At 59.7% G+C, this 57,671-nt stretch carries 51 protein-coding genes (2 of these 51 cut by a window edge); 26 read left to right on the plus strand and 25 right to left on the minus strand.

The annotated features are described in order from the left end of the window. The 3 genes from KO492_RS11405 to KO492_RS11415 form a co-directional block, all read left to right on the plus strand. Positions 1-1,314 carry the 3' portion of a formimidoylglutamate deiminase gene (locus KO492_RS11405; protein WP_216045073.1) on the plus strand. Its footprint begins 57 nt before the window's first position, so 1,314 of the gene's 1,371 nt are visible here — the last part of the coding sequence; its start codon lies off the left edge, out of view; its stop codon occupies positions 1,312-1,314. After that, positions 1,311-2,027, plus strand: a complete 717-nt coding sequence (locus KO492_RS11410; protein WP_216045074.1) for a GntR family transcriptional regulator — start codon at positions 1,311-1,313, stop codon at positions 2,025-2,027. The genes KO492_RS11405 and KO492_RS11410 overlap by 4 nt, the downstream gene beginning before the upstream one ends. A 227-nt stretch (positions 2,028-2,254) precedes the next feature. Continuing rightward, the gene (locus tag KO492_RS11415; RefSeq protein WP_216045075.1) at positions 2,255-3,223 is read left to right on the plus strand and encodes a helix-turn-helix domain-containing protein; all 969 of its coding nucleotides are present in this window, start codon (positions 2,255-2,257) and stop codon (positions 3,221-3,223) included. A 63-nt stretch (positions 3,224-3,286) separates the two neighbouring features. Here the strand turns inward: KO492_RS11415 and argE are convergent, their stop codons facing one another. Both argE and KO492_RS11425 read right to left on the minus strand, forming a co-directional pair. Continuing rightward, on the minus strand, positions 3,287-4,456 hold the full coding sequence (gene argE, locus KO492_RS11420; protein ID WP_216045076.1) for an acetylornithine deacetylase: 1,170 nt from the start codon (positions 4,454-4,456) through the stop codon (positions 3,287-3,289). Then, the gene (locus tag KO492_RS11425; protein WP_216045077.1) at positions 4,453-5,361 is read right to left on the minus strand and encodes a LysR family transcriptional regulator; all 909 of its coding nucleotides are present in this window, start codon (positions 5,359-5,361) and stop codon (positions 4,453-4,455) included. The genes argE and KO492_RS11425 overlap by 4 nt, the downstream gene beginning before the upstream one ends. A gap of 294 nt (positions 5,362-5,655) precedes the next feature. Between KO492_RS11425 and KO492_RS11430 the strand changes: the two genes are divergently transcribed. From KO492_RS11430 to KO492_RS11445, 4 genes are read left to right on the plus strand one after another with little or no spacing between them, the layout of a single operon-like run. Then, positions 5,656-6,453 (plus strand): transporter substrate-binding domain-containing protein, encoded by a 798-nt coding sequence (locus KO492_RS11430; RefSeq protein WP_066601390.1) that lies wholly within the window; start codon positions 5,656-5,658, stop codon positions 6,451-6,453. Positions 6,454-6,474: 21 nt separating this feature from the next. Beyond that, a complete protein-coding gene (locus KO492_RS11435) occupies positions 6,475-7,137 on the plus strand; it encodes an amino acid ABC transporter permease (RefSeq protein ID WP_066601392.1) in 663 nt (220 codons plus the stop codon). 4 nt (positions 7,138-7,141) lie between these two features. Continuing rightward, positions 7,142-7,795 carry an amino acid ABC transporter permease gene (locus tag KO492_RS11440; RefSeq protein WP_066601395.1) on the plus strand — a complete coding sequence of 218 codons (654 nt, stop codon included), beginning with the start codon at positions 7,142-7,144 and terminating at the stop codon, positions 7,793-7,795. Next, the gene (locus tag KO492_RS11445) at positions 7,779-8,543 is read left to right on the plus strand and encodes an amino acid ABC transporter ATP-binding protein (RefSeq protein ID WP_252735498.1); all 765 of its coding nucleotides are present in this window, start codon (positions 7,779-7,781) and stop codon (positions 8,541-8,543) included. The genes KO492_RS11440 and KO492_RS11445 overlap by 17 nt, the downstream gene beginning before the upstream one ends. A 74-nt stretch (positions 8,544-8,617) precedes the next feature. Here the strand turns inward: KO492_RS11445 and KO492_RS11450 are convergent, their stop codons facing one another. Further along, positions 8,618-8,992, minus strand: coding sequence for a LysR substrate-binding domain-containing protein (locus tag KO492_RS11450; RefSeq protein ID WP_216045078.1), 375 nt, complete (start codon positions 8,990-8,992; stop codon positions 8,618-8,620). Positions 8,993-9,349: 357 nt separating this feature from the next. On the opposite strand from KO492_RS11450, the gene KO492_RS11455 reads away from it, so the two are divergent. Next, positions 9,350-10,513: a HupE/UreJ family protein gene (locus KO492_RS11455; protein ID WP_252735499.1), complete on the plus strand. Its 1,164-nt coding sequence runs from the start codon at positions 9,350-9,352 to the stop codon at positions 10,511-10,513. 60 nt (positions 10,514-10,573) lie between these two features. Here the strand turns inward: KO492_RS11455 and KO492_RS11460 are convergent, their stop codons facing one another. Further along, on the minus strand, positions 10,574-11,590 hold the full coding sequence (locus KO492_RS11460) for a YHYH protein (RefSeq protein ID WP_216045079.1): 1,017 nt from the start codon (positions 11,588-11,590) through the stop codon (positions 10,574-10,576). 307 nt (positions 11,591-11,897) lie between these two features. On the opposite strand from KO492_RS11460, the gene KO492_RS11465 reads away from it, so the two are divergent. After that, entirely contained in the window at positions 11,898-12,623 is a 726-nt protein-coding gene (locus KO492_RS11465) for a DUF1499 domain-containing protein (protein ID WP_216045080.1), read from the plus strand. 118 nt (positions 12,624-12,741) lie between these two features. On the opposite strand, the gene KO492_RS11470 is transcribed toward KO492_RS11465, so the two are convergent. From KO492_RS11470 to KO492_RS11490, 5 genes are all read right to left on the minus strand, one after another. Further along, positions 12,742-13,362, minus strand: coding sequence for a phosphoribosyltransferase family protein (locus tag KO492_RS11470; protein WP_216045081.1), 621 nt, complete (start codon positions 13,360-13,362; stop codon positions 12,742-12,744). Beyond that, entirely contained in the window at positions 13,359-14,033 is a 675-nt protein-coding gene (locus KO492_RS11475; RefSeq protein ID WP_216045082.1) for an energy-coupling factor transporter transmembrane component T family protein, read from the minus strand. Before KO492_RS11475 ends, KO492_RS11470 begins: the two co-directional genes overlap by 4 nt. Next, positions 14,030-15,538, minus strand: coding sequence for an ABC transporter ATP-binding protein (locus tag KO492_RS11480; RefSeq protein ID WP_216045083.1), 1,509 nt, complete (start codon positions 15,536-15,538; stop codon positions 14,030-14,032). The genes KO492_RS11475 and KO492_RS11480 overlap by 4 nt, the downstream gene beginning before the upstream one ends. 4 nt (positions 15,539-15,542) lie before the next feature. Next, complete coding sequence (locus KO492_RS11485; protein ID WP_066601417.1) at positions 15,543-16,115, minus strand: aminotriazole resistance protein; 573 nt, start codon at positions 16,113-16,115, stop codon at positions 15,543-15,545. Positions 16,116-16,213: 98 nt separating this feature from the next. Beyond that, positions 16,214-16,870, minus strand: a complete 657-nt coding sequence (locus tag KO492_RS11490; protein ID WP_216045084.1) for a phosphoribosyltransferase family protein — start codon at positions 16,868-16,870, stop codon at positions 16,214-16,216. A gap of 125 nt (positions 16,871-16,995) precedes the next feature. Here KO492_RS11490 and KO492_RS11495 point away from each other — a divergent pair, with 125 nt between their 5' ends. From KO492_RS11495 to KO492_RS11510, 4 genes are all read left to right on the plus strand, one after another. Continuing rightward, positions 16,996-17,931, plus strand: coding sequence for a LysR family transcriptional regulator (locus tag KO492_RS11495; RefSeq protein WP_303578337.1), 936 nt, complete (start codon positions 16,996-16,998; stop codon positions 17,929-17,931). A 135-nt stretch (positions 17,932-18,066) separates the two neighbouring features. Next, on the plus strand, positions 18,067-19,134 hold the full coding sequence (locus tag KO492_RS11500) for a permease (RefSeq protein ID WP_216045085.1): 1,068 nt from the start codon (positions 18,067-18,069) through the stop codon (positions 19,132-19,134). Between the two features lie 27 nt (positions 19,135-19,161). After that, positions 19,162-19,449 (plus strand): hypothetical protein, encoded by a 288-nt coding sequence (locus KO492_RS11505; RefSeq protein WP_216045086.1) that lies wholly within the window; start codon positions 19,162-19,164, stop codon positions 19,447-19,449. Positions 19,450-19,528: 79 nt separating this feature from the next. Continuing rightward, positions 19,529-19,963 carry an ArsR/SmtB family transcription factor gene (locus tag KO492_RS11510; protein WP_216045087.1) on the plus strand — a complete coding sequence of 145 codons (435 nt, stop codon included), beginning with the start codon at positions 19,529-19,531 and terminating at the stop codon, positions 19,961-19,963. Positions 19,964-20,002: 39 nt separating this feature from the next. On the opposite strand, the gene KO492_RS11515 is transcribed toward KO492_RS11510, so the two are convergent. The 6 genes from KO492_RS11515 to KO492_RS11540 form a co-directional block, all read right to left on the minus strand. Further along, positions 20,003-21,664 carry an electron transfer flavoprotein-ubiquinone oxidoreductase gene (locus tag KO492_RS11515; protein WP_216045088.1) on the minus strand — a complete coding sequence of 554 codons (1,662 nt, stop codon included), beginning with the start codon at positions 21,662-21,664 and terminating at the stop codon, positions 20,003-20,005. 248 nt (positions 21,665-21,912) lie between these two features. Further along, complete coding sequence (purU, locus tag KO492_RS11520) at positions 21,913-22,797, minus strand: formyltetrahydrofolate deformylase (RefSeq protein ID WP_066602080.1); 885 nt, start codon at positions 22,795-22,797, stop codon at positions 21,913-21,915. 16 nt (positions 22,798-22,813) lie between these two features. Next, positions 22,814-23,716 carry a bifunctional methylenetetrahydrofolate dehydrogenase/methenyltetrahydrofolate cyclohydrolase FolD gene (folD, locus tag KO492_RS11525; RefSeq protein ID WP_066602078.1) on the minus strand — a complete coding sequence of 301 codons (903 nt, stop codon included), beginning with the start codon at positions 23,714-23,716 and terminating at the stop codon, positions 22,814-22,816. Next, positions 23,713-24,636 (minus strand): electron transfer flavoprotein subunit alpha/FixB family protein, encoded by a 924-nt coding sequence (locus KO492_RS11530; protein WP_216045089.1) that lies wholly within the window; start codon positions 24,634-24,636, stop codon positions 23,713-23,715. The genes folD and KO492_RS11530 overlap by 4 nt, the downstream gene beginning before the upstream one ends. After that, complete coding sequence (locus KO492_RS11535) at positions 24,636-25,394, minus strand: electron transfer flavoprotein subunit beta/FixA family protein (protein WP_216045090.1); 759 nt, start codon at positions 25,392-25,394, stop codon at positions 24,636-24,638. The genes KO492_RS11530 and KO492_RS11535 overlap by 1 nt, the downstream gene beginning before the upstream one ends. A gap of 37 nt (positions 25,395-25,431) precedes the next feature. Next, positions 25,432-27,855, minus strand: coding sequence for a GcvT family protein (locus KO492_RS11540; RefSeq protein WP_216045091.1), 2,424 nt, complete (start codon positions 27,853-27,855; stop codon positions 25,432-25,434). Positions 27,856-28,152: 297 nt separating this feature from the next. Between KO492_RS11540 and KO492_RS11545 the strand changes: the two genes are divergently transcribed. After that, positions 28,153-29,157 (plus strand): LysR family transcriptional regulator, encoded by a 1,005-nt coding sequence (locus KO492_RS11545; protein WP_216045092.1) that lies wholly within the window; start codon positions 28,153-28,155, stop codon positions 29,155-29,157. Positions 29,158-29,275: 118 nt separating this feature from the next. Here the strand turns inward: KO492_RS11545 and KO492_RS11550 are convergent, their stop codons facing one another. The 3 genes from KO492_RS11550 to KO492_RS11560 form a co-directional block, all read right to left on the minus strand. After that, positions 29,276-30,529, minus strand: a complete 1,254-nt coding sequence (locus tag KO492_RS11550) for an ABC transporter permease (RefSeq protein ID WP_216045147.1) — start codon at positions 30,527-30,529, stop codon at positions 29,276-29,278. A gap of 11 nt (positions 30,530-30,540) precedes the next feature. Further along, positions 30,541-31,341 carry a taurine ABC transporter ATP-binding protein gene (locus tag KO492_RS11555; RefSeq protein ID WP_216045093.1) on the minus strand — a complete coding sequence of 267 codons (801 nt, stop codon included), beginning with the start codon at positions 31,339-31,341 and terminating at the stop codon, positions 30,541-30,543. 87 nt (positions 31,342-31,428) lie between these two features. After that, the gene (locus KO492_RS11560) at positions 31,429-32,427 is read right to left on the minus strand and encodes a taurine ABC transporter substrate-binding protein (RefSeq protein ID WP_252735501.1); all 999 of its coding nucleotides are present in this window, start codon (positions 32,425-32,427) and stop codon (positions 31,429-31,431) included. Between the two features lie 900 nt (positions 32,428-33,327). Here KO492_RS11560 and KO492_RS11565 point away from each other — a divergent pair. The 5 genes from KO492_RS11565 (at position 33,328) to KO492_RS11585 (ending at position 41,355) form a co-directional block, all read left to right on the plus strand. Then, entirely contained in the window at positions 33,328-34,776 is a 1,449-nt protein-coding gene (locus KO492_RS11565) for a PLP-dependent aminotransferase family protein (protein ID WP_252735502.1), read from the plus strand. A 142-nt stretch (positions 34,777-34,918) separates the two neighbouring features. Beyond that, on the plus strand, positions 34,919-35,659 hold the full coding sequence (locus tag KO492_RS11570; RefSeq protein ID WP_216045094.1) for a sulfite exporter TauE/SafE family protein: 741 nt from the start codon (positions 34,919-34,921) through the stop codon (positions 35,657-35,659). 227 nt (positions 35,660-35,886) lie between these two features. After that, a complete protein-coding gene (locus tag KO492_RS11575; protein ID WP_216045095.1) occupies positions 35,887-36,444 on the plus strand; it encodes a helix-turn-helix domain-containing protein in 558 nt (185 codons plus the stop codon). Between the two features lie 9 nt (positions 36,445-36,453). After that, positions 36,454-38,892 (plus strand): GcvT family protein, encoded by a 2,439-nt coding sequence (locus KO492_RS11580; RefSeq protein ID WP_216045096.1) that lies wholly within the window; start codon positions 36,454-36,456, stop codon positions 38,890-38,892. Between the two features lie 18 nt (positions 38,893-38,910). Next, positions 38,911-41,355 carry a GcvT family protein gene (locus KO492_RS11585; protein WP_216045097.1) on the plus strand — a complete coding sequence of 815 codons (2,445 nt, stop codon included), beginning with the start codon at positions 38,911-38,913 and terminating at the stop codon, positions 41,353-41,355. A 114-nt stretch (positions 41,356-41,469) separates the two neighbouring features. Here the strand turns inward: KO492_RS11585 and KO492_RS11590 are convergent, their stop codons facing one another. From KO492_RS11590 to KO492_RS11610, 5 genes are all read right to left on the minus strand, one after another. After that, entirely contained in the window at positions 41,470-43,674 is a 2,205-nt protein-coding gene (locus KO492_RS11590) for a glycoside hydrolase family 2 protein (protein ID WP_216045098.1), read from the minus strand. A gap of 1 nt (position 43,675) precedes the next feature. Continuing rightward, positions 43,676-44,824, minus strand: coding sequence for a galactonate dehydratase (gene dgoD / locus KO492_RS11595; RefSeq protein ID WP_216045099.1), 1,149 nt, complete (start codon positions 44,822-44,824; stop codon positions 43,676-43,678). Between the two features lie 19 nt (positions 44,825-44,843). Continuing rightward, entirely contained in the window at positions 44,844-45,779 is a 936-nt protein-coding gene (locus KO492_RS11600; protein ID WP_216045100.1) for a Gfo/Idh/MocA family protein, read from the minus strand. Beyond that, positions 45,776-46,837: an ABC transporter ATP-binding protein gene (locus KO492_RS11605; RefSeq protein WP_216045101.1), complete on the minus strand. Its 1,062-nt coding sequence runs from the start codon at positions 46,835-46,837 to the stop codon at positions 45,776-45,778. The genes KO492_RS11600 and KO492_RS11605 overlap by 4 nt, the downstream gene beginning before the upstream one ends. A gap of 72 nt (positions 46,838-46,909) precedes the next feature. Continuing rightward, entirely contained in the window at positions 46,910-47,758 is an 849-nt protein-coding gene (locus KO492_RS11610) for an IclR family transcriptional regulator (RefSeq protein ID WP_216045102.1), read from the minus strand. Between the two features lie 122 nt (positions 47,759-47,880). Between KO492_RS11610 and KO492_RS11615 the strand changes: the two genes are divergently transcribed. The 7 genes from KO492_RS11615 (at position 47,881) to KO492_RS11645 (ending at position 55,363) form a co-directional block, all read left to right on the plus strand. Beyond that, positions 47,881-49,116, plus strand: coding sequence for an ABC transporter substrate-binding protein (locus tag KO492_RS11615; RefSeq protein WP_216045103.1), 1,236 nt, complete (start codon positions 47,881-47,883; stop codon positions 49,114-49,116). 169 nt (positions 49,117-49,285) lie between these two features. Continuing rightward, on the plus strand, positions 49,286-50,110 hold the full coding sequence (locus KO492_RS11620) for a carbohydrate ABC transporter permease (RefSeq protein WP_303482288.1): 825 nt from the start codon (positions 49,286-49,288) through the stop codon (positions 50,108-50,110). 1 nt (position 50,111) lies between these two features. Next, positions 50,112-50,957: a carbohydrate ABC transporter permease gene (locus tag KO492_RS11625; RefSeq protein WP_216045105.1), complete on the plus strand. Its 846-nt coding sequence runs from the start codon at positions 50,112-50,114 to the stop codon at positions 50,955-50,957. Further along, positions 50,954-53,026 (plus strand): alpha-galactosidase, encoded by a 2,073-nt coding sequence (locus KO492_RS11630; protein WP_216045106.1) that lies wholly within the window; start codon positions 50,954-50,956, stop codon positions 53,024-53,026. Before KO492_RS11625 ends, KO492_RS11630 begins: the two co-directional genes overlap by 4 nt. Continuing rightward, entirely contained in the window at positions 53,023-53,913 is an 891-nt protein-coding gene (locus KO492_RS11635; protein ID WP_216045107.1) for a 2-dehydro-3-deoxygalactonokinase, read from the plus strand. The genes KO492_RS11630 and KO492_RS11635 overlap by 4 nt, the downstream gene beginning before the upstream one ends. Beyond that, complete coding sequence (locus KO492_RS11640) at positions 53,910-54,518, plus strand: 2-dehydro-3-deoxy-6-phosphogalactonate aldolase (protein WP_216045108.1); 609 nt, start codon at positions 53,910-53,912, stop codon at positions 54,516-54,518. Before KO492_RS11635 ends, KO492_RS11640 begins: the two co-directional genes overlap by 4 nt. Then, a complete protein-coding gene (locus tag KO492_RS11645; protein ID WP_216045109.1) occupies positions 54,515-55,363 on the plus strand; it encodes an SMP-30/gluconolactonase/LRE family protein in 849 nt (282 codons plus the stop codon). The genes KO492_RS11640 and KO492_RS11645 overlap by 4 nt, the downstream gene beginning before the upstream one ends. Positions 55,364-55,390: 27 nt before the next feature. Here the strand turns inward: KO492_RS11645 and KO492_RS11650 are convergent, their stop codons facing one another. After that, complete coding sequence (locus KO492_RS11650; RefSeq protein WP_216045110.1) at positions 55,391-56,950, minus strand: DHA2 family efflux MFS transporter permease subunit; 1,560 nt, start codon at positions 56,948-56,950, stop codon at positions 55,391-55,393. Continuing rightward, on the minus strand, positions 56,947-57,671 hold the 3' portion of the coding sequence (locus KO492_RS11655; RefSeq protein ID WP_216045111.1) for an HlyD family secretion protein. Its footprint extends 385 nt past the window's final position; 725 of the gene's 1,110 nt are visible here — the last part of the coding sequence; the start codon falls outside the window, past its right edge; its stop codon occupies positions 56,947-56,949. Before KO492_RS11655 ends, KO492_RS11650 begins: the two co-directional genes overlap by 4 nt.

Below are 57,671 nucleotides of genomic sequence, written 5' to 3' on the forward strand. Positions count from 1 at the left end.
AAAGTCGATATTCACGGGGACGGCCGGATCGGGGCCGTGGTCGTGGGAGCAGACTGTCCGCCTGAAGTAACGCGGGTCGAGACCTTACTGCCTGCGCCGGCTAATTTGCATAGCCACGCGTTCCAGCGGGCGATGGCCGGTCTGACCGAACGGCGCGGCGATGATCCGCAAGACAGTTTCTGGACGTGGCGCCAGTTGATGTATCGCTTTCTCGACCGGCTGACCCCTGATGACATTCAGGCCATTGCGGCTTTCGTGCAGATGGAGATGTTGGAGGCGGGCTATGCCACGAATGTGGAGTTCCACTATCTGCATCACGGACCGGATGGTCGTCCCTATGACGATCTGGCGGAGATGGCGGGCCGGATCGCGGCGGCAGCGGCGCAAACGGGGATCGGGCTGACCCTTTTGCCAGTGCTTTATAGCTACGGCGGTTTGGACCGCCGCGCGCTTGTGACGGGGCAGGACCGGTTCGGCAATGATCCCGACCGCTTTGCCCGCCTTGTCGAGGCGGCGCGGGGCCATGTCGCAAAGCTCGAGGCCGATAGCGGGCTGGGCATCGCACCGCATAGTCTGCGTGCCGTTGATGCGGAGGGGCTTCAGGCCGCGATCTCGCTTGCGGGGGATGCACCGGTCCATATCCACCTTGCCGAACAGGTTGCGGAAGTGGAGGAGGTGCTGGCCGCCACCGGACGTCGTCCTGTCGAATGGTTGCTGGAAAACGCGCCGGTCGATAAACGCTGGTGCCTGATCCATGCCACCCAGATGCTGCCCGCCGAGACCGAGGCGCTTGCTGCGACGGGGGCGGTAGCGGGGCTGTGCCCGATCACCGAGTCCAGTCTGGGGGACGGGATTTTCGACGGAGCGCGCTGGCGTACGGCAGGCGGGGCGTTTGGTGTCGGTTCGGACAGCAATATCCGCATTTCTTTGACAGAAGAATTGCGCACGCTCGAATATTCGCAACGTCTGCGCGACCGCAGGCGCGCCGTTCTGGCCGATGCGGATCGCTCGACCGGACGGGTGTTGTTTCAAGGTGCGGTCGAAGGTGGAGCGCAGGCGGCAGGGCGCGAAACTGGTGCCATCGCGACAGGGCTTTGGGCCGACCTTCTGGCGCTGGATGATCTGGGGCCGGATGGCTGCGCCAAGGCCGGAGATGGCCTGTTGGACACATGGATTTTCGCGCGTGACGACAGATCGGTGCGTGATGTCTGGTCAGCGGGGCGTCATATGGTACAAAATGGGCGTCATATTGAACGTGACGCGATTGTGCCGGCCTATGCGCAGGTCATGGAGCGACTTGGACATGAGGTGTGAGCTTGGGCAAAGAGGGCAAGGCCGACAGTTCGGTCAGCTGGCAATCTATTCGTGATACGATGATGGCCCGTATCCGCGCGCAGGACTATGCGCCCGGAGAGTTGATCCCCAACGAGGTGGATCTGGCTGCGGAATTCGGCTGTGCGCGGGCGACGGTCAATCGTGCCTTGCGCGACCTTGCGACCTCGGGGTTTCTGGATCGCCGCCGCAAGGCCGGGACACGTGTGCGCGAGGCTCCGCGACGCAAGGCCACGCTCGCTATCCCCTTAATACGCGACGACGTTATCGCGAGCGGTGCGCGTTATGAATACCGCCTGTTGGAGCGCAAACTGGACACGCCGCCACCGCTGGTGCGTGAACATCTCAAACTCTCCGGCTCGGAGCGCCTGCTGCGGGTGCAGAGCCTCCACCTCGCCGATGACGTACCGCATATGTTCGAAGACCGCTGGATTGTTCTGGACACGGTGCCCGACATCGAAGACGTGGACCTGACAGAGACCAGCGCCAACGAATGGTTGGTGCGGCAGGCCCATTATACGCATGGCACAATGGAATTTTTCGCGGAAACCGCAGGGGCGCGGGGCCAGCATCTTGTCTGTGCACCCGATGATCCGGTGATGACGATGATCCGTGTGACATGGCTGGAGGCCGCACCGATCACGCTGGTTCAGCAATCCTATTCGCCCTCACACCGTATGCGTCTCGACCTGTAAAGGGTGAGGGTGAGCGGGAGCGGGCTTGGTCCAGCTTTGGGTCTCCGCACAGAGTGACGTTTTGCTGAACTGGATATGCTGCATAAGACGCAGATCGACAGAACAAAATACCTTTTATCATTCCGCAAAATACCCTTACCTGTGTGTGAGAGACAAGAGAGCGCAGGAGGCGCGGAGCATGGGACGGATGGTGGACCAAGAACGGATGGATCAACGGAGCGACAATCATGTCTCTCGCTGACGTTTACCGCGCCGAAATCCTTGCGGCTCGGCTGGAGGGGGCGTTGCGGGCCGATGCGGAGCTTGCAATGCTTTGGCGCGCCGAGGCAGCTGTGCAGGAGGCCTGCGCTTCGGCATGGCTTGAGGATTTGCCCGTCCGGCCCGAGACGCTTCTGGTGCGGGATTTCCGTGCCGAGGTTGGCGATCCTGATCAGGACCGTGCGGCACTCTCTGCGGCGGGGATTTTGCGCGGGCTGCATTCGCCGGGGGATCTTCTGCATATGACCGAAGAGGTGATGAGCCGCATCTGGGCGCTCTCCATGCGCGAGGTGACCGGCGACGCGCCCTTCACATCCGCGGACTGCGCCCGCATCCAGACCACCCTGCGCGATGCGGAAAGCCCCATTCTCGGGGCCATCGCAGTCGCGCAACTGGTCAGCGAATTCACGGAAGGGCAGGCGCCCTCTGTCGAACGGCTGGCTTTCGTCGCCGCTGATCACAGCTTGCGCGGGTCGGGGCGGTTCATGCTGGGAGAGGTCGAGGCCCCAAGGCATCTGATCGCAGCGCCGCGTGGCAACTGGGTGGTGCAGCCTTCTGTCGCGCTGGTGGACAACGGGTTCCGGCTCTGGTCGGTGATGCGTCCGGAACGGGTGGCTGATCTGGTGGCGGGGCTGACACACAGTCTTGAACGCGCCGTCGGCTCGCTTGCCCTGCATCGCAGGTTTCTGGACCGTGCGCGCAAGCTTGAAGCCAGTGCCCACGGCAGTTCCAAAACACCCGAATTGATGCGGCTTTTGATGGTGCAGCCGATTGTCTCCAGCGGCGAAGTGGCCGCACGTCTCGACATCAGCCCGCGCGGGGCGCTCAAGCTCATCGACCGCGCCGTGGAGGACGGGGTTCTGGTCAAGGTCGTGGGCCGGAACACCTACCGCGCATGGGCCACCGTGCCTTTCGCGCGAGTGTTGGGGCGGCGGTGAGAGGGCCGCGCCAGTCCCTATGCCTTCACCGCCGCCGGGTTTCGCTCAAGACGCGCTGCGTGCTCAGACGCATTCTTCGATCAAGCGGTCGATAAAGGCCTCGCAGCGGGCGAGTTGATCCACGGCGATGAACTCGTTCGGCCGGTGCGCTTGAGCGATGGAGCCGGGGCCACAGATGATCGTGGGAATGCCGAGAATGGTTTGAAACAGCCCGCCTTCTGTGCCGAAGGCGACTTTCTTGACCTCGTTTGAGCCTGCAAACCGCATCGCGGATTTCGCCACGGGGTCGTCTTGGGCCGTGTCAACGCCGGGGAAGGCCGCCAGAGGGGTAAAGACAATATCCGCGCTGGTATCAACCGCGCGCATTTCGGGCAGAAGGACATCGCTGGCATAGGCTTTCAACTCATCGGCCAAGGCATCGGGATCATCGGCGGCAATGGTGCGGAATTCCAGATCCATCTCGAAGACCTCCGGCACGATATTGAGCGCGGTGCCCCCGTGGCCGGTGCCGACATGGGCGGTGGAATGAGGGATATCATACATGGTGTCGGACGCCCCCGTCCCCAGACGGCGGCCGATTTCCTGCATCTTGACGATCAGCCTTGCGCCATATTCCACGGCATTGACGAATTCCGGCGCGCGCGAGGAATGACCGGGGGTGCCTTTGACGGTAACGTGAAAGCTGCGTTTGGATTTGTGCCCGATCACCACGGCCATCGAGGTAGGTTCTCCGACCACACAGGCCAGCGGTTTGACGGGGCGGCTGGCAAGTTCTTCCAGTAGCCCGCGTACACCGATGCAGCCCAGCTCCTCATCATAGGAAAAGGCGAAATGAATGGGCACGCGCAAATCCATCTTGGAGATTTTCGGTGCCATTCCCATGCAACAGGCGAGAAAGCCTTTCATGTCACATGTGCCGCGCCCGTAAAGATAATCGCCATCTGCGTGCAACTTGTGCGGGTCTGTGGCCCAGTCCTGCCCGTCAACAGGCACCGTATCCGTGTGTCCCGAAAGCACCCAGCCGGGCGTGTCGGTCGGACCGAATGTGGCCCAGAGGCTGGCTTTTGTGCCCGTGGCGTCGAACACGCGCTCGCAGCGCGCACCAAGGGCAGTCAGCTCGGCCTCGGCCCAGTCAATCAGCGCGAGGTTGGAATTGCGGCTGGTGGTGTCGAACCCGATCAGATGATCCAGCGCGGTGAGCGTGTCTGGTCCGGGGCGCAGGGGGGCGGTCATTCGAAATATCCTTTTTGTGAGGCAACAGTTTCGCGCACCAGTTTCATGAAGGCCAACACGGCCGCGCTCGGGCGGCTGGAGGCTGGTGTCATGAACCAGGTCCGCATGGCAACACGCGGCCGGAAGGGGCGCGCACAGAGCGCCGGATCGAGTCGCAAAATTGTCGGGAAAGGGTTGATCAGCGCCACGCCCGCGCCTTGCAGCACAAGCTGCGTGGCAAGCACGACGGTGCCGACCTCGAAAATCGCATCGGGATGGGCATTGGCGGCGGCCAGCACACCGTCTTGGGCGGCGCGGACCGTGTGGCGGCGGGTCTGGGCAACAAAGGGCTGCCTGTCCAGATCGCGCGGGGTGATGACATCGCGCTCCGCCAGAGGATTGTCGCGGCGCATCACACAGACCAGATCGGAGGTGCGAAAGGCCTCGGCCCAAACACCGGGGTGGTTCGGCTCGCTGTCAACCAGAGCCAGATCGAAGCGCCCTTCGGCCACTTGGGTGACGAGGCTGTCGCTGGAGCCGATGTCAGCCACGATTTTCTGGCGCGGGAAGCGTCGGTTGAACTCGGCCATGACCTGCGGGAGGAACCCGTGCCCGATGGTCGGAGGTGTGGCCAGATACATGGGCCGCTCGGAAGGGGGCAGGTCGGTCGATTGCGTTTCGATACGCGAGATCGCGGCGAATATGACATCCAGCTCCGAGTCGATCTTTCGGGCCTCGTCCGTAGGTAGCAGTCGCCCGCCTTCTCGCAGAAAAAGTTTGCGGCCAAGAGTGGCTTCCATCTGGGACAGGGTCCGGCTGATTGCGGGTTGCGACAGGCCCAAGGCTTCCGCCGCAGCGGTGGCTGTGTTGTGATCCATCAGAGCGCGCAGCACTTCCAACTCGCGCAATGTGAGGTCGCTTTTCATATCTCCACCTCCCGTATCCGGCCGAAACTCTATGCGTTTTCATTATGAGTTTGTGTGTTGACAATTCACAATACGAATAGACAATGTTTGTTACAAGTAGGATTTACGCAAAAACGCGGTGGTCTTTTCCCTCCTCCAGACGAGAGGCCGGATCCTATGCGTTGGTCGGCATGTCCGCCGATCATTGACCGGAGCGCAGGCGCGGGCTGTGGTCAAATGAAGTATGAAATAACGGGGCCAGAGGACCATTGCGCCGGTCTATAGTTGGCTCTCAAGCACTACAGGGAACTAAAAATGACACTTAATCGCCGTTTCTTTCTTGCCGGCACCGCAGCGCTGGTGACTTTCGCCGGTGCTGCCGCTCAGGCTCAGGATGCTCTTGAAAACGTCATGAGCTCGGGCGTCATCCGCATCGCCGTTCCGACAGATTACCCGCCCTATGGATTCGTTGGTCTGAACCTTGAGTCGCAGGGTCTCGACATCGATATGGCTTCTCTCATTGCTGAAAAATTGGGCGTAGAGCTTAAAATGGTGCCAGTGACCAGCGCCAACCGGATTCCCTACCTGCAAACCGGTCAGGTCGATTTGGTGATTTCCACCCTGGGGAAAAACGCCGAGCGGATGGAAGTCATCGACTTCACCCACGCCTATGCACCGTTCTTCCAAGCCGTCTACGGCCCGAAATCTATGGCGATTGAAACCTTTGACGATCTCGACGGCAAAACCATCGCCGTGGCGAAAGGCGCTATGGAAGAGCCGGAACTGGCGAAGCTCGGGCCGGATGGCATGATCTTCAAACGCTACGAAGATCAGGCCTCTGCGACAGCCGCGTTTGTGGCGGGTCAGACCGATGTGATTGCAACCTCGACCTCGAATGCGGCCCTGATGGCCAAGAAGAACCCGCATCTTGATGCCGAGTTGAAAAAGATCATCAAGGAAAGCCCCTGTTTCGTTGGCATCGCCAAAGAACAGGATGCGCTGCGTGGCAAGGTCAACGAGATCATTCTGGCGGCCAAAGCCGACGGCACGATTGATGCGATGAGCCAGAAGTGGTTGGGCAAGGCCGCTGGCGACCTGCCGTTGACCGAATAAGACTCCGTTAAGGTCGTAAAGATGACAGTAGAACTCAATTTTCTGGCCGTCTTTCAGGACTGGCCCATGTTGGTTACGGGCGTCATCTGGACACTTGGGCTAACGGCGATTGCGATCGTCGTTGGCCTGACGGTCGCAGTTGCCTGTGCATGGGTGCGCACTGAAGGCCCCAAATGGTTGGCAATTCCGGTTGCCGCCTATGTCGAACTGATGCGCAATACACCCTTCATTGTGCAGCTGTTCTTTATCTTCTTCGGATTGCCGGCTCTGGGGGTGCGCTTTTCGCCGCCTGTGGCTTCGGGCATCGCTCTGGTGTTGAACCTCGGCGCCTACGGGACCGAGATCATTCGCGCAGGGCTTCTGGCCACGCCGAAAGGACAGATCGAAGCGGCGCTGTCGCTGGCGCTCTCCAAATTCCAGATTTTCACCCGCGTCGTGCTGCCGCCTGCGTTGAAAAAGGTCTGGCCCGCGCTGGTGAGCCAGATCGTGATTGTTATGCTGGGCTCTGCGGTCTGCGGTCAGATCGCGACCGAAGAACTGAGCTATGCGGCCAATGTGATCTCGGCCAACACGTTCAGAACCTTCGAAGCCTATATCATTGCCACGGCAATCTATCTTGTCCTGGCCCTCATGGTCCGTAGCCTGCTCAATTGGGCCGGACCGCGTTTCATCTTCGGAAGGTGAGATCATGGTCGATTTTACACTATGGGATATCCTGCGAAACCTCATCATCGCGGCGCAATGGACGGTTCTTCTGTCGCTGATCGCCTTTGTCGGTGGCGGGCTGGTCGGGCTGTTCTGGCTTTTGCTGCGGCTGTGGCGCCCCGGCGCGTTCAAGCTTCCCTTCGCCATCTATGTGCAACTGTTTCAGGGCACGCCGCTTCTGATGCAGCTTTTCCTGAGCTATTTCGGTCTGCGCCTGTTCGGGGTGGAGGTCTCGGTCTGGGTCTCTGTGTCTCTGGCACTGACGCTCTATACCTCGGCCTTCCTTGCGGAAATCTGGCGTGGCTGCGTGGCCTCGATTCCGAAAGGCCAGTGGGAAGCCTCCGCCAGTCTTGCGCTGAGTTTTGGTGAACAGATGCGCTATATCATTGCGCCCCAGGCCCTGCGCATTGCGATCCCGCCGACTGTCGGGTTTCTCGTGCAGGTCATCAAAGGCACGGCGTTGGCCTCTGTCGTGGGGTTTGTCGAACTGACCCGCGCCGGAAACATGATCGCCAATGTCACCTATGAACCCTTTACCGTCTTCGCCTGTGTCGGATTGATGTATTTTATCATGTGCTATCCGATCAGTGCCTATGCCCGCTATCTTGAAAGGAAAACGCATGCCGTTAGCCGCTGAATCCCATGCCGTTCCCACAATCGTAGACATTGCCGGGCTGCGGAAGTCCTACGGCTCCACGGAAGTCCTCAAGGGCATCGACCTGCGCGTGGCGCGTGGCGAGGTGATCTCGATCATCGGGCGAAGCGGCTCGGGGAAATCCACATTGCTGCGCTGTATCAACGGGCTGGAAATGTTTCAGGAAGGGGGGCTGTCCGTCGACGGCAAATCCCTTTTGTATGACAATGCCACGGCGATGCGCGAACTGCGTCAAAGCGTGGGGATGATTTTCCAGAGCTTCAACCTCTTTCCGCATCTGACCGTGGGGCGCAACATCATGCTCGCACCAACGCTGGTCAAAAAACGCGACAAGGCCGCCGCCGAAGAGATAGCGACAAAGTTGTTAGAACGTGTGGGGCTGGAGGACAAATTCGACGCCATGCCCGACCAGCTTTCCGGCGGGCAGCAACAGCGTGTCGCGATTGCGCGCGCCTTGGCGATGGAGCCGAAGGTGCTGCTCTGTGACGAGGTGACCTCGGCGCTGGACCCAGAACTTGTGGGCGAAGTGCTGCGCGTGGTCGAAGGGCTTGCCAATGAGGGGATGACGCTTCTCATGGTGACCCACGAGATGAACTTTGCCCGCAAAGTGAGTGATCGCGTTGTGTTCATGCATCAGGGTCTGGTGCATGAAACGGGGCATCCGTCTGAGGTGTTTGAGAATCCGAAAACCACGGAGCTTCAGCAATTTCTCTCGTCGTTGAAAGACTGACGCAAACGGCCTGCCCCCTTTGTGCCCTTCCTGTCTTTGGCCCCATCTCTGTGGCGCGGGACGGGGAGGGCTTTTTATACCGCTATGCCATGCTCGGCTGTCGCTGCGCTCAGTATCCATTCGCCCACCTTCCGGACCTTTGCACTCGTTTTCCTGTCGTCGCGCAGAAAGAGGTAGTAGCCACGGTTCGTCGTTAGCTGCACATCGCTCAGCCGGACCAGCGCGCCGGTGTCAAAATAGGTGTCCAGCAACCCTTCCCATGCCAGACCGACGCCATGCCCCGCCAGCATCGAATTGACCAACAGGGAATAGGAATTGAACTCCACCTTGCGGCGGGGGCGTTGTTCCAGTGCGCCGAGGTTCTTGAAAAAGACATCCCAACTATACCACCGGTCCCCCGCATCGACTGAGAGAAAGACAAGATCCTGCGTAAAGCGGCGCAGGTCCACGCCAGCTCGGAGGGCCTACGCTTTGCCGGAAGCCGTTTTGACAACATTGTCTACAGGTTTTCTGAAAATTCCACATAAATAACTGCGAATACAATGGGGTGAGGGAAATTCTCGGTCACGTGTCGGAAGGTTTCGCGGGCAGGCTGATCGACGTGATGTTCATGTCTGGGGCGGGTTTCCTGTGGCCGAAGTTCATGACATCGTGATGAGCGCCGGAATGACTTGTCGCGCGTGCTGCGCATCTTTAAGGAGCACAGCGTCAAACCGCCAGAAGTGCAGCGGCTCTCAAAGCGACCAAGCTCATGCCGCATGTCTCACAGAGCAATTTTCGGTGTCTGCAACCAAGGATGTGCGCGCATGGAATATCTTCTAAACTTTCGCAAAGCCCTGCAACCTGTCGTCATGTTGTGGCTGGCTTGCGTCATGGTGCTGGGTCTTGTCACCCCCGCCGCCAGTCACCAGATGGACCCTGCGGTCATCTCCGCGCTGGTGCAAAGCGATCATGTCGAGATCACGATCCGCGATGCTCTGGAACCCATCATCGCCATCTCGCAGGTCGATCCCAAATCCAACGCGGATGCCGAGCGCGTCAACAGCCTGTATCGGGACTTGCGGACCAGTGATCCGGCCGCTCTGGAAGAGGTCTTGCGCCAGAATTGGGACGTGATTTCCGCCAATTTTCACGTTTATGCCGGAGACACCCGACTCGAGTTGAGTTTGGACAGTGTCACGGTGCCCGAGATTGGCGATCCCTTGCAACTCAGGTTCAGCACTCTGACCATGACCGCCGCCTTGCCCGCAGATGACACGCCCGTGCGCTTTTCATGGCGCGCTGACTTCGGCCCCTTCAGTATTCACCAAGCGGGCGGAGATGGCGACGGTTACACCGAGCTATTGCAAGGCGGGCAGGAAAGCCAGTTCATGCAGCGCACCGCCCCTGTCAAGCAATCCGCAACGGCTCTGTTTGTGCGTTTCGTCGTCTCCGGTTTCGAACATATCGTTCCCAAAGGCACCGATCATATCCTGTTCGTTTTGGGGCTGTTCCTGTTCTCCTTGCGGATCAAGCCCATTCTGGCACAGGTAACGGCCTTTACGCTGGCCCATAGCATCACGCTGGCCTTGGCGAGCCTGAACATCGTCTCCCTTCCTGCCAGCATCGTCGAACCGCTCATTGCGGTCTCGATTGTCTATGTGGCGCTGGAGAACATCCTCTTTGCAAATCGCGGAGCCATATCGCTTGCGCGGGTTGCGGTCGTGTTCGGCTTCGGCTTGCTGCACGGTCTGGGATTTGCCTCTGTCCTGAGCGATGTCGGCCTGCCCGCAGGGCAATTCCTGATCGGTTTGGTGGGCTTCAACGTCGGCGTCGAACTGGGGCAGCTGTCCGTGATCTGCGCCGCCTTGCTGCTGGTGGGCCTGCCCTTCGGGCAAAAGCCCTGGTATCGGTCCTACATCGTTATCCCTGCCTCTGCCGTCATCGCCGTGATCGGACTGTGGTGGGCAATCGAGCGCGTGTTCTTCTGACGCGCAGCTTGTCGGCCTCTGCGCTGCCATGAGGTTGCGAAGAGGCCGAGCCGGACGGTCTCAGTCGTTGCGCGGCGGCGGTCCTGCCGGTCTGCCGCCACCGAGTGAGGCGTTACAGCTTGCGTCGGGATCGTCCAGACTGCATCCGGTTTGCGCGGTCAGGCAAGGCAGGATCTCGTTCGTGCCCGCAGCCTCAACGTGATAATGATAGCCCAGTCCCTCGGTCTCATGCCCGCGGCAGGCATCCAGGTCGGCAGGTTCCGTGCCGTCGAGGTCGTGTTGGTCATAGAGGTCGTAGCCGTCCAGAGCGACACCAAGGCGTGCGGCATGACCGCTCAAGGCGGCGTCGGCGCGGGCACCGCAGTCTTCTTGTATCCCGTGGTAGTGATAGCCTTCGCTCGGGTTGATGTGCCCGCCACAATCATCAAATGGCCCCAGCGTATGCCCGCCAAGGATAAGCTCAAGAGGCGCGGGGCCTTCGACCTTCACGCCATTCAACGCCACCCCGATACCTACGTGAACATCCCCCTTCTGTCCGTCGGTCGGGACAGGTGAAAGCGGAATGAAATAGGTCCGTGTCACTGTCTTGCCGATGAAGCCGAGGCTGCAATCAACGCAGATATTGTCCGGCTGCCCCGTCTCGTTGGTGGGATCTCCCGCGACGATACAGCCGATTTCATTGTTGCGGACATAGATGTCGCCGGTTTCCGGATCAAACATATGCCACGCATCGTCCTGATAGATCTCGGCCAGATTTGCGATGAAGTCACCATCCACATCACGAACCTCACCATCCACAAACCATGTGCCACCATCTTCGGCCGTGTCATTGATGTTGAGAGGGCAATTGGGGCCTGTAATGTGATCGGAAGGCGCGGCGACCACGGTGATCTTCATACAATGCGCTTCGGCCCCTTGGGACAGGATGCAAGGTGCAACACTCGGCTCACCGACGATAGTTGCGCTCTGGTAGAGCGCCGACAATTCGGCAAAACGGTCCAGTTCGGCCTGTGTCTGGGCAACAGCAGGGGCCGCAGAAGCGGTCGCAGCGGCGATGAGGGGAATCCAGATGCGCATGGGGAAGCTTTCATTGCGGGAAAACAGAGGCTTCCTCAATACCCGTTTCCTCCATGCACGATCAAGGCGAACTGTCGGCCTCCCGCGCGATTGGCGGCAGGCGGCTCATGCACATTGCCGATGGACCGAGAGGATGGGCGTATATGTTCCGTTTTTAAACCTTTGCGCATGGGCTTTCATCACGATGACCTGATCCGTCACCCTTGGCGCTGATCCGGCCTTGGTTCTGTGAACCTCGCTTGCTATGCGTGCTTGATACAACGGAACAAATCCCGTTGGCTTGGGCCACAAAAGGAATATGACCCTCATGAAACACGCCGGAAAATTCGCCCTCCTGATTGCTCTGGTTGGCGCTATTGCCGTGGGGGTGATGCTCTTCGGGGCGCGCTTCGGGTTTTGGGAGCCGATTGTGGGGTTTGGCCTCTACCGAACCTATCTCAACCCTTTGGGGGCCGTCCTGACCGGAGTAGGGCTTCTCGCACTTGTCCTTCATCTTATACGCAAAGAAAGCGGCAGCGCTGTAGCAGGTGGCCTTGCCGCGCTCATCGGGCTGGCTTGTCTGATGCCTTTGATTGCCGGAACACTCAATCCGCCCCTCAGAGCGCCGCCTATCCATGATATTTCGACGGACACGGTCAATCCGCCTGTGTTTGAAGTGTTGGATGAGACCCGTGCAGGGGCAAGAAACACGCTTGAATACGGCGGAGCGGACCTGGCCGCTGCGCAAGAGGCAGGCTATCCCGACATCGCACCTCTGAACACGGATCTGTCCCCGAAAGAGGCCTTTGAGCGCGCATTGAGTGTCGGCAGAGACATGGGATGGGACATTGTCGCGTCGGATGCGGAGCGTCTTCGTTTCGAAGCGACGGCCCATACGCCGGTCTTCCATTTTGCCGATGATATTGTGGTCGTGGTCACGGCAGATGGCGATGGCAGCCGTGTCGATATGCGCAGCGTTTCGAGAGTCGGACGCGGTGATCAAGGGGTGAACGCCGCAAGGATTCGCACATTCCAAGACCGTTACGCGGAATAAACACGGCAATAGAAACGCCAGTCGGCAAAGCCCTGGCGCAAATCTGCGTTTCGACCTTGCCGACGGATGTGTTCGGGTGGGGGAACCGATTGCCGGTTTCCGCCCATCGAAAGAGGCTTCAGGTGCCCGCGATCGGTTGCCAGTTTCCGTTCTCGTCTGGTGCGAATTGCGGGATATGCGCGACGGAGACGAGATGGTTCACATCCTCGCCCAGTGTTTTGCGCCATTCCTGTGCTTCGGTCAAAATGACGCCCGCACCGACCACCTCGCCACCCGCCTGACGGACCAGTTCGAGAGCGGCTTTGAGGCTGGAGCCGGAGGCCACAACATCATCGACCACCACCACGCGCTTGCCCTTGATGAGCGGGATCGCGGCCCGATCAAGCAGGAGGCGCTGTTCACCCTTGGATGTGATCGAGGTCAGTTTGTATTCCAGTGCATCGGACAGGTGGAGCTTGGGGGATTTCTGCAAGACCACATATTTGTCCAGCCCGAGCGCCCGTGTGACCTCAATAGCCACAGGAATGCCGAGGGTTGCTGGCCCCACGATGATGTCGGGCTGAAGCGGCGCGATCTGTTTCGCAAGGCAGCGTCCGATATGCTCGCCAAACTTCACGCCAAGGTCGATCACCATCATCAGGGAAATGGCAAAGTCGGGGTTGATCGGCACAATCGGGAGATCAAGAGAATAGCCTTGAACATCCACGGTCCATGTCTGGGGGGCGGTTTTGTCGGTCATCGGGTCTTATCCTTCCAGGACATATGCGGTTCGACCATCAACCCCACCTCGCGCCATGTTGTGCGTTTGCGGGACAGATCAAAGCCGTAAAGGGTCAGTGAAAATGAGATGGCATGGGCGGTGCGGATGGCTTGCACCAGAAGCGGCACCCCGCGCGCAAGTGCAAAACGGAGCTTTTTCACAAGGCCCACATTGTCGATCTCCATGCCGCGGGCGCGCTGGGCGTCGGCAATGCGCTCGAACTCGTCGCGGAGCATCGGGATAATTCCGAAGGTCAGGGACAGAACAAGCGTGACAATGGCGGGCAGGCGCGCGGCAGAGCAGGCGGCCAAAATCGCACCGGGGCTGGAGGTTTCCATCACGAAGTAGAACAGCGCCGTCGTGGCCACCAGCCGTGCGGCCATCTTGGCGGCAATCGCCAGCGCGTCGAGCGGCGCGGTGCCTTGCAGCAGGAGGTTCACCATCCAGCTTGCAATCACCATCACCGTGAGCAATCCGGCCCCTTTGAGATAGCTGCGCAGTTTGGGCACTTTGATCACCCAGAGACCAAACAGACACAAAAGCGCAAAGGGCACACCATATTGCCAGTTCGGCGCGAACCACGCGACGGTCATCAAGGCAAAAGCGAAGGCCAGTTTCACGAAGAAATTCAGGTCATGCAAGCGGGTCATTCGGCGCGTTCCTTCTGAGCGGCGTAGGGAGCGGGCCAGTCGAGCGCCGCAAAGGCCGGACTGTTCCAGCCGTCCTCGCATGTGCCGTCGAACGGAATGTGCCCGTCCCCGACAATCACAAGGCGGGTCGACACATCGTCCACCAGTTCCAGATCATGGGACACCAACATCACCGCGCGTCCGGCCTGCGTCATCCGCTCAAGGAATTTTTCGAGAAGCGCGCGGCCTTCGAGATCACGTGCCAGCAGGGGTTCGTCAATGATGGCAATCACCGCACCACTGGCATCGGCACAGGCAAGCCCGAGCTGGCCTTGCTGGCGGGCGGAGAGTGCGAAGGGGTTCGTCTCGCCCAGACCGGCCAAGCCGTAGCGTGCCAGAAGGGTCTCTTCCTCCTCTTGGCTATCACTCATGGAGAGCGCGAAGCGCACCTCTTCCGCGACCGTCATATGGAACAGGATTTGTCGCATGCTTTGCGGCACATAGGCGATAGACCGCGCCCGCCGTGCCGTGGTCCATCCGTCCGCCCGCGTGCCAGCCAGCGTGATTTCACCCGAGGCGACAGGGGACAGGCCCAGAACAGAGCGCATCAGCGTGGTCTTGCCCGCGCCATTGCGACCGATAACGCCCAAGACTTCGCCTTCGCGCAGGGTCAGTTCAAGCTGGTCCAGAACCGGCTGGCCGGAGGCGCGTGTGAGCTTTGTGCGCAGTTTCGAAATGCCCAGCAATTCGGCGCCAACACTTTGTGCGGCGCGGGTGCGGGCCGGACGGCGCGGTGCCAGAAGTCCGGCGTCTTGCCACAACGCGGTCTCCTCCAGTGCAGGGCGCAGAGGCCGGATCGGGGACAGTGTGCCTTTCGAGAGAATGGCCAAACGCTCTGTGGCGGAGGCCAGATGGGTCGGATCCTGTTCCGCAATGATTACGGAGGACACGGTCTCTGCGGCCTGTGACAAAGCGTGACACAGGCGCTGCCGTGCCGCCGGATCAAGACCGGTTGTCGGCTCGTCAAGAACCAGAACCTTCGGATGAGGGGCGAGAGCCGCCGCCAGAACCACCATGCGTCGCTCACCGCCCGACAGGGTCAGGACGCGGCGTCCGGCCAGTTCGGTCAGTTCCAGCTGTTCCATCAAGCCCCGCACACGGTCGCGGACCTCGGCCCGCGCCACGCCGCGGTTTTCGAGCGGGAAGGCAATGATGTCTTCGACCGAAAGGTCCCAAAGCTGGTCTTCGACGGTCTGGGCCACAAAACCGATATGGGAGAACAGCGCGTCATTGCCCATGTCGGACAGCGCACGGCCTTCGAGATAGACCCGACCGGAATAACTTTGGTTCGGAATGATTTTCGGGATGATGCCAGCCAGCGCCATCATCAACGTGGTTTTGCCCGCCCCCGTCGCGCCACAGATCAACAGGCGTTGCGCGGGGTCGAGGTCAAAGGTGACATCAGACAGAAGGGGTTCGGACGCGCCGAACCCCAATGTCAGTTTTTGTGTAGAGAAAAATGACATGTAATCAGAAGCGCTTGAAGCCGGCCGGATGTGCGGCAGTCAGGATTTTCTGCGCGGAAGCCACCAACAGAGGTGTCCCGATCAACATCGGCACAATGTCCGACAGGCCGAGATAGCCAACAGCCCACCAGAAGGGGAAGATGTTGAGGAATGCAAGGCTTGCGGAGACGGCAACAACCATCACCAGACCGACACCCAGACATACGGCCGCAATGCGGATCAGGGTCTTTTTGTCGAATGTGGTTGTGGCAGGATTGAACAACAGCCCCGGAACCAGACCTGTCAGACCCACGGCCAGACCATCGACGATCAGCGAATGGGCCGGAATGAACGTGCCCGCCAGAAGCGACCAGATGATGGTGCCGAGATAGCCGCAAATAAACCCGCTCTTCCACCCCAGAAGGATGCCGATCAAAGGCGGCAGGAAGGCAAAGATGCGCCATTGAATGATCCCCGGAACAAGCTGGATCGGGTTGGCATAGGTCCACAACACGCCTGTTGCGGCGGCGGCGACGATGGAGAGAACGAGGGGAAAGAGGCTGGAGCCATTCTCCTCGGGGAGAGCGGTGTTGGTCATGATGTTGGTCCTGTCGGTTAAGGGGAGGCGTTGTGCCTTTGGGGTGGTGTCGTATGCGATCCGGCCTCCTCCCAACCGTCTTCGCGCTAGTGTCGTGTCTATTCCGCCATGAGTGGTTGCGTCGGGGCGAGGCTCGGATCCGCGCTGCTCAGATCAATGCGCGCTTCACCGTCAACGATGCGGAATTGCGGGATATGGCCCAGCCGGTGCACCAGAGCGGCGTCCTGCGCCAAGGCTTCGCGCCAGCGGTTGCCCTCTGTCAGGATGGAGCCGACGGCGAGAATTTTTGCGCCCGCCCGCCGCACCAGCCGCATCGCCGCCGACATGCTCGCACCAGTGGCAATCACGTCATCCACAACCACCACGCGGCGTCCTTGCAGCAGCGAAATCTGCCTGCGATCCAGCAGCAATCTCTGGGGCTTGTCCGTGGTGATGGACCGGACAGGCTCTTCCAGAGCATCGGCAAGGTGGAATTTCGGAGACTTCTGCAAGATGACATACTGGTCCAGTCCGAGATGACGGGAAACATCCATCGCCACCGGAATACCCAACGTCGCGCTGCCGATCACAACCTCGGGCTTGAGCGGGGCGAATTTCTCGGCCAGCGCCTTGCCGACACGGTCGCCAAAGGCCAAGCCCATCTCGATGTCCATCAGAAGCGCAATCGCCCGTTGATCGTCGAGCTGTAGCATGGGCAGGCGCGTCGGCTCGCCTGCAATATTCACCTCATAGTATTCCGGAGCGATCAACCGCAAGAGACACACCTTTCGAGTCGTAAATACAGGTCATAACCTCTGACATTCACGGAAGCGTTACAAACGCGAAGAATCCAACACAGCGTTGAGTTTTAGTTTACACTCTGCGATGATGGCGCCTTGTGGTGCTCACGGATAGAGGCGTCTTTATGGAGCGCGTGTTTTTCTCTCGGTTTTTCAAGTATATGGATGAAATCGCCCGCCTCGGGTCCATCCGTCAGGCGGCGGATAAACTCCATGTCTCGGCCTCTGCAATCGACAAGCAACTGCTCAAAGCGGAGGAGGATTTGGGTCTTCAGCTCTTCGAGCGTCATCCTAGAGGCGTGCGGCTGACCTCCGCCGGAGAATTGCTCATGTACCGGATGCGGGAATGGCAAAAGGACATGCGTGCGGTCGGGGCCGAGATCGAAGAATTGAAGGGGCTGCGCCGTGGCGAGGTTCGTATCGCGGTGCCACAGGAGACGGTTGTGAGCTTTCTGCCGCAGGCCTTGAGCGCCTTTCTGCGCGACAATCCCAAAATCAACATCACCGTCCAGACCGTGGATTCTGAACAGGTGCGCCAGATGGTGATCGACGGGGAGGTGGATTTCGGCCTGACCTTCAGTCCGCGCCCCTTGCCCGGAGTTCTGATCCTGCGCGAATTGGCTTTCAAGATTTTCGCGCTGACGCCAGCGGATGGCACGACACGCAAAAGCATCTCTCTGGAACGCTTCTTCGCCCGCCCGATCCTGATGCCGGACGGGACCAGCCATTTGCGCGATATTCTCGACATCGCGGCGGCGCGGGCAGGAGTCGATTTCAAACTGGGGCTGACCTCGAACAACCTCGAACTTTTGCGCCAGCTTGTGCGTGAAGGCAGTGGTCACAGCGTCATTCTGGCCTGTCCTGCGACATTTTCCGGTCCGGGCGAAGGGCTGACCGCCTTGCCGCTGCGCGGGGCAGGGGTCTCCGATCTCGACCTGTCCCTGATCGCCGCGCGAGACCGGTCTGCGGGGCTCGCCGCCGTTGTGGCCATGCGCCATTTCGAAGGGTTCATCGACACCATCTCCGGCACGACCTGACAGAGAGCACAGCAAGAAGGGGCCGCCTTTCAGGGAACGCCTGACAACAGTCTTGCGCGGCATGGCCTCTTTCAATATATGCACATTTGCGCTAATGGGCGAATAATTGAGTCGAAACTGGATATGGTCGCAAAAATGCAAGACAGCCCTTGGACACTAGCCTTCAATGAATTCCTCCATGTCGGTGGCGCGCTTGTCGTCATCATCGCCATTGTCTCCGTGGTGACAGGCATCATTCGGGAATACATTCCGCAGGAAAAACTTCAGAAGAAACTGGCCAAACATGAAAACCGCGGCCCACTGATGGGGGCGCTTCTGGGCACGCTGACGCCGTTTTGCAGCGCGTCTATGGTGCCCGTGGTGATGGGCATGGCGGAGATGGGGGCCTCGATGGGCACGATCTTCGGCTTTCTGATCTCCGCGCCTCTGTGCAACTTCGTGGTGGTCGGGCTTATTCTGGCGACCTTCGGCCTCAATGTGACGCTTATCTATATCGCGATCACGTTGGGCGGGGCGGTTCTCGCGGGCTATCTCATCGGATTGACGCCGCTGAAGCACGCGGTCCGGCGCGACATGACCGCCCCTGCGACCGGCTGTAGTGCCGCGCCCGCCCCGTCCTGCGGTGCTGCAGCCCCAGCGCCCACATGCGGCGGCACACCAGCAATGGCCACGGCAAGCTGCTCTGCGGCACCGGCTTCTGCCTCTGCCTCTGCCTCCGCCTGCGACGATACGGGCGTTCCCATCGTCTTTTCGGCGGACACGGCAAATTCCACCCATGCCACGCTCCCCCATGCGCAGCGCATCCGTGCCTCCATGCCCTTTGCCTGGGCGCTGTTCAAACGGATCATCCCCTATGTGCTGATCGGTGCCGTGATCAGCGCCATATCGGCTGCCTTCCTCCCCGCCGAAATCGTCGAGAAATATGTTGGCAGCGACAGTTGGTATGCAATCCCGATTGCGGCGGGGATCGGTGTGCCGCTGTATCTGCGCATCGAAATGGCACTGCCCCTGCTTCAGGTGTTGATCGCCAAAGGCATGGGGATGGGCGCGGCCATGGCGCTTCTGATCGGCGGCACGGGGGCCAGCCTGCCCGAAATCGCGATCATCTCGTCAGTGCTCAAGCCCAAGGCCGTGGTCGCCTTTGTCGTCACCGTGCTGACACTGGCCATGATCGGCGGCGGGCTCTTTGTTGTCATCGCGTGATCTGCCCCGAACCAAGGAGGCCTGACCTTGAAGCGGCTTTTGAACCTCTGCCCCTACACGCATCTCTGGCGGGCGGGCAAACGCGCGGTGATGGAGCGCAAACTGCCCGACTCCGCAAGGCCGGGGGCCTTTGTCACGCTATTGGGCCTGTTCTGCCCCTTTTTCTGGCTGGCGCTCTTCACCGGTGCCAGCCGGAGCGAACTGACCTTCCACGCCATCCATTCCGGTGTGGTGATGCTGATCGGCGTCATATTGCTGGTGATCGGGCTGGCGAAAGACCAAAGCGATCCCGAGCGCCGCGATCCGCCAGCATAACGCCATTCGCGCAGGGCACAGGAGCGGGTGCATTGCTGTTCCGTGCCCGCTCGGTTAGTTTTCGCACAGAGGATTTTCGATGGGGGACAAAATGGACGACCGCTATGTCGAAGCGCTAAAGGCCATTGCCGAGCCCCATCGTTTGCGGCTGTTCTGGCTTTTGCTGCAAGTCAACGAGCGCATCTGTGTGGCCGAGGCGATGGATGTGCTTGGCGAGACCCATTACAATATGTCGCGCAACCTGAAGATCCTGCTGAAAGCGGGGCTGGTGCGTGCCGAGAAAGACGGAAAATGGGTGTTCTATACCCTGAGCACCAAGGATGACGCCTTTCATCAAGGGCTTGTCGATGCGGTCCGGTCCATCCCCGCCAGCGAATTCACGGACGAGATCAAACGGTGCCGCCTGCGTCTGAGCCTGCGCGAAGACGGGCGTTGCGTGGTCGGGGCGGGAAGCGCGGAATGGGAAGAGGCCTGCCGCGCCGAGCAGGCGGAAGGCAACCCGCGACAGGACTGAGCCGCCGGTGTCCGAATTGGACACCGGCCCTCGTTCTTCTCACATATTCGGATAATTCGGCCCGTCTGCGCCTTGCGGCGTGGTCCATGTGATGTTCTGCGACGGGTCTTTGATGTCGCAGGTTTTACAATGGACGCAGTTCTGGAAGTTGATGACAAACTCCGGTTTGCCGTCTTTCTCCACCACCTCGTAGACGCCTGCGGGGCAGTAACGCTGTGCGGGCTCGTCAAACTTCGGCAGGTTGACCGAGATCGGCACATCGGCCTGCGCGAGTTTGAGGTGGCAGGGCTGGCTTTCCTCGTGGTTGGTGGCTGCGAAGGCGACGTTGGTCAGCCGGTCAAACGACAGCACGCCATCGGGTTTCGGGTAGTCGATCGGCTCGAACTTGTCGGCGGGGCCGGTGGCTTCCGCATCGCTCTTGCCGTGTTTGAGTGTGCCAAAGAAAGAGAAGCCGAACAGCGAATTAGTCCACATATCCAGCCCGCCAAAGGCCAGAGATCCCATGAGGCCGAGCTTGGCCCAGAGCGGTTTGACATTGCGCACGGGTTTGAGATCCTTGCCGACCGGTCCCTCGTGGATGGCGGTCTCGTAGGCGGTCAATTCGTCGCCCGCCCGCTCTGCCGCGATGGCACCGGCCGCGGCTTCTGCGGCCGCGATACCTGAGAGCATGGCGTTATGGTTGCCCTTGATGCGCGGCACGTTCACCATACCCGCCGAACAGCCGAGCAGCACACCGCCCGGAAAGCTCAGTTTCGGCAGCGACTGATAGCCGCCCTCGGAGATCGCGCGCGCGCCGTAAGCCACGCGTTTGCCGCCTTCCAGAAGATCGGCGATCATTGGGTGGTGTTTGAGGCGCTGGAATTCCATGTAGGGAAAGACATGCGGGTTTTCGTAGTTCAGGTGGGTCACAAGCCCGATAAAGACCTGATTGTTTTCCGCATGATAGATGAAGGAGCCGCCGCCCGCATTCTTGCCCAGAGGCCAGCCCATCGTGTGGCTCACGGTGCCTTCGCGGTGTTTCGCAGGGTCGATTTCCCAGATTTCCTTCATGCCGAGGCCGAATTTCTGCGGCTCCTTGCCGGCGGAGAGATCGAACTTGGCAATCACCTCCTTGCTCAGAGAGCCGCGCACGCCTTCGCCGAAGAAGACATATTTTCCGCGCAACTCCATGCCCGGCTCGTAATTCGCGCCGATAGAGCCATCCGGCTCGCGCCCGAACTCGCCCGCAACAACCCCTGCCACACGCGGGGAACCGTCCTCATCCGTGTCCCAGACGATCTGCGAGGCGGCCATGCCGGGAAAGATTTCAACCCCAAGCTCTTCGGCCTGTTCGGCCAGCCAACGGCAGACATTGCCCATCGAGACGATGTAATTGCCGTGGTTCGACATGAGTTTCGGCATCGGCCAGTTGGGAATGCGAACCTTGCCGGAAGCGCTCAGCATGTAGAAATTGTCTTCCTTGACCTCGGTGGTCACAGGCGCACCCTTGTCCTTCCAGTCGGGGAACAGGGTTGCCAGACCCACCGGATCAAGCACGGCGCCCGACAGGATATGCGCCCCCACTTCCGATCCTTTTTCCAACACCACGACCTCAAGTGCGGGGTCGATCTGTTTCAGCCGGATCGCCGCAGACAGGCCCGAAGGCCCCGCGCCGACGATCACGACATCATAGTCCATGGCTTCGCGTGTTATCTCGGTCACGGCTGGCTGTCCTTATGTGTCTGGTTTGAAGGGCAGGCCGCCCGACACGCGTGGGCGGCCTTGATGTGTTGTGTGTGGGGGCGGAGGGTGTGTTTTACCCTGCGCCCGCAGATGTGCGGGTGGTTGTGATCCAGCCCTCGCAAGTGTGCTTGGGCGGATTTAACCTGCGCCCGCAGGTTTGCGGGCGCGTTCGGCGCTTCCATCGCTCCACCGGAGCGATGGATCGGCCCCAAAGGGCCGACCGCGCCTCACCCCATTCTTTCCGAGCTATAGCTGCCCGGCGATGCCTGGAAGACCACCGTCTTGTTGCCGTTGAGGAACACGCGATGGTTGGCGTGGGCGTGGATGGCGCGGGCAAGCACCTGACTTTCCACGTCACGACCCAGCGAGACGTAATCTTCCGGACTTTGCGCATGGGTGACGCGGACGGTGTCCTGTTCGATGATCGGACCCTCATCCAGATCGGCGGTCACATAGTGAGAGGTCGCCCCGATCAGCTTCACGCCGCGCGCATAGGCCTGTTTGTAGGGGTTCGCGCCTTTGAACGAGGGCAGGAACGAGTGGTGGATGTTGATGATCCGCCCCGACATTTTCTGGCACATCTCGTCCGACAGGATCTGCATGTAACGCGCCAGAACGATCAGCTCGGCACCTGAATCCTCGACCACTTTCATGATCGCGGCTTCGGCTTCGGGCTTGTTCTCCTTGGTCACCTTGATGCAGTGGAAGGGAATGTCGTTATTCACCACAACCTTTTGATAATCCATGTGATTCGAGATCACCGCCACGATTTCAACCGGCAGCGCACCGATGCGCACGCGGTAGAGCAGGTCGTTCAGACAATGGCCGAAACGCGAGACCATGATGACCACTTTCATCTTCACGCTCTCGTCGTGGAAAGCGTAGGTCATGCCGAAGTCTTTGGCGATGGGGGCGAAGCTCTCTTCGATCTCGGCCAGATCAATGCCGGTTTCCGGCGTGAAGCTCACGCGCATGAAGAACTGGTCGGTTTGCGGGTCGTCGAATTGCGAACTGTCGGTGATGTTACACCCCATTTCGGCAAGCTTGCCGGAAATGGCTGCAACAATGCCGCGCTGGCGTGCGCAGGTGACGGTAAGACAGGAGTTGGTCATAGATACGGGGTCCTTATCAAACGCCCAGAAGCGTTGGTTCGGGGAAAGAGTGAAGATGGCAACAGGCGCTCAGCGTATTGGCCAGAAGACAGGCGATGGTCATCGGGCCGACACCGCCGGGCACAGGGGTGATGGCTCCGGCAACTTCGGAAACCTCGTCAAAACAGACATCGCCCACAAGACGGGTCTTGCCCTCGCCGCGTTCGGGCGCGGGGATGCGGTTGATGCCCACGTCGATCACAGTGGCACCGGGCTTGATCCATTCGGCTTTCACCAGCCCCGGCACACCAGCAGCCACCACAACGATGTCGGCCATCCGTGCCAGTTCGGGAATGTTGGTCGAGGACTTGTGCGCCACAATCACCGTGCAATCGGCATTGAGTAACAAGCGGCCCATCGGTTTGCCCACAATGTTGGAGTGGCCGATCACCAGCGCCGTCTTGCCGCGAAGATCAGGGTAGATCTGCGCCAGCATCATCATACAGCCGCGCGGCGTGCAGGGCACAATCGCGTCCTGTCCGGTGCCAACCATGCCGACATTGGTGGTGTGGAACCCGTCCACATCCTTATGCGGATCAATGGCGTTGATCACCAGCTTGCTGTCCAGATGCGCAGGCAGCGGCAGTTGCACGAGGATGCCATGCACTTCCGGATCGGAGTTGAGCCGTGTGATGAGGTTCAAAAGCTCCTCTTCGCTGGTGTCCTCGGAGAGCCGGTACTCGAAGGAGTTCATCCCCGCCTCGACAGTCTGCTTGCCCTTCGAGCGCACATAAACCTCGGAGGCCGGATCGTTGCCGACGAGGACAACGGCCAAGCCCGGGATTACCCCGTGCTCGGCTTTGATCTGTGCGACGACATCCTTGACGGAGCTGCGCAGGTCCGCTGCGAGCGCCTTGCCGTCGATGATCTGCGCTGTCATTTGAGCTTCTCCGTCATCTCGGGCACAGCGTCAAAGAGATCAGCGACAAGACCGAAATCGGCGACCTGGAAGATCGGCGCTTCTTCGTCCTTGTTGATCGCCACGATGATCTTCGAGTCCTTCATGCCGGCCAAGTGCTGGATGGCACCGGAGATGCCGCAGGCGATGTAGAGATCGGGGGCGACGACCTTGCCGGTCTGACCGACCTGTTTGTCGTTGGGCGCATAGCCGCTATCCACAGCCGCACGCGAGGCACCAACAGCCGCGTCCAGCGTATCGGCCAGACCTTCGATCAGTGCAAAGCTCTCTTCGGAGCCGACACCACGCCCGCCGGAAACCACGACTTCGGCCGAGGTCAGTTCGGGGCGGTCAGAGGTCACAACGCGGTCTTCGATCCACGAGGCCAGATCGCTTGCGGCGACCGGATCAAGTGTTTCGACCGGAGCCGAACCGGTAGACCCCGCGGCGTCGAAACCGGCGGTGCGAATGGTCAGCACCTTGACCGGATCGTTGGATTTGACGGTCTGGATCGCGTTGCCCGCATAGATCGGACGCGCAAACGTATCCGCGCTCTCGACAGCAACAACATCAGAGATCACCATCACATCCAGAAGCGCGGCCAGACGCGGGAAGGCGGCTTTGGCCGATGTGGTCGCAGGCGCCACGATATGGGTGAAACCCGGAACCAGAGAGAGCAGAAGATCGGTCAGCGCCTCGGGCATCTGGTGGCCGTAATCTGCGCCTTCGACATGCAGTACCTTGGCAACGCCATCAAGTGCAGCCAGCGGCGCGGGATCGACACCTTCGCCTGCGGCCAGAACCGTGATCGGCCCCAGAGCGGTTGCAGCCGCCACAGCTTTGGCCGTGGCATCAAGCGCGATATTTGCGCCGGAGATTTCAGCGACGAGAAGTACAGACATTAGGCCACCCCTGCTTCTTTGAGTTTGGAAATCAGCTCATCAACAGAGCCCACAATCTGACCTGCGGCCCGCGCGGCGGGCTCGTCGGTCTTGACCAGCTCAAGGCGCGGTGTGACATCCACGCCGTAATCCGCCGGAGTCATCTTTTCGAGCGGCTTTTTCTTGGCCTTCATGATGTTCGGCAAGGAGGCATAGCGCGGCTCGTTGAGACGCAGATCACAGGTCACGATGGCCGGAAGCTTGACTTCCACCACTTGCAGACCGCCATCCACTTCGCGGGTGACACGCGCGGTGCCGTCCGCGATTTCCAGTTCCGAGGCCGAAGTCGCCTGACCCCATCCCAGAAGCGCGGCCAGCATCTGACCCGTCGCGTTCATGTCATTGTCGATGGCCTGTTTGCCCGCGATCACCAGACCCGGCTCTTCGACTTCAACAACCTTGTCCAGAAGCTTTGCCACGGCCAGAGGCTCGATGTCCGTATGCACATCGTCCGCCGCCGTGATCAGGATGGCGCGATCCGCCCCCATAGCCAGCGCCGTGCGCAGCGCATCTTCCGACTTGGCAACCCCGATGGACACAGCCACCACTTCGGTCGCGATCCCTTTTTCCTTGAGACGCACGGCTTCTTCGACCGCGATCTCGTCGAAAGGGTTCATCGACATTTTTACATTCGCAAGATCGACACCGCTGCCGTCCGACTTCACACGGACCTTCACATTGTAATCAATCACGCGTTTCACAGGCACGAGAATTTTCATGTATTCATTTCCTTATGAGGGGGAGGAAGGTCCGCGCTTACGCGCGGATCCGTGCATATTCAGGGTCGTAGAGGTCCGGCTCGACCACTTTCGCTGCAATCGGCTCGCCGATCACTTCGACAAAGAGATCTGTACCGATGGGCGCGAAGTCGGGATCAACAAAGCCCATGGCGATGTTCTTGCCGGTCCGGTAGCCCCAGCCCCCAGAGGTGATCGTGCCGATACATTTGCCATCGGCATCCACGATGCTGTCGCCGCCTTGAGTCGGGGCATGGGTGCAGTCGATCACCATAGAGACAAAGTTCCGGCGCGGGCCTTCTTCCTTCATCTTGAGCAGGGCGTCCTTGCCGATGAAGGCGGGCTTGTCGAGTTTCACGAAACGGGACAGGTCGCTTTCCAACGGGTTGTATTCGGTGATGAGATCGGCCTTCCAGTGACGGTAGCCTTTTTCGAGACGCATGGAGTCCACTGCCATGCCACCGAAGAGTTTCATGCCGAATTCTTCGCCTGCTTTTCTCAGGGCAAGGTAGGCGGCATAGAGCTGGTTGTTCGGGACGTGGATTTCGTAGGCCAGTTCGCCCGAGAAGCTCACCGACATGACCACAGCAGGGGCGATGCCGATGAAGGCTTCGCGCACGGAGAGCCACGGGAAGGCCTCTTTCGACCAGTCGCCACGGGACACGGCAGAGAGGACATCACGGGATTTCGGCCCTGCGATCACGAGGATGGTGTAGTCGTTGGTCAGGGATTTGACCTGAACAGAGCCGTCTTCGGGCAGGTGTTTTTGCAGCCAGTCCATGTCGTGATATTCGGACGCCGCTGCCGAACCATACCAGATCTTGTCTTCGGAGAGGTTCGCAAGCGTGGCCTCGCCTTTGACATTGCCGTGGTGGTTCAACAGATAGGTCAGACCGACCTTGCCGACCTTTTTCGGCACGCGGCTACAGACAATCGTGTCCAGCCATTCGCGCGCGCCCGGACCGGTGATCTCGAACCGGTTGAACCCGTTCACCTCGGTCAGGCCGACAGAGGTCTGCACGGCTTTGACTTCTTCGGCGACCACGTCGAAAGTCTCGTTGAATTTGAAGCTGTAGGTCTGGTGGAAATCCGGTGTCGGTTTGATGAATTCCATCCGTTCCCAGCCGTTGACCACACCGAATTCCGCACCTTCTGCGGCCAGCACGGGGGTGATCGGCGTGGTTTTCGCCGGACGGCCCGCGGGGCGGTGTTCGTGCGGGAAGTGGAAGCGGAATTCGTTCTGGTAGTCCTCGATGGCTTTAAGCGCCGTGAGTTCCACATTGGCGTGACCGGTGAAGCGGCGCGGGTCGATAACCCATGTGTCGTAGCAGGCTTCGCCATGCACGATCTGTTGCGCCAGAAGCCAGCCGTGACCGCCACCTTCACCAAGACCTGCGCGCAGGCCGATGATGCAGAAGGCGTTGCGCTTGCCGGGGATCGGGCCGACGAGCGGGGCACCGTCGATGGTGTAGGTGATCGGGCCGTTGACGATGGAGTGGATGCCCACTTCGGTCAGCGCCGGCATACGTTCGAAAGCGCCTTCCAGCACATCCATCACGCGGTCCAGATCGTCGGGGCACAGGGCGTTGACAAAGTTCGGGTCGATCCCGTCCATGCCCCAAGTCTTACAATCCTGCTCATAGAAGCCCACGAGCAGACCGTTTTTCTCCTGACGGCAGTAGTAGTCGCTGATCGGGCAGCGCAGAAGCGGCATCCGGAAATCGGACTCTTCGATAGCCTTGATCGGCTCGGTCAGGAAATACTGGTGCTCCATGGAAGCAACAGGGTGGTGCACACCCATCATCGCGCCTACTTCGTTCACGCGGTAGCCACAGGCGTTGACCACGATGTCACAATCGATGTCGCCATGTTCCGTGTGGACGGTCCATGTGTCATCCTTGTGCTGGGTCAGACCGGTCACCGGCGTGTTGCGGTAGACTTCCGCACCGGCCAGACGCGCACGACGCGCCAGGGCCTGACAGAGCTGCGCAGGGTCGATGTCACCGTCGAGCGGATCCCAAAGACCGCCCAAGAGGTTGTCGGTGGACACCAGCGGGTGACGACGCGCACATTCTTCGGCGTCGATCAGTTCGAAATCCACGCCCATGCCTTTGGCGACGCTGATGAAATGGCGGTAGCCTTCCATCTGCTCTTCGGTGTTGGCAAGGCGGATACCGCCATCTGCGTGGTGGTAGTTGATCGGATACTCGGGATCTTCCGACAGCTCTTTATAGAGCGCGATGGAGTGGGACTTCAGCCCGACCATTGTCTGCGTGGCACCGAAGTTGGTGACCTGTGCCGCAGAGTGCCAAGTGGTGCCCGAGGTCAATTCGTTGCGTTCGACCAGAACGACATCCGTCCAACCTTCCTGCGTCAGGTGGTATAGCGTGGAACAGCCAGCAATACCGCCACCGATAACAACAACTTTCGTTCGCGTCTTCATATCGACCTCATGTGGAAAAATTCTTTCTTCACGCTAAATCGTCCTGCCCGATTTGGGTCAATTGATTAAAATGTAAGTTCAGGAAAACAGAACGGGCAAAAAATGAATTGCGAACATGCCGGAAAGGTAGGCGAGATGGTGAAATCTCTTTGTTTCTTGTGTTTTTAGGGGTTTAATGGATATTGTTCGGTCAGTCCCACGAAAATGGCGCGGCAGAATACAGTGCCTGAAATACAGGCATTTTGAAAATTGGCCCGTTTCGGGTTCATCAAACAAGAATAGGGTGTGACAGGATAAATGGCAGAGTCGACTCAATCATCGCGGGTTTTGACGGAGTTCTCGGACCGGCTGACCCTGCGCGGGCTGCGGGTGTTCATCGCTTTGGAAGAGGTGCGTTCGGTGGCCGAAGCGGCCAAGGTTCTGGGGCTGAGCAAATCCAATGTGTCGCAAAACATCACCACTTTGGAACAGAACCTCGGGACCAAGCTTTTCGACCGCAAGCAAAAGCCGATTTCCCTCACACCGGCGGGGCATGTACTGAGCCTGCACGCGCATCGCATCATGGCGATGGTCTCGGCGGCGGAGGCCTCTCTGGCCGAATTCAATGTCGACAGCCTGCCGGTTCTGAACTTTGCCATTATCGATGATCTGGACGCCTCTTTGGCCCCCGTCATGGCGACCGCCCTGCAATCGCATCTGGCCAACAGCTATATCTGCACCTTCTCGGGCCGCTCCGATCAGGTTACATCGCGGCTCATCTCAAGGGCAGCCGATATTGCGGTGACGGCCAGTATTCCGACCGACATCCACAAATTCCACATTCAGGAACTCTACCGCGAACAATTCGTTCTGGTCACGGCGCGGAGCAAATACCGCCCCTCCGATGACTGGCGCGCAACGCTTTCGCAACTGCCCTTTGTGCAATATTCCGATGCCATGCCCGTGGGCCAGCTTGTCGCCACGCACCTCAAGCGCATCGGTTTCGACGTGCCGCGCCGCTTTGCCTTCGAGACCAGCCGCTCGGTGATTGCCACGGTCGCGCGGGCCGGTGGCTGGACGCTGGCCACACCGCTGAGCATCCTCGACGCCAGCCGCTTTCGTCAGGATGTGGACATCTATCCGCTGCCGTTTACGGGGCTGTCCCGCCCGATCTATCTCATCAGCCGGATGAACGAATTGGGCGCATTGCCGGACATTCTGGCCAAACAATTCCGCACCCTGCTGCAAAACGAGTTGTTTCCGGAATTTTCCAGAACCGCGCCAAATGTGGCCGATGCTTTGGAAGTGCACGACCTGCCATAACGGGGCAGGGCGTCACGGTGTGCCCAAAGCCTGCGCCACCGGCAAGCAAACATGACAAAACAAAAACGGCAGCCCCGTCAGGCTGCCGTTTGCTGTTCCATGAGATGCGAAAGGGGCGTTAGCTGCGGCCCTTCCACGGCACCAGCCAGGCTTCGGCCTTGCGCATCAGGATGTCGATGCCAAAGCCGATCAGACCGATCAGCACGATCCCCATAAGCACGATATCCGTCGCCTGAAACTTGGAGGCGGCCACGATCATCTTGCCCGCGCCTTTTTCCGCAGCGACCAGCTCGGCGGCCACAACGGTCCCCCAGCAGACCCCCATTGCCACCCGTGCACCGGTGAAGATTTCCGGCAGGGAGTTGGGCACAATCACATGGCGCAGGATTTGCCATTTGCTCGCGCCCAGCGAATAGGCGGCCTGCACTTTGGTGATGTTGACGCCGGACACACCGGCCCGCGCCGAGATGATCATCACCCAGAGCGCCGCGAGGAACAGCAGCACGATCTTGCCGCTTTCTCCGATGCCGAACCAGATAATCACCAGAGGAATCAGCGCCAGCGGAGGCACCGGACGCATGAATTCGACGATGGGATCAAACCAGCCACGTGCCCAGCCTGACAGGCCCATGGCATAACCCAAGGGAATGCCCACGAGAGAGCCAAGCACGAAGCCCGCGAACACCCGCCACAAGGACCAGCCGACATGTTCAAACAGCGAGACGTTCTGATACCCGTCCGTGGCGATTTCCCAGAAGCGCGAGAAGACGGATTCAGGGGAGGGCAGCCAGATCGGCTCCATCTGCCAACCGGCATCGGGGGAGAAGTTCAAAGAGCCTTTGGCGGTCATGGTCACGTCACCGTGGGGCACTTTGACCGTTTCGCCTGCGGCAATGGGTTTGCCTTCGATGGCGACGATCTTGGCGTCCTCGCCGTCATTGGCCTGCGCACGGATGAGGACAGAGCGCCATTCCGCCACGGTGGCCGTGTCGCCTTGGGCAAAGCCGCTGGCGGCAGGCGCTTCGGGCGCCTCGACCTTTTCACCCGCCTCATGCACGATCACATTGACCGTAGCCTGTGCGGTTTCACCGGCGGGGTTCTCGGAGGTGTAGGTAAAACTTGTTTCCCCCTTGAACGGTCCGGGCATGTGGATCGGCACCAGTTTGGAATCCGTGAAAGCGCCCCAAACCAGAAAGATCATCACAACCGAAATAATCGACGCCGCCCGATCCGGCATGACCGCGCTTTCATCCCCGAAGGTCACGGTCTTGAGCGAGGTGAAATCGGTGGTCTTGCTCATGAAGGTGCGGGCCATTTTCACGAGGACATAGGCCCCGAGAAACAGCCCCACATAGATCAATAGAACGATAATACCAGACATGTTCAGCTCTCCGCTCCGCCCATGATTTCTTCTTCCATTTCCCAGATCATCTGGAGAATTTCTTTCTTGGTCGCGCCGAACTCGGGGGCATCCTTGACCGCTCTGAGATCGGCACCCACAGCCTTGTCGGCAAAAGGCAGGTTGTATTCCTTGAAAATCCGGCCCGGACGCGGGGCCATCACCAACAGGCGTTCGCCCAGCAACAGCGCCTCGTCCACCGAGTGGGTGATGAGGATGATCGTCTTGCCGGTCTTCTTCCAGAGATCGAGCACAAGACCCTGCATCTTCTCGCGGGTCAGCGCATCAAGCGCGCCCAGAGGTTCGTCCATCAGGATCACATCAGGATCATTGGCCAGACACCGCGCCAGAGCGACCCGCTGCTGCATCCCGCCGGAGAGTTCGTAAACCGCCTTGTCCTTGAAATCATGCAGACCCACGGTGTCGAGCAGGTTCTCGACAATCGTGTTGCGTTCGGTCTCTTCCATCTTTTTCATACGCGGGCCGAATTCCACGTTATGGCGCACGCTCATCCATTCGAACAACGCGCCTTTCTGGAACACCATGCCGCGCTCGGCACCGGGGCCGGTCACTTCCTTGCCGTCGAGGGTCACAGAACCCGAGGTCGGGGCCAGAAATCCCGCGAGAATGTTCAAGAGGGTGGATTTGCCACATCCCGAAGGGCCAAGGACGGAGAGAAGCTCGCCCTCTTTCAATTCGAGTGAAACGTCTTGCAAAGCCTGAACGTGCGAGCCGTCCGGCAATTCAAAACGCATGGAAATGTTATTGATTGTCAGAGCGCCCATGCGGGGTCTCCCTGTCCATGATGGTTTGTTGGAAGGATGCGCATACGGCGCAAGTCACGCCGTATGCTCTGTTCAATGTCGAGACGATTATTCGATCGCTTCGAGCGGACCGAGGGCAATCGTGCCTTCATAGCTTTCAAGAGCCGAAGGGATCGCGCCGGATTCGACGAAGACATCCGCAACGCCCTTCATGTAGCTGGCTGCCGTGCCGCCAAGCCATTTCTCGGAAATCTGCTCTTCGATGGAGGGGAAGGTAAAGCCGGAGATCGACGCCAGAGCGGCCTCTTCGTCCATGCCGGATTCCATCGCGATTTTTGTCAGCATCTCTGCGGGATGGGATTCGTTCCATGTCGCATTGGCTTCGGCTGTGACGGAGAGGAAGGTCGAGACCAGCTCTTCGTTTTCGACGACGAAATCGGAAGGCGCCGAAGTGACGTCAAAGACCAGAATGCCGAGTTCCTCTTTTTCCGCGCCGGTCAAAAGGATGTTGCCGTGCTCTTTCATGCGCGTCAGACCACCGCCATAGCCGCAGGCGAAATCAACAGAACCCTGCGCCAGAGCCGCAGCCCCGTCGGTCGGTGCCATGTCGACGATTTCAAGGGTGGAGATATCGACGCCGAAGTGGTCCATCTGTTTGAGGAAGCCGTAATGCGACGCGGTGCCGAGCGGCACGGCGACTTTCTTGCCGGCCAGTTCTCCGGCGCTGTCCTTGTCGATTTCAAGCTCGGTGGCCACAACACAGTTGTCGTTTTCCGAGTAGCTCACCGCTACGTCGATCATCTGCAACGGTTGACCGGAGGACACGGCAACCACGAAGGGCGGCACACCCTGGCTGATGGAGATTTGCACATCGCCGGAGGCCATCGCGGCGGACATTGCGGTACCGGTCTCGAAGCTGACCCAGTTCACATCCATGCCAAGCGCTTCTGCATAGGCACCATCGGCTTTGGCGGCGAGGAACGGCATGGGCCATTCGAGGAAGTAACCAACGGTCAGGCTGTCCTGTGCAACGGCGGGAGTGGCAGCGGCAAAGCTGGCCAGTGCAATGGCGGATACGCCCAAGAGCGGTTTCATAAAATTGGTCATTCAGTTCTCCTTGTTGGGGTCGGACATCTCTATCGTGTCCGGTTTTTGTAATCGTTGGATCCGGTTCCGTATGTCGGCGTCTGCGCGACGTGTCTGATCAAGATCGGATGTGCGGTCCTTCTTCTGGGGTAGATGATACCCGGTTTTGGTGCGCACCCCTGAGCAATTTCTTTCGGGGCGGGCAGATATACAGGTCATACTCGTTACAAAATCTAAAGGTCGCGGGATCGAGGCGGTCAATTCAGCCATGTTACCGTTCATAAAATCAGAACGAAAGAACCTGTAAAGCTGAACGGTTGATCGGAGGGACTTATGCGGAAATTCGTGGATTGTCTTTTTATTTTAATATCTTAGAGGTGATTTCCTGTGGTGTCCGTTTGGTTTTCCGTAAATTTCCCTGCCCAGAAATCAAGCGTTTCGAAAATGCCCGACACTTGTCCGACAGAATTCCGACGCATATCCGACCGGTATTTTGGGCTTTTGTTGCGGGGTGTGACGGCCGGAACAGGGGAGGCATTCCGACCGCCACGAGGCGCACCGATCCGACCGCAGAGACTGCGCGGTCCAAGATCTCGGTGATCTGTAAATGCCCGTTGAGGCCCGTCGGCGGCGCAGGCGGTTGGCACCGTTTGAGCAAAGGAATTGTAAGGGCGTTGACAGGGCATGTGACCATTCTGTGTGCGTTGGTTTTCCGGACCCCTGCCTGAGCGTCACTGGCCCACACAGAGCCAGTTTCGGAGTTTGAATTGGGCCAGTTTACCGCCGGATCGCCAAACGGCTTGCATCAACCGGAAAATGATCGCAGCCTTAGGGCCACACAAATGTGCCGCCTCACTGCACCCACTGTCACAGGGTCAAACCCGTGCAAGCGAGGCCGCCCGCGTTCCAACCTGTTCACCTATGAGGCCCGCCATTCATTCGCTGCCAATTTCCATCGACCGCGTCAGCAAGGAACCGATCCAGAGCCAGCTGCGCCGTGGCATCATCACGGCCATCGGCACGGGCCAGTTGGCACCGGGGCAGAAGATGCTTTCGACACGGCTTTTGGCCGACCAGTTGGGCATTGCGCGCAACACGGTTTCGGCGGTGTTCGAGGAGCTTATGGCTCGCGGTTATCTGGAGGCCCGCCCCCGTCGCGGCTACTTCGTCAGCGACAGCAAACCGCCGGTCACGGATCGGGTGGATTCGTCGGTCACACTCGATTGGGAAAGCCGTCTGAACCATCATCCTTCGCGCCTGAATCATATCCGTAAGTCATTGAATTGGCATGATTATAAATATCCGTTCATCTATGGGCAGGTGGACCCCGGACTGTTCCCTTTGAACGCATGGCGGACCTCGTCGCGTGACATGTTGGGGCGGGCCTCTGTGGACTGGTGGGGGGCGGATCGCGCGGTGGATGACGACCCCATGTTGATCGAGCAGATCCAGACTCAGGTACTACCGGATCGCGGCATCTATGCCCGGCCTGAAGAGGTCATGATCACCTTGGGCGCACAGGAGGGTTTATACCTCATTTCGCAACTGCTTTCGGGGGCCGGAAAGCGGGTGGGATGCGAGATGCCGGGCTATCCGGATTCACGGTTCATCTTCGATCTTTCAGGGGCGGAAATCGTGCCTTTGGACCTCGACACAGAGGGGGCTGTGATCCCCTCGAATGCGGGTTTGGATCTGGCGGTTTTGACCCCCGGCGCGCATTGTCCGTCCATGACCGTGATGTCGGATTCCCGCCGGAACGAGACCCTCGCGCTGGCGGAAAAAGAGGATTTTCTGATCGTCGAGGACGATTATGAGGGGGATATTTCCTTCGCCAAAGACCTTGCCTTAAAATCACGCGACAAAGAGGGCCGTGTGCTATATTTGGGCACTTTGTCTAAAGTTTTGGCACCCGGTGTACGACTCGGCTACATCGTGGCACCGGCCCCCGTCATCCGTGAAGCACGGTGGTTGCGCCGACTGATTCACCGCTCGGCACCGCTCAACAACCAACGCGCCGCCGCCATCTTTCTGGCCGAAGGGCATTACCGCAATCTGGTCCGCAAATTGCGCAGCACCTATCAGGCGCGCTGGGAAACGGTGATGGAACATCTGCCCGACCTGATGCCCGGTTTCCGCGCCCCCGACCCCTGCCATCCCGGCCGAAGCGTCTGGCTGGAATGCCCCGAAGGAGTGGACGCACATCAGCTTTTGCAAGAGGCTATGGCGCAGGGCATCCTGTTCGAAAGCGGCGATCCCTTTGTGGACCCGAGTCAGAGCGGACGTTTTTTCCGGCTGGGCCTCTCCGTCATCGAAACGCATACGATTGTGCCCGGTATGCGCAAACTCGGAGAAATCGCCGCGCGTATATAGACGTCTGCGAGCAAGAGGCGTTAAGAGAACAAGGCCGCGCGGGTCGTCCCGTTGTCTGGCCCAATGAATATACCCTCACTGGCCCGATCCTGACTTGAGCCCCTGCGCTAAAGAAGGACGATTCGCATTTGGAGCACCGCACATGACCGTTATGATAGTTCTCTTTGTTGGTATTGCTGTTCTGTTTTCCTCTTTCATTCGTGGCATTGCGGGGTTCGGTTTCGCGATTGTGGCCGTGCCGGTCATGTCGCTGGTCCTGCCGCCGCTGCAAGCCGTCACGCTCGCAGTTCTGGCGCAGTTGATCGTGGGCTTTCATGATGTCTATGCGCTGCGCCAAGACATTCACAAACCGTCTGTACTGCGTCTGGCGATCGGCTCTCTGATCGGAACGCCCATCGGAATCTATGCGCTGGCGGTTCTCTCGCCGGATGCCGCGCGCGTGCTGATTTCCGTGGCGGTCATGCTCGGGCTTTTGCTTTTGCTGCGCTACAAACCCGCCGAGCCGCGCCCAAGCGGACATCTCGCGGCGGTGACAGGTGTTGCTTCGGGGGTGTTCTCCGGTCTGGCCGCCATGCCTGGGCCGCCGGCTGTGGCCTACTATCTCGGAGTAGGGATGCCCGCAAAAGAAACCCGTGCCTCTTTGCTGATCTTCTTTTTCTTCTCGTCCCTGATCGCCACGCCGGGGTTGGCCATGGCAGGTGCGATTGATCTTCATATGCTTGTGCTTGTGGTCGTGTCTGTGCCGGGGCTGATCTTTGGAACATGGCTGGGCACAGAGGCGTTCAAGCGGCTCGGCTCGGATCAATATCGGAAAATCGCAATCGGTGTGATGGCCGTGGCGGCAGTGCTTTCCGGCTGGCGCGGGTTGTCTGCCTACCTCTGAGCGAGACCTCAATCATGAATTGAAACGGCCTTGGCACATGTTGTCGAGGCCGTTTGCGTGTTTTTCATACGCATTTTGCCCTGCGTTTTGCCCAAAAAATATACATTTATTGTTTTGCGTGAAATTTTAGACCGAATTTTCATGACTGGACATGAAAATATGGAGATAAATTTCATGACGCAGAGAGGTGCTGATTCACCCCTTGCCCGCCAGAAGATGAGAACCCCATGTCCAACACGCCCGATCTTGGCCAGGATATTCGCGCTTTGCGCACGGCCCGAAAAATGACCTTGGAAACCCTTGCGCAGAAGCTGGGGAAATCCTTGGGCTGGGTGTCGCAGGTGGAGCGCAACCTCTCGACCCCGACGATGGACGATCTGCGCGACATTGCGCGGGTGTTCGATGTGCCGCTGTCGCTGTTTTTCGGCACAGCCCCCGCGCCGGAAAAAGAGCGGGGCCGGATTGTGCGGGCATCGGCCCGTCGTCATATCGGCGCGCATGAGACCGGATTGGTGGAAACCCTGATCTCGCCGGACCTGACCGATGATTTCGAAGTGATCCATTCTACCTTTCAACCGGGTGCCGCGCGTGAAGAGGTCATCACGCGTCCGACCACCGAAGTTGCCTATATGATCTCCGGCACGCTGGAGCTCTGGATCGACGGCGAAAAGTTCACAGTCTCCGCCGGAGACAGTTTTCGCATTCGTGGCGACAGCTACCGCTGGGCCAATCCCTATGACACTCCGGCCATTGCGGTCTGGGTCATTTCTCCCCCTGTATATTGAGGTCTCCCCATGTCTCTTCCCTCTACAGCTCGTGTCGTCATTATCGGTGGCGGTGTTATCGGAGTCTCCACGCTCTACCATCTCGCCAAAGCGGGCTGGTCCGACTGTGTTCTGTTGGAGAAAAACGAACTTACCGCAGGCTCCACATGGCATGCGGCGGGCAACTGTCCGAACTTTGCGGCGAATTACAGCGTGATGAATATGCAGCGCTATGGTCTGGCGCTGTATCGCGATCTGGCCGATGAGGTGGATTATCCGATCAACTACCATCTGACCGGTGCGGTGCGGCTGGCCCATACCCATAACCGGATGATGGAGTTCGAGCGGGTCAAAGGCATGGCGGCGCATATGGGTCTCGAAATGGACATGTGCACGCCGGAGGAATTGCAGGCGCATTTCCCCTTTATGGAGACCCATGATCTTGAAGGCGGGCTTTGGGACCCTCTCGACGGTGACATTGATCCGTCGCAGGTGACGCAGGCGCTGGCCAAAGGGGCACGCGCTCATGGTGCGACGATTGCACGGTTCACGCCGGCCACGGGCGTGTCCCGCGACAATGGTGAATGGGTGGTTCACACGGAGAAAGGCGATATCCGCTGTGACTATGTGGTGAACTGCGCAGGGTATTATGCCGCACGGGTGGGCGAGTGGTTCCTGCCGCATGGCGGGCGCGAGGTGCCGCTCACGGTCATGAGCCACCAGTATTTCCTCACCGAAGCCATCCCCGAGATCAGGGCATGGACCGAAGAGAACGGGCGCAAAGTGCCGATGCTGCGCGATGTGGATTCGTCCTATTACCTGCGTCAGGACACCTATAGTCTCAACCTCGGCCCCTATGAGCGCAACTGTCAGGTCGGCTGGGCCTCGGGTCAGGAAATGCCCGAAGATTTCAGCTTCCAGCTTTATCCCGACGATCTGGACCGTCTTGAATGGTATATCATGGATGCGATGGAGCGGGTGCCGCTTTTGGGCACGCAAGGCGTCCAGCGCAACATCAACGGTCCGATCCCCTATGCGCCGGATGGTTTGCCGATGGTGGGGCCGATGCCGGGTGTGCCCAATGCTTTCGAGGGCCACAGCTTCACCTTCGGCATTGCCCAAGGTGGCGGTGCGGGCAAGGTTCTGTCGGAATGGATCATGCACGGGCAAACCGAGTGGGATATGTGGTCCATTGACCCGCGCCGGTTCACCGATCACGCCGATCACGATTTCAGTATGAAAAAGGCCAAGGAAACCTATGGTCACGAATATGCCATGCATTTCCCCCATCACGAATGGCCCGCCGCGCGGGACAAGAAACTCTCCCCGAACCATGAACGTCTGATTGCGGACGGGGCGCAGATGGGGGCCTACAACGGCTGGGAACGTGCCAACTGGTTCGCTAAAGACGGTGACGACACCTCTGAGGAGGTCACCCATACATGGAACCGCACCGGCCCGTGGACGCCGCGTGTCCGCGAGGAGGTCGAAGCGGTGCACGATGGCGTGGGGGTGATCGACATGTGCGGCTTTTCGCGGTTCACCCTGTCAGGCGAAGGTGCGGCCGAGTGGCTGCGCGGACGGATCACGGGGGCGCTGCCGAAGATTGGCCGGATGAACCTGATCTATTTCGCCACGCCGACGGGGCGGGTTCTGACGGAAATGTCCTGTATGCGTCATGATGAGGACAATTTCACCCTGATGACCGCTGCTTTGGCGCAATGGCATGACTTCGAGATCCTGTCGTGGAATTTGCCGGACGGGCTGCACCTGAGCGATCACACCAAGGCCGTGACGGTCATGCTCGTGAGCGGTCCGAAATCCCGCGATCTGTTTGCGCAGATTTCGGATGCGGACCTGTCCCTTGGCTGGCTCACCCATCAATCGGCCCTGATCGCGGGCAAATCCGTCACTCTCGCACGGGTGTCCTTTGTCGGCGAACTGGGCTGGGAGGTCCATTGCGCCACCGAAGACGCCGCGGAGGTTTACAAAGCCATCCGCATGGCCGGTGCAACGCCCTTTGGCATGTATGCGCTCAATTCGATGCGGATCGAAAAGGGGTATCTGACGTGGAAGGGCGATCTATCCACGGATTACAGCTTTTTGGAAACCGGACTAGATCGCTTCGTTAAACTCGATAAGCCGCAGGACTTCCCCGGCAAGGCCGCCTTGCAAGCGCAGGCGCAGACCGGTGTCTCCAAACGCCTTGTCACCCTGACCGTCGAGACCGCAAAGCAGGACGCGCCCTATATGGCCGCCGTGTTCAAGGACGGCCAGCGCGTGGGGGAGGTAACCTCCTCGGCCTATGGCTACCGCGTCGAGAAGGCCATCGCTCTGGCTATGCTGGATATAGAGGCAACGGCAGCGGGTACGGAGCTTGAGATCGAAGTCTACGGCACGCGTCTGAAAGCCGTGGTTGAAGCCAATGCGACCCTGTGGGACGCGGAAAACGCGCGTCTGCGTGCTTGATCTGAAAGGACTATGACAATGGCAATGCCTCCAAAACACGCGCGTGTCGTGATCGTCGGCGGTGGGGTGATCGGTTGTTCGGTCGCCTATCACCTGACCAAACTTGGCTGGACCGATGTGGTCCTTCTGGAACGCAAACAGCTCACCTCGGGCACAACATGGCATGCGGCGGGGCTTATCGCCCAGTTGCGCGCCACGAAAAACATGACCAAGCTCGCCAAATATTCGCAGGAGCTTTACGGCACACTCGAAGACGAAACAGGCGTGGCCACAGGGTTCCGGCGCAACGGGTCGATCACCATGGCGCTGTCGCAAGAACGCCGCGAGGAAATCCTGCGTCAGGCCTCCATGGCCCGCGCTTTCGGGGTCGAGGTCGAGGAAATCGGGCCTGACGATGTGCTGGCACGCTATCCCCATGTGAATGTCGAAGACATGACCGCCGCCGTCTATCTCGACAAGGACGGGCAGGGCGATCCGGCCAATATCGCGTTGGCACTGGCGCGTGGGGCCAAGGATCGCGGTGCAATCGTGCTGGAGCGCACCAAGGTCACAGGGTTTGAAAAGCAAGACCGCCGGATCACAGCTGTGAACTGGGAAAGCGCAGAGGGCGAAGGCCGCATCACCTGTGACCATGTGGTAAACTGCGCGGGCATGTGGGGCCATGAGGTCGGGCGCCAGATGGGCGTCAACGTTCCGCTTCACGCCTGTGAACATTTCTACATCGTCACGGATACGGTGCCAGAACTGACACAGCTTCCGACCCTGCGCGTGCCAGAGGAATGTGCCTATTACAAAGAAGACGCCGGTAAAATCCTGTTGGGCGCTTTTGAGCCTGTGGCGAAACCTTGGGCGATGAAAGGCATTCCCGAAGATTTCGAATTTGATCAGCTGCCCGAAGATTTCGATCATTTCGAGCCGATCCTTGAGGCGGCGGTGAACCGGTTGCCGCTTTTGGCCGAAACGGGGATTCATACGTTTTTCAACGGGCCGGAGAGCTTTACGCCGGACGATTCCTATCACTTGGGTCTTGCGCCCGAGATGGACAATGTCTGGGTTGCGGCAGGGTTCAACTCCATCGGCATCCAGTCAGCGGGCGGGGCTGGTATGGCGCTGGCTGCGTGGATGGACACGGGGTCGAAGCCCTTCGATCTGGGGGATGTGGACATTTCCCGCATGCAGCCGTTCCAAGGCAACAAGACCTATCTCTTCGAACGCTCCAAAGAGACTTTGGGCTTGTTGTTCGCCGACCATTTTCCCTACCGCCAGAAAGCTACCGCACGGGGCATCCGCCGTTCGCCGTTGCATGAGGCGCTCAAGTCCGAAGGGGCTGTCTTTGGCGAATTTGCAGGATGGGAGCGCGCCAACTGGTTTGCCGATGCGGGGCAGAAGGCCGAATATGAGTATTCTTGGAAACGCCAGAACTGGTTCGACAATGCCGCCCGCGAACACAAGGCCATCCGCGAGAATGTCGGCATTTACGATATGTCGTCCTTTGGCAAGCTGCGGGTCGAGGGGCGCGATGCGGAGGCCTTTTTGAACTATGTGTCCGCCTCGAACCTGTCTGTGCCTGTGGGCAAAATCGTCTATAGCCAGTTTCTCAACACCAAAGGCGGGATCGAGGCGGATGTGACCATCACGCGCCTGTCGGAGACCGCCTATCTCATCGTCACCCCTGCGGCGACGTGCCTGTCCGATCAGACATGGCTGCGGCGTCATCAGGGGGATTTCAACGTCACCATCACCGACATGACCGCCGCAGAAGCGGTGATCTGTGTCATGGGGCCCAATGCGCGTGCGCTTCTGGAGCGGGTCTCCCCGAATGATTTCTCCAACGCGACCAATCCCTTTGGCACCTGTCAGGAGATCGAGATCGGCATGGGCCTCACCCGCGCCCATCGTGTGACCTATGTGGGTGAGCTTGGCTGGGAACTCTATGTCTCCACCGATATGGCCGCGCATGTGTTCGAGGTGCTGCACGCGGCAGGGCAGGACATGGGGGCCAAGCTCTGTGGCTTGCATATGATGGACAGTTGTCGCATCGAAAAGGGCTTTCGCCATTTCGGCCATGACATCACCTCGGAGGATCACATTCTGGAGGCGGGGCTGGGCTTTGCCATCAAGAAAACCGATGTGGATTATATCGGGCGGGCTGCGGTGGAGCAAAAGCGCGAAGAGGGGCTCAGGATGCGGATGGTGCAATTCCTGCTCACCGATTCCGAACCGCTGCTCTATCATGCCGAACCCTTGCTGCGCGATGGCGAAATCGTCAGCTACCTGACCTCCGGCGCATACGGGCATACGCTCGGCGGGGCCGTGGGGCTGGGCTATGTGCCCTGCGAAGGGGAAAGCGTCGCGGAGCTTCTGGCCTCCAGCTATGAGGTCGAAGTGGCCGGACAGCGCGTGGCGGCGCGGGCTTCTCTGAAGCCGTTCTATGACCCGAAATCGGAACGCGTCAAATTGTGAGACCGCAGGTTTGGCGAGCGTGAAAATACCCCGCCTCCCGTCATGAGAAGGGAGGCGGGTCTTTGTCGAGATGGTCGGTGTAAGCCGCAGGCGAACCCGCCTCAACGCACCGGATTAACGCGCTTCGATCAGAGTATCTTCCCGATGATCCCGCAGTGTTGCGGTGAGCCGCACCGTGCCGCGTTCTCCCGTTAGGCGGAGCCAGCAACCCGTGGTCCCGCCTTGCAGGACGGGGCAGCTCGGGCCGATAAGCGTCGCGGGGCCCTCGACCTCCAGAAACACGGGTTCGTTCAGAAAGTGGAGCTTGTTGCCCGCCTGATCCAGCGCGCGGATCATCACGCGGATGTCGTCGCTTGGATCGGCCTCGGCCTCTTGAACATCGGGAGCCAGTTCCAGCCGGTCCAGAACGGCGTCGGCAGGGAAGAAACGCTCCACCACCATCTCCCCGTTCAGAAAACCGCGCAACTGTCCCGCGTGCCAGCTTTCGCCCCAGTCTCCCAACTCGTCTTCGGTGAAATGGCGGTGGTCAATGATGACCGGTGGGTGCGGCAAATGGGGGAAACGCTCACGGTCCGGCCCGACGCGTTTCGTGACATTGGCATAGGACAGTTCCACCTCGTCGCAATTGGTCAGCACGATCAGCGGAAGCACCCCGCCGATATTGCGCTCCCCACGCGCCCAGACGGTGACGGGCTCCATGAGGATTTCGTCCTCGGGATCGCGCTGGCTGGCATAGGCATAGGCGGCGAATTTCGGTTCACGGAAGATCGTCATGACACCGTGGTGGCAAATCCGGTCTCCGGCGCCGAAATCCTTGTGCGTGTTATAGTCGAACATACACCACCCGATACAGCCCGCCAGACCGGAGGCCGGATCATGGGCGGCGTTGAGCACTTCAAGATGGCGGATTACATGCTCGTGCTGGCGATGTTCGGGATCACCCGCCTTGGTCGGGAACATATGGCCGTTATATTCGGTGACCAGATAGGGCACACGCTCCGGCAGGCCCGTGACCTCCTGTTGATCGCGCAGTGCGGTGCGCGGGCGGTTGGAGAAGGGCATTTCGAAGTCGCCCAAGATGAAATCGTTCATCGTGTAGACATCTTCAAGCAGCGTGCTGTCGGGAATACAACGCACACCGCCGGTCTGTCGCGTCGGGTCGAGATCGCGGGCGAGGGCATTGGTGCGCGTATAGAACGCATCGTCATCGGGGCTTTCATTGATCCGCACTCCCCAGATGATGATGGAGGGATGGTTCCAGTCGCGACGGATCATCCGCTCGACATTGCGCAGGGATTCATCTTGCCACACGGGGCCGCCGATATGCTGCCAGCCTGGGATTTCCTCAAAGACCATCAGGCCGATCTCGTCGCAGCGGTCGAGGAAATAGGGGCTTTGCGGATAGTGCGACGTGCGCACGATGTTGCAGTCCAGATCAAAGCGCAGAATTTCGGCATCCCGTTGCTGGCTGCGTTTGCCTTGCGCATAGCCGGAATAGGGAAAGCTCTGGTGCCGGTTGAGGCCGCGCAGGATCACCCGTTCGCCGTTGAGAAAGAACCCCTCCGGCGTGAACTGTGCTTCGCGAAAACCGAAGCGTTGGGTGAGCCGGTCACCGCTGTCGGGCAGGGTGAGCGTCAGCGTGTAAAGCGCAGGCGTCTGCGTGGACCAAAGCGTGATGTCTGTCAGGCCCTCAAACCGGATATCCCCCTCGCCGGAGCTGTGTGCGATTTCGCGGCCTTGGGCATCGGTGATCTGCGCATTGACCGGCCCCGCCTCACTGGTCGCGACTTTGGCAATCACGGTCTTGGATGCGGCCAGCACATCGGGCGTTTCGATTTTGACCGAGATGATGTGGCGCGCAGGCAGGACTTCCAGCCAGACATCGCGGTAAAAGCCGGCATAGGTGAGATAGTCGATCCGGCCACCAAAGGGCGGAATCTCGGGGTTTTCCGCTCCGTCAACGCGCAGGGTGACGAGGAGTTTCCCGTCCACAAAAGCATCGCTCAGATCGACAGTAAAGGGCGTGTAACCGTCACGGTGGTGACAGGTCTCGATCCCGTTGAGCCAGACCGTCGCATCAGCCATAGCGGCATCGAACCGCAGACGGACGCATTTGCCCTCCCATGCCGGAGACCACCGGATTTCGCGCTGGTAGGTAAAGGGCTTCTGATAGGCGCGTTCGTCGAAATAGCTCATCGGCAGATCGATGGCGTTGTGGGGCAGGGTGACGCTTTCTCCCGCCATTGGCGCATTGATATGGGCGGGATCGAAACCGGCGGCAAAGGTCCAGCCGGTGTTCAGGGTTGTCATCTCTCTCATGTTACCACTCCGCAAAGCTGCCATCTGGGTGACGCCAGACCGGATTGCGCCAGCGGTGACCTTCAGCGGCGGCTTGCCGGACTTTGGCTTCGTTTACCTCAATGCCCAATCCCGGCCCTTGCGGGATCGCCACGAAACCGTCCTTGTATTCGAAGACGGAAGGATCAATCAGGTAGTCGAGCAGGTCGGAGCCCTGATTGTAATGGATGCCCAGAGATTGTTCCTGAATAAAGGCATTGTAGCAGACCGCATCCAGTTGCAGGTTGGCTGCGAGGGCAATCGGCCCCAAGGGACAATGCAGCGCCAGCGCGACGTCATGGGCCTCAGCCATGGCCGCAATGCGGTAGGTCTCTGTGATGCCGCCCGAATGGCTCGGGTCGGGCTGGATGATGTCGACATAGCCGCCTTGTAACACGGATTTGAAATCCCAACGGCTGTAGAGCCGCTCGCCCAAGGCGATGGGCGCGGCGCAATGGTTGGCAATCTCGCGCAGGGCTTCGGCATGTTCGCTGAGCACCGGTTCCTCGATGAACATCAGGTTGAACGGCGCGAGCTCTTTGGCCAGTTGTTTCGCCATCGGGCGATGCACGCGGCCATGAAAATCGACGCCAATTCCGAAATCCGGCCCCATCTCGTCGCGAATGGCCTGCACACGTTCCAGAACCGCGTCAATCTTGGCATGGCTGTCGATGAACTGAAGCTCCTCTGTGCCGTTCATCTTGACCGCCGAAAATCCGCGATCCCCACAGTCGCGGGCCATGCGGGCGGTGTCGCCGGGGCGGTCGCCACCGATCCAGCTATAGACCCGAATCCGGTCGCGTTGCTGACCGCCCAGAAGCGCGTGGACCGGCACGCCTAAGGCTTTGCCCTTGATGTCCCAAAGCGCCTGATCAATGCCTGCGATGGCGGACATATGGATGCCGCCACCGCGATAGAACCCGCCGCGATACATCACCGTCCAGTGGTCCTGAATATGACCGGGATCCTTGCCGATCAGAAGGTCGGACAGTTCCTCGACACAGGCCGCAACCGTCGCCGCGCGGCCCTCCAGAACAGGTTCGCCCCAGCCGGAAATGCCCTCGTCTGTGGAGATTTTCACGAAACACCAGCGCGGGGGCACGATGAAGGTCTCAATTGCGGTGATTTTCATAGTCTATCCTCAGAAAAACTTATTGGGCCGCTTCGGTGTCAAACGGCGCGACAGTGTTGAAACGGGCGGTCATGAAAGCATCGGCCACAAGGCGCAGCGGCGCGAGATCGAGATCGCTTTGCCCTTGCGTCACCAGATCACGCATGCGGGCATAGAGGCGGGCGTATTCGTGGTTGTCGCCGCTACATATCTGCGCGCCGTTGACCGAAAATTCCGCGCCGCCCTTGTCAAGCTGCGCCAGATCGCCCTCGTTGGTTTCAATCGTGATACGCCAAAGCTCGTCACCGGTTTCGCGCCAGTCGAATTGCGCCGTGACGGGTGTGTCGCCTGCGCACAGTGTCAGCTCTGCAGCAATCGGTGTCTGGCGTCCTTCGGGAATGCTCAGGGTTGCGGATTTGAGATGGACGGGGTCGCGCAGAAGCCGCGTCAGGATCGACAGGGCGTTGATGCCCGGATCAAAGACGCCTAGCCCGCCGGGTTGCCAGATCCACTCCTGCCCCGGATGCCATTTGCGCACGTCCTCACGCCATGTAATCGCAATCCTCGTGGCTTTGCGCTCCAAAAGCCAAGCCCGCGCTGCCTCGACAGCGGCGGCTTCGCGTGAATGCCATGTGGCAAAGATCGTGCGTCCCGCCTGCGCTGCGGTTTCGCGCAGGGTTTCGATTTCGCTCAAACTCATGGCGGGCGGTTTTTCGAGCATCAAGTGACGTCCCGCGCGCAACACCTCCATCCCCTGTTCGAACCGCCCCTGTGGCGGGGTGCAAAGGGATACGATGTCGAGCTCTGGATGTGCCGCGAGCATTTCGGTCAAGCCGTGGTGGCTTGGCACATCGGGTAGGGCGGCATTGCGGCTGGCGATGGCGGCAAGATGCACGCCTTCGGTCGCGGCAATGGCCGGAAGATGCTGGGCCTTGGCAATGGCTCCAAGCCCCACAAGACCGATTGCAAGGCTCATCCGCGCACCCTTGCGCCGTTGTCCGCACGGAACAGGTAGAGCGAGGCCGGATCGAAATTCAGCCCCACCGTGCCGCCGCCGGAGGTTTCGAGACGCTGGTCGGTCTCCACCACAACGCGCTCGCCAGTGGAGGCGCTCAGATGGGCATAGCTGACGCCACCGAGGTTCTCGGCCATCTGGATGCTGAACGGCCTTTCGGTTCCGCTCAACTCAAGGGCATTGGGGCGAATACCGATCTCAAGCGCCGTGCCTTCGGGCGGCAGGGCAACCGGACTGTCGAATTTCTGTCCCAGAGCGGGGATGTCGAGTTTGCCGCCGGAGACGGTTGCGGCGAGGAAATTCATCGAGGGCGAGCCGATGAACCCCGCAACAAAACGGTTGTCGGGATCGTCATACAGATCCATCGGACGACCGACCTGCTCGATATAGCCCGCGCGCAGCACCACGATCTTGTCGGCCATTGTCATAGCTTCGACCTGATCATGGGTGACATAGATCATCGTGGCACCGATCTCGCGGTGCAGTCGGGCAATCTCGGCCCGCATTTCCACACGCAATTCCGCATCGAGGTTGGAAAGCGGTTCGTCGAACAGAAACACCTCCGGCCCGCGCGTGATGGCGCGTCCGATGGCCACACGTTGCCGTTGCCCGCCCGACAGAGCCGCAGGTTTGCGGTCCAGCAGCGGTTCGAGTTTGAGAATTTGCGCGGCCTCTTTGACTTTTGCGGCGATGTCTTCCTTGGGATGACCGTTCATCTTCAGGCCAAAGCCCATGTTCTCGGCCACGGTCATATGCGGGTAGAGCGCATAGGTCTGGAACACCATCGCAATGCCGCGTTCTGCGGGTTCGGCATGGGTCACGTCCTGCCCGCCGATGCGAATGGAACCGCTGGTGGTCTCTTCCAGCCCCGCGATCATCCGCAAAAGCGTGGACTTGCCGCAGCCGGATGGGCCGACAAAGACGCAGAATTCTCCCGGTTCGACCGCAAGATCGACTCCGTGGATCACTTTCACATCGCCATATTTCTTGACGATCTTCTCTAAGGTCACTCCGCTCACAAGGTCTCCTCCCTTATTACTGGCGTTATATCTGGTGCGCTGTCTGGTCTGTTCGGGCGCGATCGGGTCCTGTCAGGCTGGTTCTGTTGCGCGTTGTTGTTCGGGAAAGCGCCACTCCATAGCGGCCTGCGCAATTTTATCGGCCGTTTCCTTCAGAAGCGGTGCGTAGGTTTCGAGTTGGGCGTGGCTGTCGCTTTGGCCCGAAGTGATGGAAATCGCACCCAGCACACGGCCTTGCGCCGACAGGATCGGCGCGGCGATGCAGCGGATGCCGGGTTCGTGTTCTTCATTGTCCCACGCAAAACCGCGCGCGCGAATATTGTTCAACTCCGCCCGCAGGCTCTCTGCGTCCGTAAAGGTGGTGTCGGTGAAGCGGTGGAAACTCTGGCGCTTCAGCGCGTCTAGCAGGGCATTCTCGGGCAGATAGGCCAGCATCGCTTTGCCCACACCGGTGCAATAGGCCGGTCCGACCTTGCCCGATTGCGAGAACATTTCCACCGGACGGGCGGCGTTGCGTTTGTCCACATAGAGCACCATGCCCTGATCCAGCTGCGCGAGGTGCAGGGTCTGGCCTGTCTGTTGCGAAAGCTGGTCGAGATAACCCGCCGCGATCGGAGCAAGCGAGCTTTGCGCCCAAGCCGCATGGGCAAGACGCACGAGGCGCAGTCCCGGTTTGTAGGCTTGGCGTTCGTCATCATAGGCCAGCATGCCTTGATTGGTGAGGGTTTGCAGAAAGCGGTAAAGCGTTGCTTTCGGCAGGCCTGCCTTAGGCAGTAATTCCGCAAACCGCACGGGGCGCCCGAACTCCGCCACAAGATCCAGCACGGCCAAGGTGCGCCCGACGGTGCCGTCGGATTTGCCTGCAGAACGTGCAGGGGGCTGCTCGGTCTTTTTGCCAGGGGTTCGGGATGCGTCGGTCATGGTTCCTCCTCAGGACTGTTGACAGGATGAAAGATTCGCGGCAACATTTCAATATGTAAAACATGGTTCCAATATTTGAAACTAAAATATGGGGCCTGTGCTGCAAAACGGGAGGAAACCGAATGAATATTTTGAAGACAACGGCGCTGACCGCGCTGGTGGGTGCGCTTGCGATGCCGGCGATGGCCGAACAGCGTGTGCTCAAGCTTTTTACAGACGCCTCTGATCCCGCCCCCAAAGCCGCTTTCGAGCAGCTTGTGGCAGGGTTTGAAGCCGAGAACCCCGATGTGACTGTCGAGGTGAACACCTTTGACCACGAGGGTTACAAGACCGCGATCCGCAACTTTCTTACGGCGGACAGTCCGGATCTGGCCAACTGGTATGCGGGCAACCGTATGGCCCCCTTTGTAAAAGCCGGACAGTTCGTGGATGTGTCGGATGTGTGGGAAGAAAACGGGCTGAAAGACAGTCTGAGTTCCGCGCTTTCGTCGATGACCATTGATGGCAAGCAATGGGGCGTGCCTTACACCTACTACCAGTGGGGCATCTATTATAACAAAGACGTCTATGCCAAAGCGGGCGTTGATGTTCCGACCACTTGGGACGAATTCATCTCGAATTGCGAGAAGTTTCAGGAGATCGGCGTCGATTGTCTGACCACAGGGACCAAGGCGCTCTGGCCCGCTGCGGGGATTTTCGACTATCTCGATCTGCGCACGAACGGATATGACTTCCACATGCAACTCACCAACGGCGAAGTGCCGTGGACCGATGAGCGCGTGCGCAATGTCTTTGCCGAATGGGCCAAAGTGGTGCCCTACACCTCGAAAAACGTGGCCGCGATTGACTGGCAGGACGCCGCCTCGAACATTGTTCAGGGCAAGGCCGCCAATTACGTCATGGGCAATTTTGCGGTCGCCACCTTCAAGGATGGCGGGATGACCAATGACACATTGGGCTTTATGGACTTCCCGACGATCAATCCCGACATTCCCCGCGCGGAAGAAGCCCCCACGGACACGATCCACATTCCGGCAGGGGCCAAGAACGTCGAGGATGCCAAGAAATTCCTCGCCTATCTGGCGCGTGCGGATGTGCAAAGCGAAGTGAATGCCACGCTTGGCCAGTTGCCGATCAACAAGAACAGCGAAGTCGGCGACGATCCCTTCCTGCAACAGGGGTTCGAGGTTCTGTCTACGGCAGAGGGCGGCATTGCCCAGTTCTTTGACCGCGATGCGCCGGCCCAGATGGCCAAGGCCGGAATGGAAGGTTTCCAGGAATTCATGGCCTATCCGGATCATCTGGACGCCATTCTTGAGCGCCTAGAGAAGATGCGTCAGCGCATTTACAAAGACTGATCCTCCCCGGGGGCGGTGCCTGTTGTGAGGGTGCCGCCCCTTGTTCCCCCAAACGAGGAGAGCCGTGATGACCGATTCATCCGTCCCTGCGTCGCGCAACAGCGGCGCTTTTACCCCCCGTCGCAGACTTGGCCGGAAACTGGCTCCGTGGCTGTTTCTTGCACCGGGCATGATCATGTTTCTGGTCTACGTCATCATCCCCATCGGCCAGTCGATGTGGATCTCGTTTTTTCAATGGGACGGTCTAAGCCCGAAAATATGGGTCGGGATCGAGAACTATATCGAGCTTCTTGATGACGAGGCCTTTTATACCAGCCTCAAGAACAATGTGATCTGGCTGGTGCTTTATATGCTGGCAATCCCTTTCGGATTGTTCATCGCGCTTTTCCTGAACCAGACCGTGCGCGGGATACGTATCTATAAATCCCTGTTCTTTTTCCCCTTCGTGATTTCGCAAGTCGTGGTGGGCCTGATCTTTTCCTGGTTCTATGCGCCGGGGTTCGGCCTGTTGTTCGAATTGACGAAAATCTTCGGCGGGGAAGGCATAGCGGTCCTCGCCAACCCCCACACGGTCACTTACGGGATCATCGTTGCGGGACTCTGGCCACAGATCGCCTATTGCATGATCCTCTACCTGACGGGCCTGAATGCCGTCGCTCCCGATCAGATCGAGGCCGCGCGCCTTGACGGGGCCAAGGGTATCAAGATGCTCTGGTATGTGGTTCTGCCGCAACTGCGTCCGGCCACATTTATCGCCGTGGTCGTGACGGTGATCGGAGCGTTGCGCAGTTTTGATCTGGTGTCGATCATGACCGATGGCGGTCCCTTCGGCTCCTCGCGTGTGCTGTCCTATTACATGTATGAGCAAGCACTCTCCGAATACGGCTATCGCATGGGCTATGGCGCCGCGATTGCGGTGGTGCTTTTCGCGATCATGATGATCTTCATTTCGGGCTTCATCTGGAAGATGTGGCGCGACGAAAGGGGGCTTTGAGATGTTTCCGAAACCTGTCCAATCCATGAGCCCGACCGCACGGCTCACCTATCAAGTCGCGCTTCCGGTCATGTTGGTGATCTGGCTCCTGCCGCTTTTGGGGGTGGCTGTGACCTCCCTGCGTCCGTCCAGTGATCTGGCGCAGGGCAATTACTTCGGCATGCCTTCGGCGCTGGCCTTTTCGAACTACCTTGATGTGTTCAAAAACTCGCCCTTTGCCAGCTATATGCTGAACTCTTTCCGTGTCACCATCCCGACGGTGATCGGCGCTGTGGCTCTGTCGTGTCTGACGGGCTATGCGCTCGCCGTCTATAAATTCCGCTCCAACCTCATCATATTTTTCATGTTCGTCGCGGGCAACTTTGTGCCCTTCCAGATCTTGATGGTGCCGGTGCGGGATTTGACGGTGAACATGGGGCTTTATGACTCGATCACGGGGCTTGCGCTGTTCCATGTGGCGTTCCAGACCGGCTTTTGCACCTTGTTCATGCGCAACTTTATCAAGGCCCTGCCGCAGGAACTGATCGAAGCCGCCCGTGTCGAGGGCGTCGGAGAATGGCAGATTTTCTGGCATATTGTCCTGCCGCTGGTCCGTCCGGCCATCGCGGCCCTTTCCGTTCTGGTCTTTACCTTTATCTGGAACGACTATTTCTGGGCGACGGTCCTGACCACAGGGGCCGATACCCAGCCGATCACCGCAGGGCTGCAATCGCTTAACGGTCAATGGGTCGCGGCTTGGCATCTGGTGTCTGCGGGCTCCATCCTTGCCGCACTGCCGCCGGTGGCGATGTTCTTTCTGATGCAGAAACACTTCATTGCAGGGCTGACGCTCGGGGCGGTCAAATGATCCGGACATGGCACCTTGAAGACCCGCAGCAAAGCCTTGTTCTGGCAAGCCATGATGATCGCCTTCCCGAGATCATCTATTGGGGGGCGGCCTTGCCGGAGGATGAAGACCTGACCTCACTGGCGCAAGCCTGTCGAGCCGATGTGACGGGCGGTATGCTGGACCGTGCGCCGGAGGTTTCGATCTGTCCGGAGAGCACACAAAGTTTTCCGGGAGAACCGGGATTGATCGCCTATGACGCCAAAGGCCGCCCGCTGCGCCCTGCCTTCCGTTTCGAGGCGGAGGAGAGCGATGACAATGGCGTGACCTTGGTCTATGCCGATGAGGCAACGGGGCTGCGCTATCGGGCCAGCTTTGCGCTTGACCCACGCACCGGCCTCATTTCTGCGCGGGCTGCCATTGAAAGTGCGGAGCCGATCACCTTGCATTGGCTGACCGCGCCGGTCTTTCCGGCCCCGCAACTGGCCGACGAGATGCTGGAGCTTTCGGGCCGGTGGTGCGGGGAGTTCCGGATTGCCTCAACACCTTGGCAGGCAGGACAACGGGTGCGAGACAACCACACAGGGCGCACCGGTCACGAACATTTCCCCGGTCTGATCCTGCCCGCGCGTGGAGCGACCAAGACCTCGGGAGAGACCCGCGCCTTTCACTATGGCTGGTCGGGCGGTCACCGGATGGTGGCGGAAGAATTGCCTGACGGGCGTCGCCAAATCCAGTTCGGCCATGCCTCCGGCTCGGAGCCGCAACCGGACACGCGGTTTGAAACCGCAACGCTTTTCTCGGCGTTTTCGCAAGAGGGCTCAAACGGCTGCGCCCGTGTGTTCCAGCGGCACCTGCGGCACACCGCGCCGCAAACCTCCCCGCGCCCTGTGCATTACAATTGCTGGGAAGCGGTCTATTTCGATCATAACCTGTCCGAGTTGCAAGAGATTGCCAGCCGTGCTGCGGCACTTGGTGCTGAGCGGTTTGTGCTGGATGACGGGTGGTTCGGGCGTCGGGACGATGACACCACCAGCCTTGGCGATTGGCAGATTGACCCGCGTAAATATCCCGACGGGCTGGCGCCGCTGATCGACCATGTGAAAAGCCTCGGCATGAGCTTTGGCATCTGGTTCGAGCCGGAGATGGTCAACCGCGACAGCGATCTGGCGCGGGCACATCCCGACTGGCTTTTGGGACCGGAAGACCAGATCGAAGGTCGCCAACAGCGCGTGCTTGATCTCGCGCGCCCCGAGGTGCGGGCCTATCTGTTCGAGGCGATCGACGGGCTGCTCTCGGACTATGACATCAGCTATATCAAATGGGATCACAATCGGGTTTTGCCCGCACCGGATGCGGCCCAGACGCGTGGGGTTTACGACCTGTTCGACCAACTGCGAAAAGCGCATCCCTCGGTGGAGTTTGAAAGCTGTGCTTCGGGCGGCGGTCGCATCGACTTCGGTATTCTGGAACGCACCGGACGGGTCTGGCTTTCCGACAGCAACGACGCGTTGGAGCGGTTGCGCATTCAACATGACGCCGCCCTGTTCCTGCCCGCTTCGGTCACAGGTAGCCACGTTGGCCCGCGCGTCTGTCACACCTCGGGGCGGGAGATTGATATTCACACCCGTGCTTGGGTTGCGGCACAAAGGCATATGGGCTTCGAGATGGACCCCCGCGAACTGACCGACACAGAGGCCGAGGTTCTCTCCACCGTCACCGCATGGTGGAAGGCCAACCGTGACTGGCGTATGCGCGCCGATATTCTCCGGCTGGAAAGCGCAGATCCGGCGGTGATTGCAGAGTTGCAACTGGCCGAAGACGGTCAGCGTTTCGTGGTCTTTGCAGGGCAGGTGACACCCTCAGATCAGATATTGCCCCGCCCATTGCGTTTGAGCGGACTTGATCCCAAGGCGCGGTATCGTGTCCGGCTGATCAATGCGGATGAGACATCACATCTGTCCCGCGGCACCCCCGCGCTCAAGGCCGGTGCGGTGGAATTGAGCGGTCAGGCTCTCATGGGGCAGGGGATGACCCTGCCTTGGAGTTTCCCCGAACGCATCCGGATCATCGAAGGAGAAAGACTATGAGCCATACGATGCCGGACTGGATTGCCGCCGACTGGGGCACCACGCATTTGCGGCTCTGGGCCATGCGCGGGCACGAGGTGCTTGAGCGTCGCGCCACGGATCAGGGCATGGGCAAACTGGCGCCTGCGGACTTCGGCGCGGTGCTGGAAACGGCAGTGGAGGGCTGGGGCACGGCTCCGGTTGTTACCTGCGGCATGGTCGGATCCCGTCAGGGTTGGTTCGAAGCCCCTTATGCGCCCGTGCCTTGCGCCGCCGCACCAAGACTGGTGCGGGTTCCCGACCATGAGGCCCGCCCTGTCTACATTGCCTGTGGCGTGCGTCAGGATAGCCCGCCCGATGTGATGCGCGGGGAGGAGACCCAGATTGCGGGGCTTTTGTTGCGTGAGCCGGACTTTAACGGAACGGTTTGCCTGCCGGGCACCCACACAAAATGGGTCGGGCTGCGTGACGGGAAAATCATGCGCTTTCAAAGCTGCATGACCGGCGAAATCTTCGATCTGCTGTCGCGTCACTCGGTCCTGCGACATTCTTTGGGCGGGGCGGGGGATGATCTTGCCGCTTTCGAGGCGGCCTGTTCCGAAGCCTATGTGAATCCGGCCCTTGCCTATGGCGCGCTGTTCGGCCTGCGGGCGGGGGCTTTGCTCGGTGATCTGGACGCCAATGCCGCTACGGCGCGGCTGTCGGGGTTGCTGATCGGGTGGGAACTGGCCGCGACCCATGAGATATGGTCCGGAGGTTCTGTCGCCTTGATTGGCAGTCCGGTCTTGAGCCCGCTCTACACGCGCGCCTTGGCGCTCTGCGGGATCAGCGCAACGGTCCATGATGCCGAAGATGTAACGCTCGCGGGGCTCTACGCCGCGCAACAGACGATAGGAGATCAGACATGAGCCGCCCCTTGATTGCGATCCTGCGCGGGATCACCCCGCCGGCAGCCCTGCCCGTGACCGAAGCCTTGCTGGAGGCAGGCGTGACGCGGATCGAAGTGCCGCTCAATTCGCCCGACCCGCTCGATAGCATCAAGGCGATGGTTGATGCCTTCGGGGATCGGGCCTTGATCGGCGCAGGCACGGTTTTGCGCGTCGATCAGGTAAACGCCGTTGCCGCCACGGGGGCCAAGCTGATCGTGTCTCCGAATTGCAACGCGGAGGTCATCGCTGCAAGCAAGGCCGCCGGATTGCAGAGCTTTCCCGGTGTGATGACCCCGACCGAGGCCTTTGCCGCGCTGGACGCGGGTGCAGATGGTTTGAAACTCTTTCCCGGCGAATTGATCGGCCCCATCGGGTTGCGGGCGATGAAGGCGGTCCTGCCCAAAGGGGTGCCTCTGTTTGCTGTGGGTGGCGTCTCGGTGGAGAACATGGCCAACTGGCATGCAGCAGGTGCGGCGGGCTACGGGATCGGCTCGTCGATCTACAAACCCGGCGACAGCGCCGCAACCGTGGCCCAAAAGGCGCGGCGTCTGGTGTCCTGCCTTGATGAGGTTCGTGGCAAATGACGGCGCAGGTTTTTGATGATCGACCGTGTTTCCTCGGAGAAGGTGCTTTCTGGCACCCCGAACGCGGGCAGCTTTTCTGGTTCGATATTCTTGCCGGTCGGCTTCTGAGCCGATCAGGGCAAAAGCCGCTGGAATGGCAGATCGGCCAGATGGCCTCAGCTGCCGCGTGGGTGGATGCGGAGACTTTGGTCCTTTCAACCGAAACCGGATTGCGCCGCTTTGATATCGCAACAGGGGCGCATGAGCCGCTGGTCGGGATTGAAGCGGACCGAAGTGAGACCCGATGCAATGACGGGCGAGCCGATCCGATGGGTGGTTTCTGGGTGTCGAGCATGGGTAAACATGCCGAAGCCAAGGCGGGCGCGATCTACCGCTATTATGGCGGTGCCGTGGAGCTTTTGTTTCCCGAAATCACCATCCCGAATTCGATCTGCTTTGCGCCGGACGGGCGACGGGCCTATTTCGCGGATACGGCGGAGGGCAGGATCGTGACCGTCTCTCTGGATGCGGACGGGTGGCCCGATGCCGCGCCGGATGTCTTTGTGGATTTGACTGCGCAAGGGTTGAACCCCGACGGCGCACAGACCGATTGCGAAGGCGCACTCTGGAGTGCGCAATGGGGGGCCGGACGCGTGGCGCGCTACCTGCCTGATGGTCGGTTCGATCGCGCGATTGCGCTTGCCGGACGGCATTGCTCCTGTCCGGCGTTTGGCGGGCCGACATTCGAGACGCTTTTTGTCACCACCGCGTGCGAAGGGATGGAGACGCCCGATGCGGGGCAGGGGGTTATCTACCAAGCACCTGCAGGGGTCGCAGGGCGGGCCGAACCGGCCCTCCGGCTTTAAGCGACGTGTAGAGGAAGGCGCGGGGGATCAATGCCCTCCGGCCTTGGCGCCTTTGCGCGGCGGTTGCATGGCCAGAGCCAGCACTGCCAGTCCTGCAAACAACAGGGTGATCAGGGTAAAGACATCGATAAAGGACATCACCGTGGCCTGCTGCGATATGCGGGCGGCCATGTATTTGAGCGCGCCCGTCTCTCCATCCACGCCATTGAGGCTCAACAGGGAAGAGATGAGATCAAGCTGTCTGAGGGCCTCGGCATTGGACCAGTTTAAAGCCTCACGCAGATGGGCGCTGTGCAACGCATTGCGGTCGGTGAGCAATGTATTGATGACAGCCAGCCCGACAGCCCCGCCAAGATTGCGCATGAGGTTGTAGAGGCCGGATGCGTTCTTCATCTTGTCGGGCGGCAGCGTGCCCAGTGCGAGGTTGTTGATGGGCACCATGCAGATCATCAAGGATATGCCACGCAGGATTTGCGGAGCGAGCAATTCGTTGAAATCCCAGTCTGCAGTCATGCCTGTCAGCATCCATGAGGAGGTCGCAAAGCCGATGAACCCCGCCAGAAGCATCACGCGCAGATCGAGTTTCGAGGCCAGTGTCCCTGCAATCGGAGCGGTCATGAACATGGCCAGACCGGAGACGAAAACCGTCTCCCCGATCATCAGGCTGTCATAGCCCCTGATTTGCGCGAGATAGAGCGGGTAGAGATAGGTCATGCCATAAAGGCCGATCCCCATCACAAAGCTGAACACGGAGCCGACGGCGAAGTTCACATTGCTAAAGGCGGAGAAATCCACCACAGGGTTCTTGCGCGTGAACGCCCTCCAGAAGGTTATAATCCCGCCGACAATCATCACGACGAACAGCCCCGCGACAAGTTCATCGTCGAACCAGTCATTTCCCGGACCCTCTTCCAGAACATATTCCATAGCTCCCAGAAAACAGGCCAGCGCCCCAAGACCGATCCAGTCGAAATTGTCGAACAGGGACCAGTTGGGTTTGTCAAAGTCGATCAGGACAAAGGCCCCGATGGTGACGGCAATGCCCGCAGGGACATTGACCAGAAAGAGCCAGTGCCAGCTAAGCGTATGGCTGAGATAGCCACCCACGGTCGGTCCCACGGTGGGGGCCAGCGTGGCAATCAGGCCGATCATGGGGGACACCACGTTGCGCTTGGAGGCCGGAAAGATCGTAAAGGCGGCGGCGAAGACGGCAGGGATCATGCCGCCGCCGAGAAAGCCCTGAACCGCGCGCCAGAGGATCATTTCATTGATACTGCCTGAGGTGGCGCAGAGAAAGGAGGCCACGGTAAACCCCGCTGCCGAGGCGGCAAAGAGGTAGCGTGTGGACATCATCCGGCCAAGCAGTCCCGACAAGGGGATCATGATGACCTCCGCAATCAGATAGGCGGTCTGCACCCAACTGATTTCATCGGCAGAGGCACCGAGCCCCGCCTGAATTTCCGGAAGGGAGGCGGAGACGATCTGGATGTCGAGAATGGCCATGAACATGCCGAAGACCATGACCAGAAAGGCCGCCACGCGACGCGGGGTGACCTTTGGTTCGACGGCTTCTGCGGCGGCGGTCATTTGCTTGCCTGTGCCAGATTTGTGCCTGTATCAGCGGGTGTGGTGCGTTCGTCCACCTCGACCACAACCGACAGGCCGGCACGCAGGCCCTCGACCATATCGGGCAGCATGATGCGCACGGGCACACGTTGCACAATCTTGGTGAAGTTGCCGGTGGCATTGTCCGTAGGCAGGAGCGAAAAGATGGAGCCGGTCGCCGGAGAAACAGAGGCCACACGCCCTTCGATCTCCTCGCCCCCCATCGCATCCACCCGCACTAAGGCGGTTTGGCCGGGGGTGATGCCGTCAAGCTGGGTTTCCTTGAAATTGGCTTCGATATAGAGCCCGTGATCGGGAACAACGGCGGCAAGGCTTGCGCCAACGCTCACAAGCTCACCGGCCTCAATGGCAATATTGGCCACGGTGCCATCGAAAGGTGCGCGCAAGACCGTATGGTCGAGATCGCGCTGTGCCTTGGCGACGTTGAGTTCGAGGGTGCGGCGGTTGGAATCGGTTTCCGCACGCTGGGCCTTGAGCACATCGATTTCCGCTTTTGCCCCTGTGATGGCGGCTTGGGCGGCGGCGCGGTTGGCGCGGGCTGTGGCCAAGGCTTCGTTGGCATCATCAAGGCTGGCTTGCGAGCTAACCTTGCGTTCGTTCAAATCCTGCGCACGTTTCTGTGCGGTCTTGGCGGTTTGATAGGCGGCTTCCGCGGCGGCCAGTTCGGCTTCGACCTGTGTGA

The organism is Celeribacter halophilus (genome assembly GCF_018860305.1).
GTDB lineage: Bacteria > Pseudomonadota > Alphaproteobacteria > Rhodobacterales > Rhodobacteraceae > Celeribacter > Celeribacter halophilus_A.

Excerpts from the sequence above, each read along its gene's own strand:
- KO492_RS11415 (WP_216045075.1), top strand. The coding sequence starts at position 2,255 with ATGTCTCTCGCTGACGTTTACCGCGCCGAAATCCTTGCGGCTCGGCTG.
- argE (WP_216045076.1), bottom strand. The coding sequence starts at position 4,456 with ATGACCGCCCCCCTGCGCCCCGGACCAGACACGCTCACCGCGCTGGAT.
- KO492_RS11425 (WP_216045077.1), bottom strand. The coding sequence starts at position 5,361 with ATGAAAAGCGACCTCACATTGCGCGAGTTGGAAGTGCTGCGCGCTCTG.
- KO492_RS11430 (WP_066601390.1), top strand. The coding sequence starts at position 5,656 with ATGACACTTAATCGCCGTTTCTTTCTTGCCGGCACCGCAGCGCTGGTG.
- KO492_RS11435 (WP_066601392.1), top strand. The coding sequence starts at position 6,475 with ATGACAGTAGAACTCAATTTTCTGGCCGTCTTTCAGGACTGGCCCATG.
- KO492_RS11440 (WP_066601395.1), top strand. The coding sequence starts at position 7,142 with ATGGTCGATTTTACACTATGGGATATCCTGCGAAACCTCATCATCGCG.
- KO492_RS11445 (WP_252735498.1), top strand. The coding sequence starts at position 7,779 with ATGCCGTTAGCCGCTGAATCCCATGCCGTTCCCACAATCGTAGACATT.
- KO492_RS11455 (WP_252735499.1), top strand. The coding sequence starts at position 9,350 with ATGGAATATCTTCTAAACTTTCGCAAAGCCCTGCAACCTGTCGTCATG.
- KO492_RS11460 (WP_216045079.1), bottom strand. The coding sequence starts at position 11,590 with ATGCGCATCTGGATTCCCCTCATCGCCGCTGCGACCGCTTCTGCGGCC.
- KO492_RS11465 (WP_216045080.1), top strand. The coding sequence starts at position 11,898 with ATGAAACACGCCGGAAAATTCGCCCTCCTGATTGCTCTGGTTGGCGCT.
- KO492_RS11470 (WP_216045081.1), bottom strand. The coding sequence starts at position 13,362 with ATGACCGACAAAACCGCCCCCCAGACATGGACCGTGGATGTTCAAGGC.
- KO492_RS11475 (WP_216045082.1), bottom strand. The coding sequence starts at position 14,033 with ATGACCCGCTTGCATGACCTGAATTTCTTCGTGAAACTGGCCTTCGCT.
- KO492_RS11480 (WP_216045083.1), bottom strand. The coding sequence starts at position 15,538 with ATGTCATTTTTCTCTACACAAAAACTGACATTGGGGTTCGGCGCGTCC.
- KO492_RS11485 (WP_066601417.1), bottom strand. The coding sequence starts at position 16,115 with ATGACCAACACCGCTCTCCCCGAGGAGAATGGCTCCAGCCTCTTTCCC.
- KO492_RS11500 (WP_216045085.1), top strand. The coding sequence starts at position 18,067 with ATGCAAGACAGCCCTTGGACACTAGCCTTCAATGAATTCCTCCATGTC.
- KO492_RS11510 (WP_216045087.1), top strand. The coding sequence starts at position 19,529 with ATGGGGGACAAAATGGACGACCGCTATGTCGAAGCGCTAAAGGCCATT.
- purU (WP_066602080.1), bottom strand. The coding sequence starts at position 22,797 with ATGACCAACTCCTGTCTTACCGTCACCTGCGCACGCCAGCGCGGCATT.
- folD (WP_066602078.1), bottom strand. The coding sequence starts at position 23,716 with ATGACAGCGCAGATCATCGACGGCAAGGCGCTCGCAGCGGACCTGCGC.
- KO492_RS11530 (WP_216045089.1), bottom strand. The coding sequence starts at position 24,636 with ATGTCTGTACTTCTCGTCGCTGAAATCTCCGGCGCAAATATCGCGCTT.
- KO492_RS11535 (WP_216045090.1), bottom strand. The coding sequence starts at position 25,394 with ATGAAAATTCTCGTGCCTGTGAAACGCGTGATTGATTACAATGTGAAG.
- KO492_RS11540 (WP_216045091.1), bottom strand. The coding sequence starts at position 27,855 with ATGAAGACGCGAACGAAAGTTGTTGTTATCGGTGGCGGTATTGCTGGC.
- KO492_RS11545 (WP_216045092.1), top strand. The coding sequence starts at position 28,153 with ATGGCAGAGTCGACTCAATCATCGCGGGTTTTGACGGAGTTCTCGGAC.
- KO492_RS11555 (WP_216045093.1), bottom strand. The coding sequence starts at position 31,341 with ATGGGCGCTCTGACAATCAATAACATTTCCATGCGTTTTGAATTGCCG.
- KO492_RS11560 (WP_252735501.1), bottom strand. The coding sequence starts at position 32,427 with ATGACCAATTTTATGAAACCGCTCTTGGGCGTATCCGCCATTGCACTG.
- KO492_RS11565 (WP_252735502.1), top strand. The coding sequence starts at position 33,328 with ATGAGGCCCGCCATTCATTCGCTGCCAATTTCCATCGACCGCGTCAGC.
- KO492_RS11570 (WP_216045094.1), top strand. The coding sequence starts at position 34,919 with ATGACCGTTATGATAGTTCTCTTTGTTGGTATTGCTGTTCTGTTTTCC.
- KO492_RS11575 (WP_216045095.1), top strand. The coding sequence starts at position 35,887 with ATGTCCAACACGCCCGATCTTGGCCAGGATATTCGCGCTTTGCGCACG.
- KO492_RS11580 (WP_216045096.1), top strand. The coding sequence starts at position 36,454 with ATGTCTCTTCCCTCTACAGCTCGTGTCGTCATTATCGGTGGCGGTGTT.
- KO492_RS11585 (WP_216045097.1), top strand. The coding sequence starts at position 38,911 with ATGGCAATGCCTCCAAAACACGCGCGTGTCGTGATCGTCGGCGGTGGG.
- KO492_RS11590 (WP_216045098.1), bottom strand. The coding sequence starts at position 43,674 with ATGAGAGAGATGACAACCCTGAACACCGGCTGGACCTTTGCCGCCGGT.
- dgoD (WP_216045099.1), bottom strand. The coding sequence starts at position 44,824 with ATGAAAATCACCGCAATTGAGACCTTCATCGTGCCCCCGCGCTGGTGT.
- KO492_RS11600 (WP_216045100.1), bottom strand. The coding sequence starts at position 45,779 with ATGAGCCTTGCAATCGGTCTTGTGGGGCTTGGAGCCATTGCCAAGGCC.
- KO492_RS11610 (WP_216045102.1), bottom strand. The coding sequence starts at position 47,758 with ATGACCGACGCATCCCGAACCCCTGGCAAAAAGACCGAGCAGCCCCCT.
- KO492_RS11615 (WP_216045103.1), top strand. The coding sequence starts at position 47,881 with ATGAATATTTTGAAGACAACGGCGCTGACCGCGCTGGTGGGTGCGCTT.
- KO492_RS11620 (WP_303482288.1), top strand. The coding sequence starts at position 49,286 with ATGATCATGTTTCTGGTCTACGTCATCATCCCCATCGGCCAGTCGATG.
- KO492_RS11625 (WP_216045105.1), top strand. The coding sequence starts at position 50,112 with ATGTTTCCGAAACCTGTCCAATCCATGAGCCCGACCGCACGGCTCACC.
- KO492_RS11630 (WP_216045106.1), top strand. The coding sequence starts at position 50,954 with ATGATCCGGACATGGCACCTTGAAGACCCGCAGCAAAGCCTTGTTCTG.
- KO492_RS11635 (WP_216045107.1), top strand. The coding sequence starts at position 53,023 with ATGAGCCATACGATGCCGGACTGGATTGCCGCCGACTGGGGCACCACG.
- KO492_RS11640 (WP_216045108.1), top strand. The coding sequence starts at position 53,910 with ATGAGCCGCCCCTTGATTGCGATCCTGCGCGGGATCACCCCGCCGGCA.
- KO492_RS11645 (WP_216045109.1), top strand. The coding sequence starts at position 54,515 with ATGACGGCGCAGGTTTTTGATGATCGACCGTGTTTCCTCGGAGAAGGT.
- KO492_RS11650 (WP_216045110.1), bottom strand. The coding sequence starts at position 56,950 with ATGACCGCCGCCGCAGAAGCCGTCGAACCAAAGGTCACCCCGCGTCGC.